The sequence below is a fragment of the Bacillus sp. FSL R5-0443 genome, assembly GCF_038608285.1.
GTDB classification, from domain to species: domain Bacteria; phylum Bacillota; class Bacilli; order Bacillales; family Bacillaceae; genus Bacillus; species Bacillus velezensis.
The window spans coordinates 3,958,300-4,015,970 of sequence record NZ_CP152013.1; the positions used below are offsets into that span (position 1 = coordinate 3,958,300).

Annotated in this window: 54 protein-coding genes and 3 riboswitches (2 of these 57 only partly in view); of the genes, 27 read left to right on the plus strand and 27 right to left on the minus strand. The window is 48.0% G+C overall.

Annotated features, from left to right (window positions below):
* The 4 genes from dltB to NYE28_RS20020 all read left to right on the plus strand — a co-directional run.
* On the plus strand, positions 1 to 823 hold the 3' portion of the coding sequence (gene dltB, locus NYE28_RS20005) for a D-alanyl-lipoteichoic acid biosynthesis protein DltB (protein ID WP_012118762.1). Its footprint begins 359 nt before the window's first position; the window shows 823 of its 1,182 coding nt (coding positions 360-1,182); the start codon falls outside the window, past its left edge; the stop codon is at positions 821 to 823.
* Between the two features lie 16 nt (positions 824 to 839).
* A complete protein-coding gene (dltC, locus tag NYE28_RS20010) occupies positions 840 to 1,076 on the plus strand; it encodes a D-alanine--poly(phosphoribitol) ligase subunit 2 (RefSeq protein WP_003150875.1) in 237 nt (78 codons plus the stop codon).
* Positions 1,077 to 2,255: a D-alanyl-lipoteichoic acid biosynthesis protein DltD gene (dltD, locus tag NYE28_RS20015; RefSeq protein WP_012118763.1), complete on the plus strand. Its 1,179-nt coding sequence runs from the start codon at positions 1,077 to 1,079 to the stop codon at positions 2,253 to 2,255. It abuts the gene before it with no gap.
* A gap of 184 nt (positions 2,256 to 2,439) precedes the next feature.
* On the plus strand, positions 2,440 to 3,531 hold the full coding sequence (locus NYE28_RS20020; protein WP_342490488.1) for a branched-chain amino acid aminotransferase: 1,092 nt from the start codon (positions 2,440 to 2,442) through the stop codon (positions 3,529 to 3,531).
* A 40-nt stretch (positions 3,532 to 3,571) separates the two neighbouring features.
* Here the strand turns inward: NYE28_RS20020 and licH are convergent, their stop codons facing one another.
* The 7 genes from licH to NYE28_RS20055 form a co-directional block, all read right to left on the minus strand.
* On the minus strand, positions 3,572 to 4,900 hold the full coding sequence (gene licH / locus NYE28_RS20025) for a 6-phospho-beta-glucosidase LicH (RefSeq protein ID WP_337681130.1): 1,329 nt from the start codon (positions 4,898 to 4,900) through the stop codon (positions 3,572 to 3,574).
* On the minus strand, positions 4,897 to 5,229 hold the full coding sequence (licA, locus tag NYE28_RS20030; RefSeq protein WP_003150867.1) for a PTS lichenan transporter subunit IIA: 333 nt from the start codon (positions 5,227 to 5,229) through the stop codon (positions 4,897 to 4,899). The genes licH and licA overlap by 4 nt, the downstream gene beginning before the upstream one ends.
* Positions 5,230 to 5,247: 18 nt before the next feature.
* Complete coding sequence (celB, locus tag NYE28_RS20035) at positions 5,248 to 6,606, minus strand: PTS cellobiose transporter subunit IIC (RefSeq protein ID WP_015240833.1); 1,359 nt, start codon at positions 6,604 to 6,606, stop codon at positions 5,248 to 5,250.
* 15 nt (positions 6,607 to 6,621) lie between these two features.
* Complete coding sequence (gene licB, locus NYE28_RS20040) at positions 6,622 to 6,930, minus strand: PTS lichenan transporter subunit IIB (RefSeq protein ID WP_003150863.1); 309 nt, start codon at positions 6,928 to 6,930, stop codon at positions 6,622 to 6,624.
* 98 nt (positions 6,931 to 7,028) lie between these two features.
* Positions 7,029 to 8,984 carry a transcriptional regulator LicR gene (gene licR / locus NYE28_RS20045; RefSeq protein ID WP_007407741.1) on the minus strand — a complete coding sequence of 652 codons (1,956 nt, stop codon included), beginning with the start codon at positions 8,982 to 8,984 and terminating at the stop codon, positions 7,029 to 7,031.
* Between the two features lie 146 nt (positions 8,985 to 9,130).
* The gene (locus NYE28_RS20050) at positions 9,131 to 9,256 is read right to left on the minus strand and encodes a hypothetical protein (RefSeq protein WP_003150859.1); all 126 of its coding nucleotides are present in this window, start codon (positions 9,254 to 9,256) and stop codon (positions 9,131 to 9,133) included.
* A gap of 60 nt (positions 9,257 to 9,316) precedes the next feature.
* Positions 9,317 to 9,907: a DNA-3-methyladenine glycosylase gene (locus NYE28_RS20055; protein ID WP_076424738.1), complete on the minus strand. Its 591-nt coding sequence runs from the start codon at positions 9,905 to 9,907 to the stop codon at positions 9,317 to 9,319.
* Positions 9,908 to 10,149: 242 nt separating this feature from the next.
* On the opposite strand from NYE28_RS20055, the gene NYE28_RS20060 reads away from it, so the two are divergent.
* From NYE28_RS20060 to katX, 13 genes are all read left to right on the plus strand, one after another.
* A complete protein-coding gene (locus tag NYE28_RS20060; protein WP_223252816.1) occupies positions 10,150 to 11,148 on the plus strand; it encodes an iron ABC transporter permease in 999 nt (332 codons plus the stop codon).
* Positions 11,149 to 12,162 (plus strand): iron ABC transporter permease, encoded by a 1,014-nt coding sequence (locus tag NYE28_RS20065; protein ID WP_007407745.1) that lies wholly within the window; start codon positions 11,149 to 11,151, stop codon positions 12,160 to 12,162.
* A 16-nt stretch (positions 12,163 to 12,178) separates the two neighbouring features.
* Entirely contained in the window at positions 12,179 to 13,075 is an 897-nt protein-coding gene (locus NYE28_RS20070; protein ID WP_007614657.1) for an ABC transporter substrate-binding protein, read from the plus strand.
* Positions 13,076 to 13,177: 102 nt separating this feature from the next.
* Complete coding sequence (locus tag NYE28_RS20075) at positions 13,178 to 13,528, plus strand: metalloregulator ArsR/SmtB family transcription factor (RefSeq protein ID WP_059367547.1); 351 nt, start codon at positions 13,178 to 13,180, stop codon at positions 13,526 to 13,528.
* Between the two features lie 13 nt (positions 13,529 to 13,541).
* Positions 13,542 to 14,840 (plus strand): arsenic transporter, encoded by a 1,299-nt coding sequence (locus NYE28_RS20080; protein WP_337681128.1) that lies wholly within the window; start codon positions 13,542 to 13,544, stop codon positions 14,838 to 14,840.
* 152 nt (positions 14,841 to 14,992) lie between these two features.
* Positions 14,993 to 15,304 (plus strand): PTS sugar transporter subunit IIB, encoded by a 312-nt coding sequence (locus NYE28_RS20085; RefSeq protein WP_020958028.1) that lies wholly within the window; start codon positions 14,993 to 14,995, stop codon positions 15,302 to 15,304.
* A 14-nt stretch (positions 15,305 to 15,318) separates the two neighbouring features.
* On the plus strand, positions 15,319 to 15,636 hold the full coding sequence (locus NYE28_RS20090; protein ID WP_007407750.1) for a PTS lactose/cellobiose transporter subunit IIA: 318 nt from the start codon (positions 15,319 to 15,321) through the stop codon (positions 15,634 to 15,636).
* Positions 15,637 to 15,654: 18 nt separating this feature from the next.
* Positions 15,655 to 16,974, plus strand: coding sequence for a PTS cellobiose transporter subunit IIC (gene celB / locus NYE28_RS20095; RefSeq protein ID WP_012118772.1), 1,320 nt, complete (start codon positions 15,655 to 15,657; stop codon positions 16,972 to 16,974).
* Between the two features lie 29 nt (positions 16,975 to 17,003).
* Positions 17,004 to 18,404 (plus strand): glycoside hydrolase family 1 protein, encoded by a 1,401-nt coding sequence (locus NYE28_RS20100; protein WP_063093881.1) that lies wholly within the window; start codon positions 17,004 to 17,006, stop codon positions 18,402 to 18,404.
* Positions 18,405 to 18,423: 19 nt separating this feature from the next.
* On the plus strand, positions 18,424 to 19,305 hold the full coding sequence (locus NYE28_RS20105; RefSeq protein WP_337681127.1) for an ROK family protein: 882 nt from the start codon (positions 18,424 to 18,426) through the stop codon (positions 19,303 to 19,305).
* The gene (gene manA / locus NYE28_RS20110) at positions 19,302 to 20,246 is read left to right on the plus strand and encodes a mannose-6-phosphate isomerase, class I (protein WP_094032015.1); all 945 of its coding nucleotides are present in this window, start codon (positions 19,302 to 19,304) and stop codon (positions 20,244 to 20,246) included. Before NYE28_RS20105 ends, manA begins: the two co-directional genes overlap by 4 nt.
* A 19-nt stretch (positions 20,247 to 20,265) precedes the next feature.
* Positions 20,266 to 21,348 carry a glycosyl hydrolase gene (locus NYE28_RS20115; protein WP_251248127.1) on the plus strand — a complete coding sequence of 361 codons (1,083 nt, stop codon included), beginning with the start codon at positions 20,266 to 20,268 and terminating at the stop codon, positions 21,346 to 21,348.
* A gap of 77 nt (positions 21,349 to 21,425) precedes the next feature.
* A complete protein-coding gene (gene katX / locus NYE28_RS20120) occupies positions 21,426 to 23,039 on the plus strand; it encodes a catalase KatX (RefSeq protein ID WP_012118777.1) in 1,614 nt (537 codons plus the stop codon).
* Between the two features lie 39 nt (positions 23,040 to 23,078).
* On the opposite strand, the gene NYE28_RS20125 is transcribed toward katX, so the two are convergent.
* The gene (locus NYE28_RS20125) at positions 23,079 to 24,065 is read right to left on the minus strand and encodes a choloylglycine hydrolase family protein (RefSeq protein WP_025285486.1); all 987 of its coding nucleotides are present in this window, start codon (positions 24,063 to 24,065) and stop codon (positions 23,079 to 23,081) included.
* Between the two features lie 316 nt (positions 24,066 to 24,381).
* On the opposite strand from NYE28_RS20125, the gene NYE28_RS20130 reads away from it, so the two are divergent.
* Entirely contained in the window at positions 24,382 to 25,740 is a 1,359-nt protein-coding gene (locus NYE28_RS20130; protein WP_015240847.1) for a cytosine permease, read from the plus strand.
* A gap of 13 nt (positions 25,741 to 25,753) precedes the next feature.
* On the opposite strand, the gene NYE28_RS20135 is transcribed toward NYE28_RS20130, so the two are convergent.
* The 5 genes from NYE28_RS20135 to NYE28_RS20155 all read right to left on the minus strand — a co-directional run bounded on the left by NYE28_RS20135 (position 25,754) and on the right by NYE28_RS20155 (position 32,512).
* A complete protein-coding gene (locus NYE28_RS20135; protein WP_337681126.1) occupies positions 25,754 to 26,584 on the minus strand; it encodes an NAD(P)H-hydrate dehydratase in 831 nt (276 codons plus the stop codon).
* Positions 26,585 to 26,675: 91 nt separating this feature from the next.
* Positions 26,676 to 28,406: a thiol reductant ABC exporter subunit CydC gene (cydC, locus tag NYE28_RS20140; RefSeq protein ID WP_015240849.1), complete on the minus strand. Its 1,731-nt coding sequence runs from the start codon at positions 28,404 to 28,406 to the stop codon at positions 26,676 to 26,678.
* Positions 28,403 to 30,106 (minus strand): thiol reductant ABC exporter subunit CydD, encoded by a 1,704-nt coding sequence (gene cydD, locus NYE28_RS20145; RefSeq protein WP_015240850.1) that lies wholly within the window; start codon positions 30,104 to 30,106, stop codon positions 28,403 to 28,405. Before cydD ends, cydC begins: the two co-directional genes overlap by 4 nt.
* Positions 30,106 to 31,122 (minus strand): cytochrome d ubiquinol oxidase subunit II, encoded by a 1,017-nt coding sequence (cydB, locus tag NYE28_RS20150; RefSeq protein ID WP_012118783.1) that lies wholly within the window; start codon positions 31,120 to 31,122, stop codon positions 30,106 to 30,108. The genes cydD and cydB overlap by 1 nt, the downstream gene beginning before the upstream one ends.
* Positions 31,106 to 32,512 carry a cytochrome ubiquinol oxidase subunit I gene (locus NYE28_RS20155; RefSeq protein ID WP_342490232.1) on the minus strand — a complete coding sequence of 469 codons (1,407 nt, stop codon included), beginning with the start codon at positions 32,510 to 32,512 and terminating at the stop codon, positions 31,106 to 31,108. Before NYE28_RS20155 ends, cydB begins: the two co-directional genes overlap by 17 nt.
* Before the next feature lie 502 nt (positions 32,513 to 33,014).
* Between NYE28_RS20155 and NYE28_RS20160 the strand changes: the two genes are divergently transcribed.
* The gene (locus NYE28_RS20160; protein ID WP_012118784.1) at positions 33,015 to 34,358 is read left to right on the plus strand and encodes a 2-hydroxycarboxylate transporter family protein; all 1,344 of its coding nucleotides are present in this window, start codon (positions 33,015 to 33,017) and stop codon (positions 34,356 to 34,358) included.
* A gap of 34 nt (positions 34,359 to 34,392) precedes the next feature.
* Here NYE28_RS20160 and NYE28_RS20165 read toward each other — a convergent pair whose 3' ends face one another.
* From NYE28_RS20165 to NYE28_RS20180, 4 genes are all read right to left on the minus strand, one after another.
* A complete protein-coding gene (locus NYE28_RS20165; RefSeq protein WP_012118785.1) occupies positions 34,393 to 35,235 on the minus strand; it encodes a polysaccharide deacetylase family protein in 843 nt (280 codons plus the stop codon).
* A gap of 99 nt (positions 35,236 to 35,334) precedes the next feature.
* Positions 35,335 to 36,435 carry a sn-glycerol-3-phosphate ABC transporter ATP-binding protein UgpC gene (ugpC, locus tag NYE28_RS20170; protein WP_061581619.1) on the minus strand — a complete coding sequence of 367 codons (1,101 nt, stop codon included), beginning with the start codon at positions 36,433 to 36,435 and terminating at the stop codon, positions 35,335 to 35,337.
* A gap of 116 nt (positions 36,436 to 36,551) precedes the next feature.
* On the minus strand, positions 36,552 to 37,445 hold the full coding sequence (locus NYE28_RS20175; RefSeq protein WP_342490233.1) for a helix-turn-helix domain-containing protein: 894 nt from the start codon (positions 37,443 to 37,445) through the stop codon (positions 36,552 to 36,554).
* Positions 37,446 to 37,611: 166 nt separating this feature from the next.
* Positions 37,612 to 38,448 (minus strand): YitT family protein, encoded by an 837-nt coding sequence (locus tag NYE28_RS20180; RefSeq protein ID WP_003150818.1) that lies wholly within the window; start codon positions 38,446 to 38,448, stop codon positions 37,612 to 37,614.
* Between the two features lie 65 nt (positions 38,449 to 38,513).
* Positions 38,514 to 38,615: riboswitch (guanidine-I (ykkC/yxkD leader) on the minus strand.
* A gap of 345 nt (positions 38,616 to 38,960) precedes the next feature.
* Here NYE28_RS20180 and NYE28_RS20185 point away from each other — a divergent pair.
* Positions 38,961 to 39,500, plus strand: coding sequence for a DUF4352 domain-containing protein (locus tag NYE28_RS20185; protein ID WP_119834765.1), 540 nt, complete (start codon positions 38,961 to 38,963; stop codon positions 39,498 to 39,500).
* 46 nt (positions 39,501 to 39,546) lie between these two features.
* Here NYE28_RS20185 and galE read toward each other — a convergent pair whose 3' ends face one another.
* Positions 39,547 to 40,563 carry a UDP-glucose 4-epimerase GalE gene (gene galE, locus NYE28_RS20190; RefSeq protein ID WP_014419237.1) on the minus strand — a complete coding sequence of 339 codons (1,017 nt, stop codon included), beginning with the start codon at positions 40,561 to 40,563 and terminating at the stop codon, positions 39,547 to 39,549.
* A 210-nt stretch (positions 40,564 to 40,773) separates the two neighbouring features.
* Between galE and pepT the strand changes: the two genes are divergently transcribed.
* The 4 genes from pepT to NYE28_RS20210 all read left to right on the plus strand — a co-directional run bounded on the left by pepT (position 40,774) and on the right by NYE28_RS20210 (position 44,716).
* Complete coding sequence (pepT, locus tag NYE28_RS20195; protein ID WP_053285308.1) at positions 40,774 to 42,006, plus strand: peptidase T; 1,233 nt, start codon at positions 40,774 to 40,776, stop codon at positions 42,004 to 42,006.
* A 576-nt stretch (positions 42,007 to 42,582) separates the two neighbouring features.
* Entirely contained in the window at positions 42,583 to 42,750 is a 168-nt protein-coding gene (locus tag NYE28_RS20200; protein WP_003150808.1) for a hypothetical protein, read from the plus strand.
* A 103-nt stretch (positions 42,751 to 42,853) separates the two neighbouring features.
* Positions 42,854 to 43,330 carry an LURP-one-related family protein gene (locus NYE28_RS20205; protein WP_342490234.1) on the plus strand — a complete coding sequence of 159 codons (477 nt, stop codon included), beginning with the start codon at positions 42,854 to 42,856 and terminating at the stop codon, positions 43,328 to 43,330.
* A gap of 84 nt (positions 43,331 to 43,414) precedes the next feature.
* A riboswitch (SAM riboswitch) is annotated at positions 43,415 to 43,501 on the plus strand.
* 78 nt (positions 43,502 to 43,579) lie between these two features.
* A complete protein-coding gene (locus tag NYE28_RS20210; protein ID WP_220007607.1) occupies positions 43,580 to 44,716 on the plus strand; it encodes a 5-methyltetrahydropteroyltriglutamate--homocysteine S-methyltransferase in 1,137 nt (378 codons plus the stop codon).
* A gap of 35 nt (positions 44,717 to 44,751) precedes the next feature.
* Here NYE28_RS20210 and NYE28_RS20215 read toward each other — a convergent pair whose 3' ends face one another.
* On the minus strand, positions 44,752 to 45,633 hold the full coding sequence (locus tag NYE28_RS20215) for a methyltransferase domain-containing protein (protein WP_136396720.1): 882 nt from the start codon (positions 45,631 to 45,633) through the stop codon (positions 44,752 to 44,754).
* 362 nt (positions 45,634 to 45,995) lie between these two features.
* A riboswitch (purine riboswitch) is annotated at positions 45,996 to 46,096 on the plus strand.
* Positions 46,097 to 46,231: 135 nt separating this feature from the next.
* Here NYE28_RS20215 and NYE28_RS20220 point away from each other — a divergent pair.
* Positions 46,232 to 47,425 (plus strand): NupC/NupG family nucleoside CNT transporter, encoded by a 1,194-nt coding sequence (locus NYE28_RS20220; protein WP_007407776.1) that lies wholly within the window; start codon positions 46,232 to 46,234, stop codon positions 47,423 to 47,425.
* Positions 47,426 to 47,472: 47 nt separating this feature from the next.
* On the opposite strand, the gene NYE28_RS20225 is transcribed toward NYE28_RS20220, so the two are convergent.
* From NYE28_RS20225 to NYE28_RS20235, 3 genes are all read right to left on the minus strand, one after another.
* Positions 47,473 to 48,147, minus strand: coding sequence for a DUF3298 and DUF4163 domain-containing protein (locus NYE28_RS20225; RefSeq protein ID WP_342490235.1), 675 nt, complete (start codon positions 48,145 to 48,147; stop codon positions 47,473 to 47,475).
* A gap of 140 nt (positions 48,148 to 48,287) precedes the next feature.
* Entirely contained in the window at positions 48,288 to 48,596 is a 309-nt protein-coding gene (locus tag NYE28_RS20230) for a hypothetical protein (RefSeq protein WP_038456400.1), read from the minus strand.
* 248 nt (positions 48,597 to 48,844) lie between these two features.
* On the minus strand, positions 48,845 to 50,896 hold the full coding sequence (locus tag NYE28_RS20235; protein WP_136396722.1) for a catalase: 2,052 nt from the start codon (positions 50,894 to 50,896) through the stop codon (positions 48,845 to 48,847).
* A 200-nt stretch (positions 50,897 to 51,096) separates the two neighbouring features.
* Between NYE28_RS20235 and citH the strand changes: the two genes are divergently transcribed.
* On the plus strand, positions 51,097 to 52,377 hold the full coding sequence (gene citH / locus NYE28_RS20240) for a citrate transporter CitH (RefSeq protein WP_025285499.1): 1,281 nt from the start codon (positions 51,097 to 51,099) through the stop codon (positions 52,375 to 52,377).
* A gap of 41 nt (positions 52,378 to 52,418) precedes the next feature.
* On the opposite strand, the gene NYE28_RS20245 is transcribed toward citH, so the two are convergent.
* Positions 52,419 to 53,150 (minus strand): glycoside hydrolase family 16 protein, encoded by a 732-nt coding sequence (locus NYE28_RS20245; RefSeq protein ID WP_007407782.1) that lies wholly within the window; start codon positions 53,148 to 53,150, stop codon positions 52,419 to 52,421.
* A 235-nt stretch (positions 53,151 to 53,385) separates the two neighbouring features.
* Positions 53,386 to 54,213: a PRD domain-containing protein gene (locus NYE28_RS20250; protein ID WP_025285501.1), complete on the minus strand. Its 828-nt coding sequence runs from the start codon at positions 54,211 to 54,213 to the stop codon at positions 53,386 to 53,388.
* A 171-nt stretch (positions 54,214 to 54,384) separates the two neighbouring features.
* Here NYE28_RS20250 and NYE28_RS20255 point away from each other — a divergent pair, with 171 nt between their 5' ends.
* Entirely contained in the window at positions 54,385 to 55,635 is a 1,251-nt protein-coding gene (locus NYE28_RS20255; RefSeq protein ID WP_136803214.1) for an MFS transporter, read from the plus strand.
* A gap of 30 nt (positions 55,636 to 55,665) precedes the next feature.
* Here the strand turns inward: NYE28_RS20255 and NYE28_RS20260 are convergent, their stop codons facing one another.
* The 3 genes in view from NYE28_RS20260 to NYE28_RS20270 are tightly spaced (at most 54 nt apart) and all read right to left on the minus strand, a layout consistent with a single transcriptional unit that may run on beyond the window.
* Positions 55,666 to 57,105: a DEAD/DEAH box helicase gene (locus NYE28_RS20260; RefSeq protein ID WP_136396724.1), complete on the minus strand. Its 1,440-nt coding sequence runs from the start codon at positions 57,103 to 57,105 to the stop codon at positions 55,666 to 55,668.
* 54 nt (positions 57,106 to 57,159) lie between these two features.
* Entirely contained in the window at positions 57,160 to 57,534 is a 375-nt protein-coding gene (locus NYE28_RS20265; protein WP_094032024.1) for a hypothetical protein, read from the minus strand.
* Positions 57,515 to 57,671: the end of a hypothetical protein gene (locus NYE28_RS20270; protein ID WP_015240866.1), read on the minus strand. It continues 179 nt past the right edge of the window; 157 of the gene's 336 nt are visible here — the last part of the coding sequence; its start codon lies off the right edge, out of view; its stop codon occupies positions 57,515 to 57,517. The genes NYE28_RS20265 and NYE28_RS20270 overlap by 20 nt, the downstream gene beginning before the upstream one ends.

Sequence of the window (57,671 nt, forward strand, 5' to 3'; positions counted from 1 at the left end):
AATTTCTTATTTGACATTTAAAGGCGTCCAGCTGATCATGGAAACGAGAGACGGGCTGATTAAAGAAAAAATGCCGCTTCACCGCCTTTTGTACTTTATTATGTTTTTCCCGACCATTTCTTCCGGTCCGATCGACAGATACCGCAGATTTGCCAAGGACGAACAGAAAGTATGGACAAAGGGAGAATACGCTGATTTACTGTATACCGGCATTCATAAAATTTTTATCGGTTTCTTATACAAATTCATTATCGGATATGCGATTAACACGTATTTCATTATGAATCTGTCTCATATCACCCACAGCAAACTGTGGGGTAATGTGCTGTACATGTACGGATACAGCTTGTACCTGTTTTTTGATTTTGCGGGTTACACGATGTTTGCCGTCGGTGTAAGCTATATCATGGGTATCAAATCTCCGGAAAACTTTAATAAGCCGTTTATCAGCAAAAACATTAAAGACTTCTGGAACCGCTGGCACATGTCCTTATCCTTCTGGTTCAGAGACTACGTATTTATGCGCTTTGTTTTCTGGATGACAAAGAAAAAATGGATAAAGAACCGGATGGCCGTCTCAAACATCGGGTATTTCCTGCTGTTCATGCTGATGGGCGTCTGGCACGGACTCGCCCTGCAATATATTGTATACGGCCTGTACCACGCCGTATTAATGACCGGGTATAACTTTTTTGAGAAATGGAATAAGAAATACAAGTGGCTGCCCGCCAATCGTTTTACGGCCTTTTTAGCCATCGTCATCACATTCCATTTCGTATGTTTCGGATTTTATATTTTCTCAGGAAAACCATTTCATCACTAAAGGAGATTGAAAACACATGGAATTTAAACAGGAAGTATTAGACGTATTAGCTGAAGTTTGTCAGGAGGACGCTGTGAAAGAAAATCCTGATATTGAAATCTTTGAAGAAGGACTGCTTGATTCTTTCGGAACTGTAGAGCTGCTGGTCGCCATCGAAAACCGCTTCGGCATTACAGTGCCGATCACTGAATTTGACCGTGACGAGTGGAATACGCCAAACAACATTGTAAACAAACTGACTGAGTTGAAGTAAATGAAAAAGCGTTTCTTTGGACCAATTATTTTAGCGTTCGTCCTGTTTGTCGGAGCTATCGCAGTTCCGGCTTCATGGCTTACGCGCTTCATTCCTGAAAAACGTGTCGAAGAGTCGGCGGCAGCCTTAAATCCGAATATGTTCCAGGGACTCTATCTTCAAAACAAAATGTTCGAAGACTCGAAGTATCTGCCGATTTTCGGTTCTTCCGAGCTTTCAAGACTGGATGAGTTTCACCCGTCCAACTATTTCCAAGTGAACAACCAAGGCTTTACGCCTTATCTTGTCGGAAAAGGCGGGGACCAATCCTTGATACACGCCGTGAACTTTGCGGCGCATTATCAGCAGCTGAAGGGCAAAAAACTGGTATTCATTGTTTCTCCGCAATGGTTTATCAAAAAAGGTTCTGATGAACAGCACTTTGCGCCGAATTTTTCATCACTTCAGGCATTGGATTTAGCATTTAATAACCAGATTGATCCCGCGGTCAAAAAGAACATGATGAAGCGCATGCTCCGTTTTAAAGTCGTTCAGCATGATGCCGTCCTTTCTGAATTGTACAAGGGAATGGTCAACGGACAATCATGGAAAGTGAAAGCGGTCATGCCGGCTGCCAAAGCTTATTATTCTCTGCTTGAGAAAAAAGATCTTTATTATTCAATGGGAGAAAACAAGGGCCCTGAACGGACGATCTCTGAAAACCTGAAAGGGAAATCGTGGTCAGAGTTAAAAACAGCCGCCGCTCAATTAGGAGAACGGAGCTCCAAGTCCAATCCTTTCTATATCGATGACGCTTCTTATAAAAAGATTAAGAAGAAAGTAAAGAGAGTGAAAGGAATCAACAAAGGAAGAACATACGCCAAATCAGTCGAATATCACGACTTTGAGGATATGCTGGACATTCTGAAAGATGCAGGCGCTGAACCGATGTTCGTGGTTATTCCGGTCAACGGAAAATGGTATGACTACACCGGCTTCCCGAAAAAAGGCCGGACTGATTACTACAAAAAAGTCACTAAGCAAATTAAAGCGAAGGGCTTTCAGGTTGCCGACTTATCCGGGCACGAATATGATCCGTACTTTATGAAAGACACCATCCATATCGCCTGGAAGGGCTGGGTGTACGTCGATAAAGCAATGGAGCAGTTTTACAAAACCGGCAAGGTGACGGTTCACTGAGCACGGTGATGACAGAATACGTAAAAACGAACACGCAGGGGGCATTCTCTCCCCTGCTTTTTATGTGATTTTGATTTTTTCACAAATTTGAGGAAAACTATTGCGAATATTTGTTGAAGGTATACAATAGAATATAAATTATTTTCAAATAAGTTTGACAATAACACCAATAGGGAGACAGAACATTATGAAACAAGATATTCGTGTTGAATTGACTTCAGCCAAAAAACCGAAACCGGACCCCCATGACCTTGCGTTCGGCAGAATTTTCACCGACCATATGTTTGTTATGGATTACGACGCCGATCAAGGCTGGTATGATCCGAGAATTATCCCTTATCAGTCCATCTCAATGGATCCTGCGGCCATGGTTTATCATTACGGCCAAACCGTTTTTGAAGGGCTTAAAGCGTATGTAACGAAGGATCAGGAAGTGCTTCTGTTCAGACCGGAGAAAAATATGGAGCGCCTGAACCAGTCAAATGACCGCCTTTGCATCCCGCTCATTGATGAAGAGCTTGTTCTTGAAGGCCTGAAACAGCTCGTAGCCATCGACAAAGACTGGATTCCGAAAGCGGAAGGCACTTCCCTTTATATCCGTCCGTTTATCATTGCGACTGAGCCTTTCCTCGGTGTAGCGGCATCCCATACGTACAAGCTGTTTATCATTCTTTCCCCGGTCGGCTCTTATTACAAAGAATGCATTAAACCGGTAAAAATCGCCGTGGAAAACGAATTCGTGCGCGCCGTCAAAGGCGGCACCGGAAACGCGAAAACCGCCGGCAACTACGCATCAAGCCTGAAAGCGCAGCAGGTTGCGGAAGAGAAGGGATTTTCCCAGGTTTTATGGCTTGACGGCATTGAGAAAAAATACATCGAAGAAGTCGGCAGCATGAACATCTTCTTCAAGATCAGCGGCGAGATCGTGACGCCGGAGCTGAACGGAAGCATTCTTGAAGGAATTACGAGAAATTCCGTCATCACCCTTCTCAAACATTGGGGACTGACTGTGTCTGAGCGGAAGATTTCGATCGATGAAATCATCCAGGCGCATCGTGACGGCCGATTGGAAGAAACATTCGGAACCGGTACGGCTGCGGTCATTTCTCCGGTCGGCGAACTGATCTGGAATGATGAAAGTCTTGTCATCGGCAGCGGTGAAACCGGAGAGATCTCGAAGAAATTGTATGATACCATTACAGGCATTCAAAAAGGCGCGGAAGCCGACGTGTTCGGCTGGACGACGGAAGTCGCCTCACTAAGCGAAACAAAATAAGCAAAAAACCCGGAAGCGAATCCGGGTTTTTTTACTGCTCTTATGCTTCAATCGAATTAAAGAAATGAGGCAGATGTTCTTTGTGGGCCTCAAGCATTTCATCCAGAATGGCCTTTGCCACGGAGTCTGACGGGACGAGAGGATTGATCGTCATCGCAAGTAGCGCCGTTTGATAATCTCCCGTGACGGCTGCTTCAGCGGCGACACGCTCAAATGATTTGATTTGCTGGACGAGTCCGCGGACAGACACCGGCAGATCACCGACGGCGATCGGTTTCGGACCGTCTTTCGTCATAACACAGTTCACTTCGACCGCTGAGTCATTCGGAATGCTGGCGATCGCGCCGTTGTTTATCGTATTGACGGGCTGGATATCATGTTTGTCGTTATAGATGGAGCTGATCAGGTTGCAGGCCGCGTCACTGTAGTACGCTCCGCCCCGTTTTTCAAGCTGCGGCGGTTTGATGGCGAGATTCGGATCTTTGTACAGTTCGAACAGTTCTTTCTCAACCTTCTGTACGACCTCGGCGCGTGTGCCCTCCGTCTGTGACGCTTCTATTTCATGCTCGAGCATTTCTTTCGTTTTGAAATAATAGCGGTGGTAGCCGCAAGGAATCAGATCGAGCGCCTTCAGGAATTCAGGCTCCCATTCCGCGCCTGAAATATTTTTCATCGTCATGGCGTTTTCCGGGTCTCCCATGGCTTCAATGACTTGATCTTTCACGCTGACGCCGTCTAAGAAAACATCTAATCCGAAGACCATGTGATTCAGCCCGGCAAATTGCACTTCGATCCGGCTGACATCCACGTCCAATGCTTTTGCGACGCCCATTTTAATGCCGATCGGCACATTGCAGAGGCCGACGACTTTTGTGAGATTCGAGTAGCGGAGTAAGGCCTCGGTAACCATGCCGGCAGGGTTTGTGAAATTCACGAGCCAAGCATTCGGACAAAGCTCTTCGATGTCTTTCGCGATTTCCAGAATAACCGGGATGGTGCGCAGCCCTTTGAATAAACCGCCCGGACCGTTTGTCTCCTGGCCGATTACGCCGTATTTTAACGGAATCCGTTCATCTTTGGCGCGGGCCTCAAGAAGGCCGACGCGGAATTGAGTCGTTACGAAATCCGCATCCTTCAAGGCTTCTCTCCGGTCAAGCGTCAGGTGAATCTCTATCGGAACACCCGCTTTTTCGACCATGCGTTTTGCAAGCGTGCCGACGATATTGAGTTTTTTCTCGCCTTCGGGAATGTCGACGAGCCATAATTCTCTGACAGGCAGTTCCTCATAGCGTTTAATGATGCCTTCCACAAGCTCCGGTGTATAGCTTGAACCTCCGCCGATCGTTACAATTTTAATTCCTTTTGTCATATTTTTGCTCCCCCTTGCAGACTCACTTTTTCGTAAATCTCGACTAACTCAGCGGCCAAGTCTTTCACGGTCATGGCATTCATTAAATGATCTTGCGCATGCACCATTAAAAGCGTCATGTCTGTTTTTTCTCCGCCGGCTTCATTTTGGATCAGTTCTGTCTGATAATGATGGGCTTCCGTCAGTTCCCTTGCGGCTTCCTGAAGCTTTTCTTCCGCCATGGCTCTGTCCCCCCGCTTTGCGGCGGCAATGGCTTCCATTGATGCGCTTCTGCCGTTGCCGCCATGCAGGATGATCTGAAAAATGGTCTGTTCCATTTTTTCATTCATGTGTTTCACTCCCTTTCTCTACAGCACGGCTTTTTCGTCTCCCTGTACGGCTGGCGCCTGCGATTGTTCAAGTTCGTTTTCTTCTTTCAGCTTTTGCGAATCCCACATTCTGAAGAACGGATAGTACACGATAAAGGCTGTGATGATATTAATCGCCTGCATGACAGCCCCTGATATTTTTCCGCCCGTGGCAAGATAGCCGGAGAAAATCGGCGGCATCGTCCATGGGACGGCAATGCCGGCAGGTTTGGCGACGAGGCCAGTGCTCATGCCGATATAGGTAAGGACCAGTGTGACAAGCGGTGTGATAATGAACGGAATGAGAAGCATCGGGTTCATGACGATCGGCATTCCGAAAATAATCGGCTCATTAATATTAAAGACGGCCGGCCCGATGGCGAGTTTCCCAAGCTGCTTCATCTGCTTGCTTCGCGAACGGAGAAACATGGTGACCACGAGCGCCAGTGTCGCGCCGCTTCCGCCGATGTTGATCCAGATTTCAAAAAACTGCTGGGTGAAAATATTCGGAAGCGCATCGCCCGCCTGAAACGCAATCCGGTTGGCATCCATCGCTCCGAACCAGATCGGCGCCATGACGCCGCCGACTATGTTCGCCCCGTGTAATCCGCACGCCCACAAGAGCATTTGAACCGCTTCGGCTATCAGGCTTCCGCCGAGACTTCCCCCAAGAATCGAGAGCGGTGTCCCCAGTACAACGCTTACAATGTTATGAAGGCTTTCAAACGGTGTCGCTTCGACAATTAAACGCGCGCCCCAGATCAGAAAGATGACGGCAAAACCGGGAATTAAAGCGATAAACGATTTGCTGACCGCAGGAGGCACGCCGTCCGGCATTTTGAAGACGAAATTCCGCTGGATGATCAGGCGGTAAATTTCCGTCGACAGCATGGCGATGATCATCGCGACAAACAGCCCTTTGCTTCCCATGAGAGACAGCGGGATGCCGCCGCCGACCATGATTTCCTCTTTGGCGCCGGAAGGCAGAAACGGAACTTTGTACGGCGTTGCCAAGAGAAACGCCGCCAAAGATATCGCACCGGCCGATAAAGCGTCCACCCCGTATTTTTCGGCCAGGCGGTAGGCGATTCCGAAAGCGGCGACAAGACCCATGATTTCAAAGGTCGCATCAACCGGATATTGCAGTTTTTGAGACCAGGCGCTTCCGAACGTCTTTGCCATGAAATCCGCATATCCCGGAATCGGCAGGTTGCCGATGATCAGAAAAAATGAACCGATGATAATAAGCGGCATGGTGAGGATGATCCCGTCACGCAATGCTTGCAGATGCCGCTGGGAGGCAATTTTTCCGGCAATGGGCATGACTTTCTCTTCTAAAAACTGGTTCACCTTATTCACACGGCCCGCCCCTTTCTACGATGCGTTTCCGAGCTGTTCCGCTGATTTCAGAACCTCCGCTCCGTTGCATGTGCCGTAATGGACGGTATTGATGACTTCAACCGGCACTCCTTTTGATTCACCCAATTTTTTCAGCTGCGGAAGCAAATAACGGACTTGAGGCCCAAGCAGCAATACGTCCGCTTTATCAATATGCTGGTTGACTGAATCGCCTGACACCGCCCAGATTTTATATTCTTTTCCTTGTTCCTGCGCGCTTTTTTCCATCTTGGTGACGAGTAAGCTTGTTGACATCCCTGCTGCACAAACGAGTAATATATTCATGTAAAAGACCTCCTGAAAGTTTGATATTTTGTATGTCTCGATGTTAGTACCATCATATTATGAAATCGCTTTCATAACTACTCAGGCTTTTTCCGCTGTTAACGGAAAAAAGGTGTATCCCGGTCTTTCTCTGATCGTTTGTCTCTGAATACTCGTAAAACCTCCTGATAGGTTGTGCATTTTAAGAGACGGCTTACCGCGGCCGGATCATCTAACATCCCGCCGAGCCATTTGTACATATGCTGGAGGTCGGCTTTGCTTTCTTTCTCGACGCAGAGCAGGCAGACAAATTGGACACGCTTATCCGCCCAGTCAATCGGCTTCTTCAGCGTACATACCGCCCAAAACGTCGTGTCTGTCTGCGGAACGAGCGGGTGCGGAATCGCCGTAAGATTGCCGAAACTCGTAGGAGAAATCGCTTCCCTTTCAAAAATAGAATCGGTCAGAGAATCAGAAGCGAGGCCGGCTTCTGCAACCTGCTGTCCGAGAAAACGGATGACGTCCTCCTTCGTCTCCAGATCCTGCTGCAAAAATACCAGCTCCGGTTTCAGAAAGTTCAATTGTTCCCGCTTTTCTTCCAGCATGGCGTCGATTTTTGTAAAATCCCCGCCGCCCAACAGCGTATGAACCTTTAATACGGGAACGGGCAGGTCTTTTTTGATCGGCACTGTGCTGACCACAAAATCAATCGACTCAAAGGAAAGCTGGTCAAGGCTGCAGTAATCAGCCGTTCCGACGATTTCAAGACGCTTTGCGAACCGGGAACGGAGCTTTTCTCTTAAAAGCTGTGCGCTGCCGGCGCCGGACGCACAGACAATCAAGCAGCGTTTAGGCGGCCGTTCCGTCTTTCTCCTTTCAATGGCGGCTCCGAAATGAAGCGCCAAATATCCGATCTCATTCTCATGAATATCAATGCCGGTTTGCTCCTTGATCACGATTCCCGCAATCACTCCCGCTTCAAATGCGAGCGGATAATTTTCCTTTATGGCGGAGAGCATCGGGTTTCTCAGGTTCATTCCGTACCGGTTTCGGTTAATCGCCGGCTTGATGTGGAGCGCAAGACCCGCTTTCAGCTCATTGTCGTCCGTGATTCCGAGCTTCAGCTCCCGCTCAATGGCTTCGATCATGGCCTCCGTCAAACGGCTGGTTTCCCCGTCTATCAGCCTTGTAAGCTCTTTTCCTTCCAGTTGTGACTGGGTCATGCGCTTTGTCCCGAGCAGGTGAATGGCGATATAGGCGGTTTCCTGTTCGGGAAAGGTGACCGAAAGCGCAGATTCAAGCTCTTTTACGATGGCTTCCGCTGACTGATATTCTGTTTCAAGCTTAATATCATGAAGATCTTCCGGAATGAGAGATACATAGTTTTCTGTCCGGATTCGTTTGCAGGCAATGGCGATATGGATGATGAGATTGTTCAGGCCGAAGAAAGAAAGCGGGATCTTATGGTTTCGAACCTGCTTCATAATGGCTGTGCGGATCACATGAATGTCGTCTTTCGGCAGAATACCGGCCTTTTCACTCAGGAGATCAGGCTCAGGCTCGCGGTCGTCCACTAAGTATTCCGCCATACAATAACGGAGGCGGAGCTCTTCGCCGCGCAGCTTAAAGCCGTAGTTCGGCCTTGTTTCCAAAATGATGTCATAGGGGCGGAGCCGTTTTTTGACTTCTTTTAAATCAGATTGAAGTGTGGATTTACTGATGAACAGTTCTTCCGCCAAGTCATCCAGCTTGAGGTAGCCGTCGGCCAGAAGCATTCTTTTCATAAGGTAATCTATCCGTTCATCGGGAAAAATCGGCACGGTGCTGTTTTGCTGGAAATTGTCCTGAAGCCAGTTTTTAAACGGCTGCTCATTCCGGATCAGCAGCTTATAGCCGCTCCCTCTGACAGATTGAATGGATGCGCCGTGTTTTTCTACAATGGTTTGCAGTTCCTTTATGTCATTGCGGACCGTCCGCGTCGTTACCTTTACATTTGCAGCGATGACTGAGCTTGTAACCGGTGTTTCAGCAGCTAAAAGCAAGCGCAGAAGTTCACGAAGCCGCCCATGAAGCATGAGAAAAACCTCCTATCAGATCAGATGCAGACGTGAAAAATGGGCAAAAAGAATGAGGAAGGGGTAAATGTATGTAAATTCTATAATGGGGAGGATTTCAAGTCAATGCGGCAATCCGATGCCAAGCCCGTAAAAAAACAGCCGGATCAGCCGGCTGTTCGGGATGCGGACATGCGGTTCCGCTTAGATGCCTTCCGTTCTTTTATGATTTTTCTGATGATCGGATAGATGACGGGCGCCCATTTGATAATCGTTTTGAAAAATTTTTTCAATGTCTGAATCCCCTTTCTTTTACCTTGTCTTTCCCCTGTTATCAGCGTTTATAAACATGGTCAGCGTGAGACATATCGGTTCCCTGTCACCCAATAGCGCCACGGATAATCCCGGGCTTCTCCGCTGTTGTCAATCCCGATTCTCGGGCCTGTTGATATATGCTCAGGCGTAAAGCCCTCCGTAATATACAGCGGCGGTTCCGTGATCATGCCGCTGTAGTCGTTCATTGAAATGCCCATCGCCTTCGTCAGTTTTCCCGGGCCGTTTGTCCACTCTCTCGGGGGTCTGCCCGGTCTCCTGCTCTCCATCAGGAACTGTCCTTCATGAGGCTCCGCCGCCCTGATTAACACGGCCTGCGGAATGCCGATGTCCGCGGCGACGACGTTCATTAATGTATGAGTGTGCATGACGTATGTATAAATGCGGCCCGCCTCATGGAACATAATTTCCGTCCGTTTCGTGCGCCGGTTGCCGAAGCTGTGCGCCGCCCGGTCTTCCGCTCCCATATAAGCTTCCGTTTCCACGATAAAACCTGAAGCCGTTCCCTCATCCGTCTCCTTCACCAAGAGACAGCCGAGCAATAAAGGGGCAAGCTCCACTGACGGTCTCTGGTAAAATTCAATCGGCAAAGGCTTTCGTTCTCCCGCCATTTGCCTCCCTCCTTTCTGAATATAGCGATTTCCTCTTTCACGTTTTTCACTTCTTTTTTACAATATAAACATGAGAGAAAAAAAGGACATTATTGTTGAACGCTCTATTGCGTTTTGAAAATCGGCTCGGTATAATATGATGGTTCAAATGAAAATGATTCTCATGTTCAATAAATACCGGACAATGATCATAAAAGTAGGTGAATTGATTTTTGAGCGATTCTGTCAGGTCCGCAAACCGTCTGATCAGCATCTTAAAAAACGGGGTTTTCTTCCTGATCGCGGTGATCGGGCTGCTTGTATCTATTTTTTTCGCCGTCTCATTCGGCGCGAAAGACATTACTTTACATACGGTTTGGTCGGCTGTTGCTGATTACAATCCGAATATAACGGGCCAGCAGATCATTCATGAATTGCGTCTTCCGAGGGTGCTCGGGGCGGCCGTTACAGGAGCCGCTTTTGCCGCAGCCGGCGCCCTCATGCAGGGTGTCACGAGAAACCCGCTTGCCGATTCGGGAGTCTTAGGCGTAAACGCGGGCGCCATGTTTGTTGTTGCGCTCAGCTTTGCTTTTTTCCCTCATTTATCATACGCCCTGCTGATGGTGATGTCATTTTTGGGAGCACTGGCAAGCACCGGCTTGATTTTCTTTATCAGTGCGGCGGGAAAAGGCAGCATGACACCTTTAAAAGTGACGCTTGCCGGGGCGGTCGTGGCCGCTCTTTTACATTCACTCAGTACCGGTGTGGCGATTTATTACGATTTAAGCCAGGATTTGGCCTTCTGGTACGCCGGCGGGGTGTCAGGGATCAAGTGGACTCATTTACAAGTCCTTGTTCCCGTGATTGCGGTCTTCATCATTCTCGCGACATTCATGGGCCGGTCCGTCACCCTTCTCTCAATGGGAAATGACGTGGCGGCGAATTTAGGGGTGAACACGGCTCTGACGCGTGCCGCCGGATTAATGATCGCCGTCGTTCTTGCCGGTGTGTCTGTTTCCGCTGCCGGCGCGATCGGCTTCGTCGGGCTGGTCATTCCCCATATCGCGCGAAAGATCGTCGGCGTTACGTACAGGCTGATTATTCCGATGTCCGCGTTACTCGGCGCGATTCTATTGATTTTGGCTGACCTGGCCTCGCGCACGGTCAGTCCCCCGAGGGAATTGGCGATAGGCATTATGGTCGCACTTGTCGGTGTCCCTTTCTTTCTTTATATTGCCCGCAAGGAAGGGAGAGACTTATAAATGAAAGTGCAGAAAGAAACAAAAAAAGCGGCGGCGGCAGGACTCATTCTGCTGGTCATCGCCGTTTGCATTATTCTGATCGGGCTGCATACGGGCTCATTCCGGCTTTCTCCTCTCACGGTGGGAAAAACGCTGTTCGGATACGGCACGTTTCAAAGCACAACCGTTTTATTCGATTACCGGCTTCCCCGGATTCTGGTGACGATGCTGGCCGGCATCGGTTTAGGAGTGTCGGGCGCTATTTTGCAGGGTGTATCCCGAAATCCGCTTGCCGATCCGGGCATTCTCGGACTGCATGCCGGCGCTTCCTTCGGTTTGATGATGTATATCACGTTCTTTCATTCCCTGGAGGCGCAGGCATCGATGTTCATCCCGCTGTTTACGTTTGCGGGCGGAACACTCGCCGCCCTGCTGATCGTAGTGCTTACGTACGACAGGCTGAACGGTTTTTTAACGATCCGCATGCTGTTAGTCGGGATCGCCGTTTCCGCGGGCTTCAGCGCCGTTACATTGTTTATGTCGCTGCGACTGAATGAAGAAACTTATACATTCGCTTCCCGCTGGCTGGTGGGAAACGTCTGGGGCAGGGATTGGATTCACGTGTGGTCGCTATTGCCCTGGATCGGCATTCTCGCACCGCTTGCATGGCTTAACGCCCGCTCTTTGAATATTTTAATGCTCGGTGACCAGGCAGCCGCGGGGCTCGGCGCACACGTGCAGAGAAAAAGGATCATGCTGATCGCCATAGCGGTCGGCTTGTCCTGCGCGAGCGTCGCGATGGCCGGCGGAATCGGCTTTATCGGCTTTGCCGCCCCTCACTTGGCAAGACGGCTCGTCGGCACCATGCATCAGCATATTATTCCGATTGCGGGATTAATCGGACTTGTCATTCTTGTCGCGGCAGACACCATCGGCCGGTCTTTGTTTCAGCCGAACGCCATTCCGGCCGGCGTGGTTGCGGCAGCCATCGGCGCGCCGTATTTTCTCTATCTCGTCATGAAAATCAAATCATAAAACAAGGAGTATTCCCATGAAAAAAATAATTGCGCTCATCAGTTTCATGTGTATTTTCTTATTGGCTGCCTGCCAATCCGATTCAACACAGCCGGAGTCAAAAAAGAAATCCGGCGATCATAAAATCGCTTCGATGTCCATTCACCTGACAAATGATCTGCTGGCTCTCGGCGTTACACCTGCCGGTTCCGTCGTGGGCGGAGAATTAAAAGATTTTCTCCCTCATGTGAAAAATCAGCTGAAAGACACGAAAAAACTCGGACCTGCCTCAGACCCGGATATGGAAGCCTTACTTGAGCTGAATCCAGACAACATTTATCTTGATAAAGAATTTGCGGGAAAAGATGTGTCAAAATACAAGAAAATCGGAAACACACACGTTTTCGACCTTGATAAAGGCACTTGGCGCGATCATCTAAAAGATATCGGAAAAATCGTCAACCGTGAAAAAGAAGCGAAAACATTTATTCAAGATTACGAAGATGAAACAAAACAAGTCAGATCCATGATGAATAAGGAATTAGGGAAAAACGCCAAAGTCATGGCGATCCGCGTGAACGCAAAAGAGCTTCGCGTCTTCAGCACACGCCGTCCGATGGGACCGATTCTGTTTGACGATCTGAAGCTGAAACCGGCTGACGGCATTAAAGAAATGAACACCTCCCGCCCTTATGAAGTCATTTCTCAAGAAGTTCTGCCTGATTACAACGCAGATGCGATTTTCGTCGTCGTTAACAGAGACGACAAATCACAGCAAGCCTATAAAGAATTGCAAAAAAGCGCTGTATGGAAAGGGCTGAAGGCCGTGAAAGCAAACCACGTCTATAAAATTGCCGATCAGCCTTGGCTTGATTATTCAGCACTGGGAAATAAATTAGCAATGGATGAAGCGAAAAAACTGTTCCAAAAATAAACATGAGCCGGTTTTGCAAAAAGTGCAAGGCCGGCTTTTTTATATTGTCGTTTACTTATATAAACATCTGCTTATATAATAGTATAAAAAAGGAGTGAGCGCATGGAACGGAGGCATCATGCTTTAAGTTCCGAAGGGATCAGCCAGTGCCTCAAACTTCTAAGCGACCCGACGAGGCTTTTGATGCTGAAGCTTCTGAAGGATAAGGAATATTGTGTCTGCGAGCTGACGGCTATTTTTGATATAAGTCAGCCCGGCATCAGCCAGCACTTGCGGAAATTAAAGAACGCCGGCCTTGTGCGGGAAAGACGCGAGGGTCAGTGGCGGTACTATGCCATTCATCCGTCCGGTCCGGAATACGCGCTGGTTTGCTCGATTCTGCAGCAGATAGATGAAAAGGACGAAGTTTTACAGACATTGCGGCAAAAAGAAGTCACTGTTACATGCCGGTAAGGGGGATATATTCTTGGGAGTTGCGGTTTTATCAGCGATGATTTTTGTGCTGACACTTGTGTTTGTCATATGGCAGCCGAAACATGTATCAATCGGCTGGTCTGCCTGCGGCGGAGCGGTCCTCGCTTTGATCGCCGGAGCAGTCAGCCTGCACGATATCGCGGAAGTGACGGGAATCGTCTGGAATGCGACACTTGCCTTTATCGCCATTATTATCATTTCATTGATTCTTGACAGTATCGGTTTTTTTGAGTGGGCCGCGCTGCATATGGCCATGGCGGCCAAAGGCAGCGGGCTGCGGATGTTTCTCTATGTGTCGGTCTTAGGGGCTGTTGTCTCCGCCCTATTTGCCAATGACGGAGCGGCGCTCATTTTGACCCCGATCGTACTGGCGATGGTGCGGGCTTTGAATTTACCTGAAAAGCTGGTTTTTCCTTTTATTATCGCCGGAGGATTCATCGCCGACACCACCTCGCTTCCGCTCGTTGTAAGCAATTTGGTCAATATTGTATCCGCCGATTACTTTCATATCGGATACATTGAATATGCATCACGCATGCTGGTGCCCAACCTTTTTTCTCTGGCGGCAAGCATTTTGGTGCTGTATCTCTATTTCAGAAAAAACATTCCGAAACGGTATGACACCGGTCTTGTGAAACATCCGGCATCCGCGATTAAGGATGAACGCCTTTTCCGGTTATCGTGGGCTGTGCTGGCCGTTTTATTGATCGGATATTTCGTCAGCGAACTGCTGTCGATACCCGTTTCCTTCGTTGCCGGCTCCATCGCGGTCATTTTTCTCATTCTGGCGCAGCGAAGCCCCGCCGTCCCTGCGAAACAAGTCATCAAGGACGCCCCGTGGGCCATCGTGTTTTTTTCTGTCGGCATGTATGTTGTCGTGTACGGCTTGCGGAATGCCGGACTGACGGATCTTCTTTCTCAGCTTATACAGAAAGCGGCGGATCACGGTTTGTTTGCGGGCACACTCGGAATGGGGTTTATCGCGGCGATCCTCTCCTCCGTTATGAATAACCTGCCGACGGTGATGATTGACGCCATAGCCATCAGCGGAACGGAAACTCACGGGCTGATGAGAGAAGCATTGATTTACGCGAATGTTATCGGTTCGGACCTCGGGCCGAAAATCACGCCGATCGGATCGCTGGCGACGTTGTTATGGCTCCACGTGCTAAGCCGGAAAAACGTGAAAATTTCCTGGGGAATGTATTTCAAGACAGGTCTGATATTAACCATTCCGACGTTATTCATCACCCTGATCGGACTTTATTTATGGCTGTTATGGCTCGCTTGAGATGAAAAACCTTTTAAGTTGAATCTTAAAAGGTTTTTTTGTGTCAAAAATCCGAAAAGTAAAACTTTATATTTTAAAAGTATAGACATTTAATTTCAAAAGATTATAATATTCATGAAAACGTTTTAACTTTATGAAAGAAGGGATTCCTCATGAAAAGAATTTTATTAGCCTGCAGCTCAGGCATGTCCACCAGCCTTCTTGTTACGAAAATGCAGAATTACGCCCGCTCCATCGGTGAGGAAGCCGAGATTTGGGCAGTCGGACAGGATAAAGCAAAAGAAGCGATGAAAGACGCAGACGTCGTACTGATCGGCCCGCAGATGAGTTTTTTAAAAGGTGAGCTTCAAAAAGATGCGGACCCGCTTCACATCACCGTTGATGTGATTGACATGATGGCTTACGGCATGGGAGACGGCAAAAAAGCATACGAACAGGCCGTTGCCTTGATAGAGAACAAATAAAGGAGGCGATAAGCATGGAAACGTACACGGATGAACAGATCAGTTTTCAGCTGATTCTTCACAGCGGCAATGCCCGCAGCAATATTATTCAATCGATACGCGCATATAAAGACGGCCGGACAGATGAGTCAGACACCTTTCTGACAAAGGCTGAAGAAGAACTGGGGAAAGCGCACGACATCCATTTTCAGATGATTCAAAAAGAAGCCGGCGGCGCCAAGACGGATGTCTCTCTGCTTTTTATGCATGCTGAAGATCACTTAATGTCAGCGCTTTCAATGAAAGAGCTCGTCAAAGAAATGCTCGACTTATTTCAATCAAAGAATTTATAAAAAGCCGGGGGTGAAGACGTGTTTGAGAAAATCAGCCAATTCCTTGTTCCGATCGCGGGAAAATTAAACAATAACCGCTACTTGCAAGTCTTACGGGATGCTTTTATGCTGGCGTTTCCGCTGACCATTTTCGGTTCGGTGTTCGTCGTGCTGACGAACCTGCCGTTTTTAAACAAAATCATGAGCAGCTCCGCCCTGTCTGTCTTTCAATCCGGATTTGGCGGCGCTTCGACGGCGACGATGGGGATTATGTCCATTTTTGTCGTCTTCGGGATCGGCTATTACCTTTCCAAAAGCTACGAAGTGGAGGCCGTATTCGGCGGAGCGATCGCATTGGTTTCTTTTCTGCTGCTCACCCCGTTCGTTTTAGAGCCGGAAACGGGCAAAGCGGTCGCAGGCGTCATTCCGGTTGACCGGCTTGGAGCAAAAGGGATGTTTCTCGGCATGATGACCGCGTTTTTGTCAGGTGAAATCTACAGAAGAATCGTTCAGAGAAACTTAACGATTAAGATGCCTGCCGGTGTTCCTCCGGCTGTTGCTAAATCGTTCGCCGCATTGATTCCGGCTTTTATCACGCTTACCGTCTTCCTCTTGATCAATGCGGCTGTCACCCAGATCTTTCACACCAATCTGCATGATGTCATTTATCATACGGTTCAAGCACCGCTTGTCGGACTTGGAAGCGGCATCATTCCTACATTAATCGCTGTTTTCTTTATTCAGATTTTATGGTTTTTCGGACTTCACGGACAAATCATTATCAATTCCGTGATGGACCCGATTTGGAATACATTACAGGTCGAAAATTTGGCAGCGTATACAGCGGGGAAAGAGATTCCCCATATTATTTCTAAGCCGTTTATGGAGATTTACACCGTCGGAATGGGCGGAACCGGAATGACATTGGCCATAGTGATCGCCATCTTGCTTTTTATGAAAAGCAAACAGATGAAACAGATATCCAAACTCGGTCTCGCGCCGGGCATTTTCAACGTCAATGAGCCGGTTATTTTCGGTTTGCCGATCGTGATGAACCCGATCATTATCATTCCGTGGGTGATCGCACCGATGGTTGTCACCCTCGTCACCTACCTGGCCATGTCGGCGGGGATCGTGCCCCCTCCTACCGGCGTGACCGTGCCTTGGACCGTCCCCCTTTTCATTAACGGGATTATGGCGACCAATTCCGTCATGGGCGGCATTATGCAGCTGGTCAACCTCTGTATTGTGTTTGTCATCTGGTTCCCGTTTCTTAAAGCGCTGGACAAATTAAACATGGCAAAGGAAAAAGAAGCTGAGACCGAGCAGCATGCCCGGGATGACAGCATGAGTATGTAATCAAAATCGCAGTAAGGGAGAGAAATCAATTGACTGAATCAAATATTCAATATCGTTTTCCGGAAGGATTCTGGTGGGGGTCTTCCGCCTCCGCCACCCAAACAGAAGGCGCCGCTGACAGAGACGGAAAAAGCCAAAACATATGGGATTACTGGTATGAAAAAGAGCCGAGCCGTTTTTTTAACGGCGTCGGCCCCGGCGACACGTCACGTTTTTACGATCAATACAAGGAGGATATCCGGCTGATGAAAGAAATCGGCCATAACTCCTTCCGGCTGTCTATTTCCTGGTCAAGATTGATTCCGGACGGAACTGGCGAGGTCAATCAGAAAGCGGTCGCGTTTTATCAGGACGTCATCGATGAAATGCTTGCCCATCGCATTGAGCCGTTTGTCAATTTGTTTCACTTTGACATGCCGCTCGCCCTTCAGCGTAAGGGGGGCTGGGTCAGCCGGAACACCGTTGACGCGTTTGAACATTACGCCAAAACCTGCTTTTCGCTATTCGGTGACAAGGTGAAAAAATGGTTCACTCACAACGAGCCGATTGTGCCGATTGAAGGCGGCTATTTATACGACTTTCACTACCCGAATCACGTTAATTTTCAAGAAGCGGTGCAGGCCGGTTTCCATACCCTGCTGTCGAATGCAAGGGCTGTCAAAGCCTACAGAGAATTGAAACAGGATGGACAAATCGGAATCATTCTGAATCTGACGCCTTCTTATCCGAGAAGCTCACATCCTGAAGATGTCAAAGCGTCCCGGATTGCCGACGCCTTTTTCAACCGTTCATTTTTAGATCCCGCCGTAAAGGGCGAATTTCCTGAGGAGCTTGTCGAGATTCTCAAGGCGGAAGGCTTTCTGCCGCATTATGAGAAAGAAGATCTCCGCCTCATTCAGGAGCATACGGTCGACCTGTTAGGCGTGAACTACTACCAGCCGAGGCGGGTCAAGGCAAAAGAACATGTTCCGAATCCGCATGCCCCTTTCCTGCCTGAGCGTTTCTTCGACCCGTATGTCATGCCCGGCCGGAAAATGAACCCTCACCGCGGGTGGGAAATTTACGAAAAAGGAATCTACGACATTCTTACCAATCTCAGAGAACATTACGGAAATATCGAGTGTTTTATTTCTGAGAACGGCATGGGAGTTGAAGGCGAGGAACGCTTCCGCGATGAAAACGGCATCATTCAGGATGATTACAGGATTGAATTTATCCAGGAACATCTCAAATGGGTGCATCGGGCCATCAGAGAAGGTTCAAATGTAAAAGGCTATCACCTGTGGACTTTCATGGACAACTGGTCTTGGACAAATGCTTATAAAAACCGCTACGGCTTTGTATCTGTCAATCTGGAAAACGGGGGCGAACGGACCGTCAAAAAAAGCGGCCGCTGGTTCAAAGCCGTTTCCGATCAAAACGGATTTTAACAGATGAGGAGGGACGGCCATGCTTGGAGGTATTGAAGCCGGCGGCACGAAATTTGTCTGTGCCGCCGGACAAAGAAACGGCACCATTCTGGACAGAGCAGAGTTTCCGACGGGAGAACCGGATGACACACTCAGACAGGTGATCCGTTACTTTACAGATTTCCCGATAGACGCCATCGGCATCGGGTCGTTCGGGCCGATTGATATCCGTCCCGACAGTCAAACATACGGGTGCATCACCGCGACGCCGAAGACAGCCTGGCGGAACTGCCCTATTCTTCAAACGATCAAAAGCGCTCTGGATATTCCCGCAGGCTTCACCACCGACGTTAATGCGGCGGCTCTTGGAGAAGCTTCTTTCGGCGCGGCCAAAAACGCGGACAGCTGCCTCTATTTGACGGTCGGCACAGGCATCGGCGCGGGCGCCATCATGAACGGCAGATTTGTTCAAGGGCTGTCTCATCCTGAAATGGGCCACATTTATGTCAGAAGACATCCGGACGACGGCTACAAAGGCAATTGCCCATACCATACAGATTGTCTGGAAGGCCTCGCGGCAGGCCCCGCCATTGAGAAACGCTGGGGGAAAAAAGCATGTTTGCTCACGGATCAGCAGGAAGTGTGGGAGCTTGAGGGCTATTATATTGCCGAAGCGCTTGTGCAGTATATTCTCATACTTTCGCCGGAAAAGATCATTCTCGGCGGAGGCGTCATGAAGCAGCGGCAGCTGTACTCTTCTATCCGTCAGCACGTGAAAAAGCGGCTGAATCAATATATTGATCTGCCCGACATTGAACACTTCATCGTTCCCCCTCAATTAGGGATTCACTCCGGCGCGGCCGGTTCGCTCGTATTGGCGGAGCGCGCATTAGAGGCGGCAAACCGGGAGGCGGGAAAATGACGAAACTCTTATTTTTGGAACCGGTTTTTAAAGAAAGATTATGGGGCGGGACGAAGCTGCGCGATACATTCGGGTATGAGATTCCTTCTGAGCGGACGGGCGAGTGCTGGGCGATTTCAGCTCATCCGCACGGTACTTCCATTGTGCGGAACGGGCCTTTTTCCGGAACATCATTACACCGTCTCTGGAATGAACACCCTGACCTGTTCGGACATCCGAAAGAAGACGCCTTTCCCCTGCTTACAAAAATTCTTGACGCAAATATGGACTTATCCGTACAGGTGCATCCGGATGACGCATATGCACATCGGCATGAAAACGGAGAACTCGGAAAAACGGAATGCTGGTACGTGTTGGACTGCAAAAAAGACGCGGAGCTCATTTTAGGACACCGCGCCCAAACGAGAGAAGACTTCGTTCGGCTCATTGAACGAAACGAGTGGGATCACCTGCTCCGCCGCATCCCCATTAAGCCCGGCGACTTTTTCTATGTCCCGAGCGGCACACTGCACGCTTTATGTGAAGGTACGCTCGTTCTTGAAATCCAGCAAAGCTCTGATGCCACCTACCGGCTTTACGACTATGACCGGACGGATGGGAACGGGAATAAACGCGAGCTTCATCTTCAGAAAGCAATTGACGTAACAGACATTCCCCATACCGATGAAAATGTAAAAAGCACAAAGCATCGGATTGGAGATGCTCTGATTACGATACTCGCCGAAACACCTTTCTTTTCAGTTTATCAATGGGATGTGAGCGGGAAAGCATCATTCCCCGCACCCGGCCGGTATTTACTCGCAAGCGTCATGAAAGGACGCGGAGAACTGGATGGATGCCCCATTCACAAAGGCGATCACTTTATCGTGCCGGCGGATTCCGGAGATTTTGTTATAGAAGGAGATTGTGAGGTTATCGTTTCACATCCTTCATCATCCTAAAAATCAGGAGGTCTTTTATATGCTCAAAAGGTTAGCAGTCTGCCTGTCTATCGTTTTATTACTCTTAGGAGCCGCCAGTCCGATATCGGCTCACACCGTTTATCCCGTCAACCCAAATGCCCAGCAGACGACAAAAGATATCATGAACTGGCTGGCGCACCTGCCCAACCGTTCAGAAAACAGGGTCATGTCCGGGGCGTTCGGCGGGTATAGCGATGTCACTTTTTCAATGACAGAGGAAAACCGCTTGAAAAACGCGACGGGACAGTCTCCCGCCATCTACGGCTGTGACTATGGGAGAGGATGGCTTGAAACAGCGGATATCACCGATTCTATCGATTACAGCTGCAACAGCAGCTTAATCTCATACTGGAAAAGCGGCGGCCTCCCTCAGGTCAGCCTGCATCTCGCAAATCCGGCTTTTCCATCCGGAAACTATAAAACGGCCATCTCAAACAGCCAGTACAAAAACATCCTGGACCCTTCAACTGTTGAAGGAAAACGGCTTGAGGCGCTGCTCAGCAAAATCGCCGACGGCCTTACTCAGCTGAAAAATCAAGGCGTCACCGTTCTGTTCAGGCCGCTGCATGAAATGAACGGCGAGTGGTTCTGGTGGGGGCTGACAGGCTACAACCAAAAAGACAATGAGAGAATCTCGCTGTACAAAGAGCTTTACAAGAAGATATACCGCTATATGACAGAGACAAGAGGGTTGGATAACCTTTTGTGGGTGTATTCGCCGGATGCCAACAGAGACTTTAAGACAGACTTTTACCCAGGCTCATCTTATGTGGATATTACCGGTCTGGACGCTTACTTCACTGATCCGTATGCGATATCAGGCTATGATGAAATGCTGTCTCTGAAAAAACCGTTTGCCTTTGCCGAAACCGGTCCGTCCGGTAATATCGGAAGCTTTGATTATGCTGCTTTTATCAATGCGATCAGGCAAAAGTATCCCGAGACAACGTACTTTTTGACATGGGATGAACAATTAAGTCCGGCGGCCAATCAAGGCGCGCAGGCCCTTTATCAAAACAGCTGGACGCTGAACAAGGGCGAAATATGGAACGGCGGGTCCTTGACGCCGATCGCGGAATAACCGCTTCTTTTGAAAATCGGTTTTAAAGAACGGCTCTGCTGGGCATATTGTTACCGTTCAAAAAGGAGGGTTCGACAATGGAAAATAACAAAAACAGCGAAGAAACGCTTTCCAGTAAGACGACCGGTAAAGGCGAGTCAGAAGACACGCTGACAAACCGGCAGGGCCATCCGGTCACTGACAACCAGAATGTCAGGACAGTCGGCAATAGAGGACCGACGACATTGGAGAATTATGATTTTTTGGAAAAAATCAGCCACTTTGACCGCGAACGGATTCCCGAGCGCGTCGTTCACGCGCGCGGCGCCGGCGCACACGGATACTTTGAGGCGTATGGAAGTTTTGGAGACGAGGAGATTTCTACATACACAAGAGCGAAAGTGTTTCAAAAGAAAGGAATGAAAACTCCGGCGTTTGTACGGTTTTCTACCGTCAACCACGGAAAGCATTCCCCGGAAACATTGCGTGATCCCCGGGGGTTTGCCGTTAAGCTTTATACCGAAGACGGCAACTGGGATCTGGTCGGCAACAACTTGAAAATCTTTTTTATCCGTGATCCGCTGAAGTTCCCGGATCTTGTGCACGCATTTCAGCCTGATCCCGTTACGAACATTCAGGACGGCGAGCGTATTTTCGACTTCATTTCCCAATCACCGGAAGCGACTCATATGATCACTTTCTTGTTTTCGCCGTGGGGCATCCCGGCCAACTACCGGCAGATGCAGGGCTCAGGCGTCCATGCCTACAAATGGGTCAATGAAGAAGGAAAAGCCGTGCTCGTCAAATATCACTTTGAACCGAAACAGGGCATCCGCAACCTGACACAGAAGGAAGCGGAAGAGATTCAGGGGAAAAACTTTAACCATGCGACACAGGATTTGTATGAAGCGATTGAAAAAGGCGATTACCCTGAATGGGAAGTGTATGCGCAAATCATGACTGATGACGAACACCCCGAGCTGGATTTTGATCCGCTTGATCCGACCAAGCTGTGGTATAAAGACGATTTCCCTTGGAAGCCGATCGGTAAATTGGTTCTGAACAAAAACCCGGAAAACTACCATGCCGAGGTGGAACAAGCGTCATTCGGAACGGGCGTGCTTGTGGACGGCCTTGATTTTTCGGATGACAAATTACTTCAGGGGCGGACATTCTCCTATTCAGATACCCAGCGGTACCGCGTCGGCGCAAACTACCTGCAGCTTCCGATCAACTCGCCGAAAAAGCATGTCGCCACCAACCAGGAAGGCGGGCAAATGCAGTATCGGGTCGATCGGGCAGAAGGACAAAACCCGCACGTCAACTATGAGCCGTCCATTATGGGGGGACTCAACGAAGCAAAGCAGGATGGGAAAGACCATACACCTCATGTCGAAGGCGATGTGATGCGGGAGGCGATCGACCGGTCGAATAACTTCGGCCAGGCCGGAGAAACATACCGCAGATTTTCGGAATTTGAACGGAACGAATTGATCACAAACCTGGTCAATACGCTTTCTTCCTGCCGCAAAGACATTCAGGATCAAATGATTGAGAATTTCACAAAAGCAGATCCGGACTACGGAAAACGTGTGGCGGAAGGGCTGAAAAAAGCCGCCGAAAGCAACAGCGGCGGGCCGATCGGCACTACTGATACAGCACAAGCCGCAAAACAGGCTGAACAGGAAAGCCATCCGTCTGATCCGTATTAAATAAAAAAACAGGACAATCGCGTCCTGTTTTTTTTTGAGCTAATTCAGCTCCTGTATATTCTGCTCCGCCGCGGCCGCAAATACTTTCGGCTCCGGACGGTCAAGATCTTCATGGAATAAACTTACTTTGTGAATCTGCCGGTTGTCGTACAGATGAAAGTAGTAGTTCCCGGTGTCACAGCACATGACCGACGTATACTGCGTATAATCAATTTCATTCTCCTCTGTGATCACCGCGCCTTTTGGAATATTCACATTGGACAGCACGTGAAAAGCGGCCGTAACGCCATCCGTTTCATGAGCGGCAGGCTCTAAATGCTCTTTCAGATAAGCGGCTCTGATGAATCGGGATGGCGGCGTGTAATCACCGGGAAGCCCGATCGTTCCAGATCCTTGGCCGAAAGCGGTTAATGTCATTCCGCCCAATGTTTTGCTTTCTGACTGCTGCGGCCTGATTCCGATATAATGGCGCAGATTGGTCACATGCCAAGGAAATTCCGGGCTGTTGGTCATCACTCCGGGTTTGTTGTCATATACTTTCATTCCCTCCGGTGTCGGCTCGATGACAATGCAGCCGCCCGTGCGGTCTGATAAAATCCAATGAAGAGGCAGCACCGTATCCAATAACATCAATTTCTTCTCTACAATCGTCAGCGAACCGAGCTTTTCCTTTATGTCTTCAAGAGATTCACAGTTTGATAAGGCCCAGGTGACAAACTCATGAGGAGCGATGTGACAGGTGCCCTCCCGTTCCGCTTTCTCGTATCCCGCAAAGCCCGGAAAATACAGCGTCGCACACGACAGCCCTTTTTCATTTACGCCGTCGGCAAACAGAACATTGCCGAGATTTCTCCCCATGCCGATAAATGCGTATTTCGTCTTATGCATCCTGCCGTCAGCTTCGCTTTTCCAGCTGTACTGACGAGGATAAAGCACGACGTCCGTCCCGAGCTGAAATGCAAAATCCATCGTTCGCGCCAATAGGTGATTACCGTCTGTCGTTTTCAATGTAAGACTTGTACACATATCATCAATCCCCTTTTCATTAATGAAATTTACACAAAGTAAACTATTCTTCCAGCTTAACGAATAATGGCTCCATTCGTCAAAAGATTGACACATTTCTCCTTAATACATATTAGTCCGTAAGCATATCCATGCCTTTTAAACCCTGGCAAATCGTTTTGGCGGCAGTGTTTGTTCCGTTTTTCAAAAAAACTTTTGAACGGCTGTCAACGAGGCTTTACAATGTTTTTCCTGCATGCTGGAATTTGTAAACGGCAGGTCAATCTGTTAAGCTATGTCTTTATGTTAAAGAAGAACATACGGAGGAGATTATCTATTGAAAGTAGAAAGGCGAACGATTGAACATATTCCGCATGACGAAAGACACGGAAAGGCTAAAGATTTATTCCCCGTCTGGTTCGGGGCTAATATGCATATTACGACGTTAGTCACAGGCACACTGCCCGTTACAATGGGGCTCGATCTCTTTTGGAGTATCGCCGCCATTATTATCGGAACCTTTATCGGCGCAATCTTTATGGCGTCTCATTCCGCACAAGGACCTCAGCTCGGAATTCCGCAAATGATTCAAAGCCGCGCGCAATTCGGCGTGATCGGAGCGATTCTGCCCCTCTTTTTGGTCATGTTTATCTACTTGGGCTTCTTTGCGAGCAGTACGATTCTCGCAGCCGGTACACTGAGCAGCTTTGTACCGATTCCGGCTTCATGGTGTATTATCGGCTTAAGCGCCATCTGTTTTTTACTCACGATCTACGGTCATGATCTGATTCACAAAATGCAGAAAATCCTCTCTTGGACCTCCTTTGCCGTTTTTTTTGCTGCAACGATTCTTATTTTTCAACTGCCGATTCCTTCAGGAAGCTGGGTGCCCGGCTCATTAGATCTGCCTGTTTTTCTAGTGGCGGTCAGCGCGGTGGCCACATGGCAGCTGGCATATGCGCCATATGTCGCAGATTATTCCCGTTATCTGCCGGTCAAAACACCGGCATCGCATACCTTTTGGTACAGCTACGCAGGTACGTCAGTCAGTTCCATCTGGATGATGCTTCTCGGCGCCATTTTGACGACGGCGCTCCCGGAATTTACCGCTAATGCGGGAAATGAGATTGTCCGATTGTTCGGTCCGTTTTCCTTTATTATGCTGATCATCGTCCTGTTCGGGCAAATGGCGATCAACGTCTTTAATTTATACGGAGCCTTTATGTCAACCACGACTACCTTGGAGCCGTTTTTAAAACTGAAGGTGACGCCGAAAACGAGAGTGGTAATGATCCTTTGTGTGACGGCAGCGGGTACTGTATTAAGTCTCTTGGGCCAAAGCAATTTCATGGAACTGTTTTTAAATTTCATCTTTTTCATCAGTTATTTCTTAATTCCATGGACGGCGATCAACCTCGTGGATTACTATTTTATCCGCCGCGGAAAATACCACGTCAAATCGATGTTTGACGTCAACGGACAATACGGCAGGGTCAATTGGATTACAGCGGCCGCCTTCGTGTTGTCGATTATATTAGAAATCCCATTCATCAATACATCCTTTTACATCGGGCCGCTCGCTGAAATATTCGGCGGAGGCGACATTGCCTGGGTCATCGGCCTGGCCGTTCCGTCGCTGCTGTATTATGTCCTGATGAAATCAAGGGTAAAACAACAAGAGGCGCCTTCTCTATGAAGACGCCTTTTCTTTATTCATATTCCTTCCATACACGCGTCAGCAGTTCAGAAAGTTCGTGCGCCAATAAGGTATGGGCGGAGCGCTCTTTCGTCCATAACTCCGCACATTCACCGTGAAGGCGGACGGCGTTCAATACGGCATGCTTCGGGTCTTGATGACAGCACAGCATGCCGAGAATCATTCCCGTCAGCGTGTCGCCGGTCCCGCCTTTTGCAAGCGCGCCGTTTCCGGTTGTATTCCTGCGGCATTCCCCGTCGGGAAAAGCGATAATGGTTTCGTTTCCTTTCAGGACAATCGTGACGTGAAGCCGCTCCGCCCATTCCGCGGCATATCCCGCTCTGTTCTGCTGAATCTCTTGAATCGGAAGGCCTGTCATTCTGGAAAATTCGCCGGGATGAGGCGTCAAGATCACGGGGGCTTTCCTCTTTGGATAGGTTCTTTTCGTAATGGCGCCCGCGTCCAGTATGACGGGATAATCGGCAGAAAGCAGCTGATCAGCCGCCTGCTGCACTTCGTCTGTTTGGGGAAGGCCCGGTCCGATGGCAGCGGCCCGGATGGTTTCCCCGGGCTGGCCCGCCGCGGCTTTTTTCCAGCCGTCACGCCAGTACGTCGCTTCCGGCAGCACCGGGACGATAAGCGGGATGACGCCTGCCGATGTACCGATGACGAGCTTGCCGACACCGCTTCTCATCGCGCCCAATCCGGCCAGAAGGGCGGCTCCCGGCATGTCTTCGCTGCCGGCCAGCAATAACGCCGTCCCGAACGTCCCCTTATGGCTGTCTGCTTCCCGCTTCGGCAGCGTATCTTTCACATCCTGTTCCGTCCAATCCATTATATTCATCTCTGTACCTCCTCTTCTGTCTCCTATTTATATTCCAAACAAGAAGAGATTTTAAACCGCACAAAAAAAACAGCCGCTTGTTTGCGGCTGTTTATGTTCTGATTGGAACATCAAGACGGTAAAGCTTCCGGTACCGTTCGTTTTCTGCAAGCAGCTCTTGATGAGTTCCTTCCATTTCTGCTTTTCCATTTTCTAAAAAGACGATTTTATCAGCTGTTTCCACACCCGCTAAATGGTGTGTAATCCAGAGGATCGTTTTCTCTTTAAAGACATCAAAAATCGTATCAAGCAATTCGCGTTCAGTGACCGCATCAAGGCCGACCGTCGGTTCATCAAGGATAATGACCGGCGTGTCTTGGAGCAGAATACGGGCAAGCGCGATCCGCTGCCGTTCCCCGCCTGAGAAACGAATCCCCGTCTCCTGCACGGACGTTTCATATCCGTCAGGCAGTGATTCAATATAATCATGCAGCTTCACTTGCCGAGCCGCACGCTTAACATCTTCATCACTCGCCTTGCCGTTTCCGAGCCGGATATTGTTCATAATGCTCGTGTTAAAGAGATGAGGTTTCTGATTCAAAACGGCCACCGCTGAGGAAATCTGCTCCTGCACGGCCGCAGTTTCCAGCCCGTTCAGCATCACTTTGCCCGAATCGGGAACTAAGGCGCCTTCAATTAAAGCGAGAGAGGTCGACTTACCGGAGCCGCTCCTGCCGAGCAGCGCCATTTTTTCACCTTGGCGGAGAGTGAAGGAAAAACGGCCAAGCACATGACTGTGCTGATCATAAGAAAACGTCACGTTATCAAATGTAAGTGTCACATCAGATACATCCAGTTTCTCATCCGTCTGCTTCACCTCACGACTTCGCAGCTCCGGAGCCGCCTGACTCATTCTTTTGATGGAATCCTGATAAGAAGGCACTTCCGTCAGCGCATCCGAAAGGGGCAGAAACGCATCCGTCAATGGAAATACGACAAGCACAAAGGCCGCGATCATCGTGTTGGCGATGCTGCCGTCCGCATACTGACCCGCCGTCCAGAACAGCATGATCAATATGAAGCCGCCGACAAGGCATTGCGCGGCGAGATCACGCCATCTCGTAAACCGCTGACGTTTGCTTTCAAGATCAAACCATGCCTTCTCTTTCTCTTCATAAGAGGAAATAAAGGCCGCCTGGCGTCCCGAGAACATCCAGTCGCTCACGCCGAGCACGGCATCTGTCAGCCGGCTGTAGAGCGTATTCCGTCCGCTTTTCAGCCTCATGTTTTTCGCTCTCGTCACAAGAAGCGACACAACCGGAAACAATACAACCAATATAAACAGGTAAATCGCCGCAAAAGCGGCAAACGGCCAGGAAAAAAAGCCGAGTCCGATAACGGAGGCCGCATACAGCAGCAAAGCGGAAACCGCCGGGAAAATCGTTTTTAAAAACGCATCCTGCAAATGCTCAATATCCTCAGCCAAAATGCCGAGCATGTCGCCCGTCCGAAAACGGGATGAAAGCATGAGCGAGGCCGGCTCCAGCATATTGTAAAGCCGCACCCTCATGTCGGACACGATTTTCAGAATGATATGGTGCCCCGTCAGACGCTCGGCGTACCGTGAGACTGAACGGGCAATCCCGAAGGTCCGCACGGCTACAATCGGAACGTACACCAGCAGGATATTCTCAGGCCTGGTCGCCGACTTAGAGATCAAAAAACCGGAAGTGAACATGAGAAAGGCCGCCGAAAAAATCGTCACCGCGCCTAAAAAAATCACAAGAACAAACAAACGGGCATTTTGCTTCATATACGGCAGAATCCATTCTTCTTTTCTCATGTTCTTTCCCCCAGTTGCGCCTTTACAAGTTTGGCGTATACGCCTTGTTTCGCCATCAATTCGTCGTGGGTGCCGATTTCCGCCACCGCGCCGTCATCAAGCACGATAATTTCGTCCATCTCAAGCATCCAGTGAAGACGGTGAGTGGCCAGAAAAACAAGCTTGTTTTCAAACAGGTCTTTCATCGTTTCTTTTATTTCATATTCTGTTTCAATATCAAGGTGAGCGGTCGGCTCATCCAAAAGGAGAATCGGCCGGTTTCCTAAAAAGGCTCTGGCCAGCGCGACACGCTGAGCCTGCCCTCCGCTGAGCGCCCGTCCGCCCTCGCCGATCCGGCCGTCAAGGCCGCCGGGCAGATCACGGATCAGTTCGGAAAGACCCGCCGATCTAGCGGCCTGCGCCGTTTCCTCACGCGAAGCATCAGGATGATAAAACCGGATATTATTCAAAAGCGTGTCATCAAAAATATACGGGTGCTGCGGAATATAAAGCAGCTGCTTCTGCCAGCCGTCCGACTGCAGATGCGAGCGGGATTCACCGTTTACCTTGATCTCACCGGACGCAGGCTCTAAAAAGCCGCCCAGCACATCAATGAGTGTCGATTTTCCCGCACCGCTTTCCCCGATAATTCCGATTTTCTTCTTCCCTTTAAAGGACAGATGAAATTCAGACATCGATTCTCGGACGGACAAACGCGTAAGCTGTAATTCATCCCCGTCAGTCCACGTATCAAGTTCGAGCGGCTTTTCTTCTTTAAAACCGGGCTGCGCCAAAATCGCTTGAATGGTTTTCCCCGCCTCCTGCCCGTTTAACGTCGCGTGGTAATCATTCCCCACTTCGCGGACCGGGAGAAAATATTCAGGCGCGAGAATGAGCGCGGTCAATGCCGGTCCGAGCAGAATTTGTCCGTCTATCAGCCGCAAGCCGAGAAACACCGCCACTGTCGCCACCGACAGCATCGTAAAAAAGTCCAGGGCGAATGATGATAAAAACGCGACCCGGAGCGTGCTCATCGTCGCCTTGCGGTATCTCTCACTGACATGAAAGATATTTTTACTGTGTGATTTGCTTAATCCTAAAAACCGCAATGTCTCCAGTCCGCGGAGCGAATCCACGAAATGATTGGAAAGCGTCTGATAGGACTTCCATTGGCGATCGGCTTTTTTCTGTGCGACAAGTCCGAGCAGAATCATAAATACAATCAAAATCGGAAGCGCAAGAATCAGAATCAATGCCGATGTTTTATCCTGAAAAAACACGTAAATAACAACGGCCGCCGGCACAATCGCCATGCTGACCATTTTCGGCAGAAACAGCTCTAAATAACGGCGGAACTGGCTGATGCCTTCCATCGCCAGCGTCACCATCCGGCCTGTCCCCTCTTTTTTCGCAAAGCGGGGGCCGAGACGGAACAATTGCTCAAGAAATCTTTTTCTTAAGTCTGCGCCGGTTTGCGCGGCATATTGGTACACGATTTTCTGCCGGACCGTTGTCACCGCATGCCGGACCAAAAACGCAAGCAGGAAAAAGCCGATAACCGGATAAAGAGAAGCAATCCGCTTCCCGTTAAATAATCCGGTTACCGCCTGGCTCAGCCATTCCGCCTGCAAGATGATGGCGGCCGTTTGTATAATCGTTAATCCCGTAATGATCGCAAGAATCCGCTTCATTCCTTTATAAAGAAACAGGTCTTTTCCCATTAATAAGTCATAGGCTCCTTATGGCTGACGCGTTTCCGGAAGACATAATAGCTCCAGATCTGACTGCCGATGACAAACGGCAGCAGAGTCAGTGCGACAATTGTCATGACCTTAAGTGAATAATCACCGGAAGACGCGTTAGCTACTGTTAAGTCATACGCGCTTTTCAGCGAGCTGACCATGACGCGCGGGAACAGAGAGATAAAAATCATCGCAACTGTCAAAGCAAGACCCGCGCCGGTCATACCGAATGCCCAGCCGTCTTTTTTCTTGCTCATGAACACAATGGCAAGAACGTTGCAGATGACAATCAGCACGAATACCGGAATCGTGATGTTTGCCCGGCGTGTAAACATATCCGTATCGTATGCAGACATCGCAAAGAAAGCAAGTACAACAAGAAAGATAACACCGATTACGCGTTTTGCCATTTTTCTCGCACGCTCTTGTAAATCACCGATCGTGCGCAGGGTGATAAACATTAAACCGTGCAGGAATGAAAGAAGGGTGACGGCTGCTCCGCCAAGAACGGAATACACGTTCACAATATCTGAAAAACCTGCGTGAATGTTCATATGTCCGTCAATCGGAACACCGCGGAACAAGCTTGTGAAAATAAGTCCGAATACAAATGGCGGGATAAGGCTGCCGAAGAAAATCACCCAGTCCCATGTTTTGACCCATTTCAGATTATTCACCTGGCCGCGGAATTCAAATGCCACGCCGCGCCCCATCAAGGCAAGAAGAATGATGATAAACGGAATGTAATATCCGCTCAGCATCGTCGCATACCAGTTCGGGAATGCCGCGAAGATCGCTCCCGTACCTGTGATAAGCCACACCTCATTCGCATCCCAGAACGGGCCGATGGTGTTAACCAGCACTCTGCGTTCTAATTCATTATGGCCAAGAAATCGGGTCGAAATGCCGACACCGAAGTCAAAACCCTCTAAAAAGAAAAATCCGACAAACAAAACTGAAACGAGTATAAACCAAAGATCATGAAGTGACCCCATGGTAGACCTCCTGACTGAACGGATCCGTTGATACAGGAACATCCTTATGATCATCATGGTCCGCACCTTTTTTAATTTCACGAACGAATAGGAAAACAAGCAGCGCGCCTAAAATCAAGTACATGACGCCGAAGCTGATAATTGAAAACAGCAGAGATCCCGTCGTTACGTTAGGAGAAACGGATTGTGCGGTCGTCAATTGTCCCATGACCGTCCACGGCTGGCGTCCGATTTCAGTCATAATCCAACCGGCAGAGTTCGCAATGAATGGAAATGCGATTAGTGCGATCATGCCCCGTAAATACCACTTGCTCGTATGAAGCTTTTTGCGGCGGTTCAGAATAAAGCCGGCAATCGCGGCAAATATCATAAGCGCGCCCGCTCCCGCCATAATGCGGAAACTCCAGAACGTCGTTTTAACAGGCGGGATATAGTCGCCTTTTCCGTACGTTTTTTCGTATTCTTTTTGAAGTGTTTTCATCCCTTTCACACTGCCGCTGAACTTCTGGTAAGCCAAGTAGCTCAGTGCGTAAGGAATTGAAATTTCTGATGTGTTTTTTTCTTTATTCGTATCAATATTCGCAAAAGCCGTCCACGCGGCAGGATCACTGCTGTCATCCCAAAGCGCTTCACTGGCAGCCATTTTCATCGGCTGCGATTCCATTAAATGCTCAGCCTGCATATGTCCGCTGAACGCAACGCCGATACCGGCGATCAGACCGACAATCATCGAAAGCTTGAAAGATTTATGGAAGAAAGGCACTTCTTTTTTCTTCAATAATTTAAATGCGCTGACACCGGCGATAAAGAAAGCACCCGTCGCAAGCGCCCCGAAAATGACGTGAGGGAATTCAACCCAAAGCTGAGGGTTTGTCAAAAGCGCCCCGAAATCATTCATTTCCGCGCGGCCGTTTTTAATCGCAAAGCCGACCGGCTCCTGCATGAATGAGTTTGCCGTCAAAATCCAGAAAGATGACATAATCGTTCCGAAGGACACAAGCCAAATGCAAAGCAAATGCACTTTTTTAGATAAACGGTCCCAGCCGAAAATCCATAATCCGATAAAAATAGACTCCATAAAAAACGCCAAAAGCGCTTCAACCGCAAGCGGAGCTCCAAATACATCTCCGACAAAACGGGAATAATCAGACCAGTTCAATCCGAACTGGAATTCCTGAAGAATCCCTGTGACGACGCCGACAGCGAAGTTAATTAAAAAGAGATGCCCCCAAAATTTAGCCATTTTGAGATAGGTCTCTTGTTTTTTGACAACATAAAGCGTCTCCATCAAAGCAACCATAAACACAAGCCCGATAGACAAAGGCACAAACAAGAAGTGAAACAATGTTGTAGATGCAAATTGAATGCGGGCTAATACCAACTCACTCATGATGTTTTTCCTCCAATCTGGTAAATTGCTCAACATTTCACAAACATAGCAAAATCATTGCTCGGTATTTCACAAAAAATGATATATTTGCTCAATGTTTCACAAATTCGTCAAAACTATTGAAATATCAGCCTGTACACCCTGGGGGACAGCGGCTGTCATAGAAATGATTCAATATCATTACTTTACAACGATTCAGCCTAAAAAAAAAGATCAATATACCTAAAATAAGGCTGAAATTGTGACCGATTATTGTCGGATTTGTAGAGATTTTATGTCAGCACCTAGGATATTTGTCCCTTTGATATCGTACCTCTTTTTTATTCGTGTGGCGAACAAAATGCTTTTCTCGATGAAAAAGCCCGCCAAATCGCCATTTTGAGAAAGAAGATGTGAAGAAAGCATGCCCTCTAGTAAATTCATAATATATGAACAATTTAAATTTTTTAGTATACTTTAAATGGGGATATTTTTTCACTACATAACGACTGGGGGAACAAGCATGGGAGAACTTCAACCAAAATTGCAAACGGATTCAATCCAAAAACAGGAACGGACTGATAACTGGTTTGCCAGAGCAATGAATATAAGAATCGGCATTATTCCTCTTCCTATCTATATCCTGCTTTTCTTGCTTATTACGGTGTTTGTCATGAGCCGTGATGTAAAAAGCGACATTCTGACATCAATTGCCGTCATGAGTTTTTTCGGATTTACCTTCGGCCAGATCGGAAAATCCATTCCGATCGTGCGGTCCATCGGCGGCCCTGCGATTCTCGCAACCTTTATTCCATCCGCTGTCGTCTACTACCACTTGCTTCCGAAAGACATTATTACTTCAACAACAGAATTCACGGAAAGCTCCAACTTTCTCTATCTATTTATTGCCGGTATCGTCGTCGGCAGTATTCTCGGGATGAAAAGAGAGACGCTCGTCAAAGCTTTCGTCAAGATTTTTATTCCGCTGATCGCCGGCTCGATCGCGGCCGCCATCGTCGGCTTATGCGTCGGGACGCTGCTCGGGCTCGGCTTTCAGCACACACTGCTTTATATTGTCGTTCCGATTATGGCGGGGGGTGTCGGTGAAGGCGCGATTCCTTTATCCATCGGCTACTCCGATATTATGCCGATGTCCCAGGGAGACGCCTTTGCGCTTGTGCTGCCGTCCATCATGCTCGGCAGCCTGTGCGCCATTATGTTATCGGGTTTGCTGAATGTCATCGGGAAACGCAAACCGGAATGGACGGGCAACGGGAAGGTTGATAAGTCTGATCATTCCGCTCCCGCATTGGAACAGCCGGCCAATGATAAAACGTTTGATTTGTCCTTTTTCGCTTCGGGCGGTATTTTAGCGGTTTCCCTCTATTTGGTCGGCATGCTGGCGCATGATTTCTTTCAGCTTCCGGCTCCTGTCGTGATGCTCGTCCTTGCCGTTCTCATTAAGCTGTTCAGGCTGGCGCCGGCTTCGATTGAAAACGGAGCCTTCGGCGTCTCGCGCTTTTTCTCGACAGCCGTGACCTATCCGCTCTTATTTGCGATCGGCGTTTCAATGACACCGTGGGACAAGCTGATTGCGGCGTTTACGATCAGCAACATCATTACCATTTTATCAATCGTCGTCACGATGATGGCCGTCGGTTTTCTGACCGGAAAATGGCTGAATTTGTACCCGATTGAGACGGCAATTATTAATGCCTGCCATTCCGGCCAGGGCGGCACCGGCGACGTCGCGATCTTGAGCGCCGCTGAACGGCTTGAGCTTATGCCGTTCGCCCAAGTGTCGACCAGAATCGGCGGAGCGATTACCGTGAGTGTCACCCTTCTGCTGCTTCATCAATTCTATTAAACTGAAAAAAGCCTCCGCATATGCGGAGGCTCTGTTATTTCATCACATTTTGAATATAAGAGCCAAACGCCGCGCCGGACATGCCCGGCGACACACGGACGCGGTGAAGCCCGTAAAGCCCCTGATCTCTTGACGCCGCTCCCGGCTCCGTCGTAACCGCCATACGGTAGCCTGACGCGGCGGCGGCTTTTAATGTTTCCTTATTATATCGTCCGACTGGGTAGCTGATCATAGACGTCCGCTGCCCGAACATTTGATCAAATAAACGCTTAGAGTCCTTCATTTCACGTCGCTGCTGCTGCGGTGTGAGCCCGTTCAATTCGAGATGGTTCATCGTATGGCTCTGAATGGAAATGCCGTGGGCGGCCATCTCCTTCATCTGCTTCTCAGTCAGATGATTCTTATGCCCGATATAGTTTCCGATCATAAAGATTGTCGCTTTCATCTTGTATTTCTTTAAAATGGGATAGGCCGCTTTCACATTGTCGGTATAGCCGTCATCAAATGTGATCAGAACACATTTTTCACGCGGCTCCTTATCCTCCGTCAGCATCAGATAGGCCTCTTCAGGAGTCATCGTATAATAGCCGTGATCATGAAGCCACTTCATATGCTGCCGAAATTCTTCCTTCGGCACACGCAGGCTGTTTCCCTCAGAAATGCTGTGGTACATCAGAATCGGCAGTCTTGCCGTTCCTTTCGTTTGAACCCAGGCGGACGTATCCGGCTCTTTTTTGATTTGGCGCTTTACAGACTTTTTATCGTGGTGCGCTTCTGCCTTCGGAATGCTTTGTTCGGCGCTTGCCTCATGACCCGAGCAGGCGGCAAGCGTAAACACGGCAGCCAAAAGGCACATGCACATGATCATGCGTTTCATCGTTTTCCTGCTTTCTGTCTTCTATTTACTTTTTATATCGGTTATGCGTCATAAATTGTTACATCAAAAAAGCCGGACATCCAGCTGTCCGGCTTTGCGTTATGAGCGGATTCTGATTTCTGTTTCACTGTCAAAAAAGTGAGCTTTATTCATGTCGAAAGCGACGGTCAATTCCTCACCGGCACGTATGTCATGGCGGGCGTCAATCCGGGCGATAAAATCCTGATCCCCGATCCGGGAATAAACCATAATTTCTGACCCGAGCAATTCCGCGACATTGATTTTAGCTGTGATGGATGAATTCTTATAGGATTCTACCACAATCAGCTCATCATGTATGTCTTCCGGGCGGATGCCGAAGATAACCTCTTTGCCGGCATACCCTTTTTCCCGGAGCATTTTCATTTTCCCTTCCGGCACGCTGAGAGCGGCTGAACCGATCTGAATGGCGCCGTCCGTCAGCTTTCCTTTGAAAAAGTTCATCGCTGGGGAGCCGATAAACCCGCCGACAAATACGTTTTCGGGATGTTCATACACGTCTTTCGGCGTGCCGATCTGCTGAATTTTTCCGTCCTTCATGACGACGATGCGTGTCGCCATCGTCAGTGCTTCTGTTTGGTCGTGCGTCACATAGATTGTGGTTGTTTGCAGCCTTTGATGCAGCTTAATAATTTCTGCCCGCATCTGCACCCGAAGCTTTGCGTCCAGATTTGACAGCGGCTCATCCATTAAAAACACTTTGGCGTCCCTGACAATCGCCCGGCCTAATGCAACCCGCTGCCGCTGCCCGCCGGAGAGCGCCTTCGGTTTGCGGTGCAGATACTCTGTGAGCCCCAGCATTTTCGCCGCTTCTTCGACCCGTTTTTTTATCTCAGGTTTCGGCATCTTCCTCAGCTTCAGACCGAAAGCGATATTATCATAGACCGTCATGTGCGGATATAACGCATAGTTTTGAAACACCATGGCGATATCCCTGTCTTTAGGAGCGATGTCATTCACTCTCGTGTCACCGATATAGAAATCGCCCTTCGTAATGTCTTCCAGCCCGGCAACCATCCGCAATGTTGTCGACTTGCCGCACCCCGACGGACCGACAAACACAATAAACTCTTTATCTTTAATATGAAGGTTAAAATCATCGACAGCCGCTTCTTTTTGATCGTAATACTTATAAATATGCTCCAGCCGAAGTTCCGCCATGTCATCTCCCCCTTTTTGCAAACGCTTTCTTTAATAGGATTGTAACAGCGTCAGACGGCGGCGGATATAGGCAATGTTCATAAAAAAAGTCCGCTGCCTTCGTGCACATTTCCCATTTAATGTGATTTTTCATACTGCAGACAAATGAAATAAGCCAGCAGGGCGCCCCGATATGTCTTAATATCAATACCCGAGCGTTCCGCAAATTTATCAATCCGATATTGAAGACTGTTGCGGTGCAAATGCAGTCTTTTCGATGTGAGCGACATGTTCGAGTTATGTTCAATAAAAGTCTGAATCGTATGCTTCAGCTCCGGTTCTTTCTGAAACAGCAGCACCGCTTCTTCGTGAAGCAAGGCTGAGAGCTTTTCTCTGCTTTCTTCCATGAGCATAGCCGGAAATACCGTTTCCGCGGTCAGCGTGCTCAGCTGCGGGAGATAACGCCGGCCAATCTGACAATATTGCTGTTCTCTCCGATAATGAAGGCGCAGACGTTCTCCCGCGCCATAATACCTTCCGATGAAAAAACGGACACTGAAATAAAAATCGCCTTCGAGAATCTTCACAAAAGATGCGATGTCATCCGAATCTGGCGCTTCCAGCTTTTCTTCCTCCACAATCACGCCCTGATCCCTTCCCGTCCGGACAACTGTATATGAAACCGGCCAGAAATGGCGCAGCGCTTCCGTAAATGCCCCCCAGTCCCGTTCTCCCAATAAGTCATAATGGATAAAACGGACACGCGGCTCCTTGACATCAGGCACCGGGCCTTCTTCCAGCAGAAACCGCCGCCACCTCTTTGCTGCCGCCGTCTCCGGAAAAAAAACGCCTTTTTCTTCAGCGGGCGTCAATAATGATTCCAGAAGCAGTTTCTCCTTCGGGGTGATATCCTCCTTCGGAATGGCGACATAGACCCGCCTTTTCTCATCATAAAAGCAAAAGACATCCTCCGCCGTACAGCACGTATCAGACAACACAGCCCTCGGGTAAATTGCCAATAACGGGTTCATATGCGCTCCTCTCTATCGCTCTATCATATTGTCAGTATAAAACGTCCGGCCGATTGTATCCACTTCGTTTTAAGAAACAGCTTTCAGGCTATTTCCCGGGAAACGGATCATAACAGCTTCTGCCGGCATAAGAAAAAAACCCTCCGCGCCGGCAGAGGGATCCTTTTTATTTAGAGATATCGACGAAGCCTTCACCAAAGACGTCACGCACATCATGAACAATGACAAACGCTTTTGTATCACAGCTTTTAATAATTTTTTTGAGCATGGAAAGCTCTTGTTTCTGGATGACGATATATAAAATTTCTTTCGACTGCCCCGTGTAATTTCCTTTACCCGACAGCAGCGTAACCCCTCTGTCCATAAGCGTGTTGACCTGTTCGGCGATTTCGTGCTTATGCTCAGATATAATCGTCACCGCTTTTTTCGTATTCAGGCCTTCAATGATAAAGTCCATCACCTTCGTTCCGATGTACAGCATGACAATGGTAAACATCATTTTTTCCGCACCGATGATGAAATAAGAACTGAAGACGACAATCAGATCAAAGAACAAAAGCGCATAGCTGATATTCCAATCGAGATATTTGTTCGCAATCCTCGCCAAAATGGCAGAACCCGCAGTCGTGCCTCCGACTCGAATAATGATCCCGATTCCGACACCGGCAAACACACCCGCAAAAATAGTATTAATAATGAGTTCATGTGAAGGCGAGTGCCAATCATGCGTCAGATGCAGAAACAGTGAGTTGGCGACAACGGTAATGATCGTATAAAGCGTTGTTTTTCCGTCTAAAAATTTGTATCCGATAATCAATAAGATTCCGTTCAAAATGATATTCGTCACCCCGGGCGACCATTCAAACACATAGTACAAAATCAGGGTGATTCCCGTTACCCCGCCCTCTCCAAGATCATTCGGAATGGCGAATAAATTAACGGCCAAAGCAAAGATAAAAGCCCCAATAATCAGCATCAGCACATCCAGCAATCTCTTTTTCATCCCAGACACTCCCTTTATATAAAATCAAAAAAGCCCGGGAGAGCACTCTTCATTAAAAGAGCAGAAACTCCCGGGCTTTTATCCCAACGTGTCACAGCAGGAACCTGCTGTGTGTTTTCTCTCGGTCCAGACCAATTCAGCATTGCGGAACCCTAGAAAACCACTGTTTTTTATGTTCAGTTTTTGTATATCTTTCAAGATTATACGGGAAATCACGAACATGTTCAACCACTCTTTTTTCAATAAACGTATAAAAAATATGAACGATCTGCCGATACTAAAAAAGGCACTAAAATACATGACTAAAAAATCATTAAAATACTTTTTTTCTCAAAATATTATTGACTATAGGTTATTTTACAGGCATTATAGTATGTAGTTTTCAAGAAATAGTTTACATAGGAGGAAATATTACGGCAGGTAACCTGGTGTCTTGTAAGGCATGCGGCAAAGAAATCGCTAAAGGCGTTAAAAAATGCCCAAACTGCGGTAAAGATCAGAGAAACTTTTTTATGAGACATAAAATTATCACATTGCTTCTGGCAGTAGTGGTTATTATCATTCTCGTAAACATCGGCGGCGGAGGCGGATCTTCATCATCTAAAACCGCGTCTTCAAAAGCTGCGGAATCCAAGGAAAAACTGTATAACATCGGTGACACTGTTAAGACTGAGAAAACTGAAGTTACTGTTACGAAAGTCGAAAAAAGAGATTCAGTAGGCTCTCAATTTGTCGAGAAAAAAGCGTCTGACGGCGGCGTTATCGTAGCTGTTCAATACACAGTTAAAAATGTTTCAAACAAGCCGTTAAGCTCTTTCTCCATTCCAAGAGCGAAATTAGTAGATTCTAAAGGAACATCCTATGATTCAGATATTGATGCTTCTTCAAGCTATGCAACAGAAACAAAAGTAGACAACAGTAAAATTTTAAGTGACTTGAACCCGAACATTAAAGTTACTGACGTAAAAGCTTTTGAAGTTGATAAAAACGCATACTCTAAAGGCACTTGGAAATTAAAGTTCAGCAACGATGTTGAAGTGAAAATTAAATAATGACCGTAATAAAAGAGACCTTCACCATTTGAAGGTCTCTTTCTTTTTACACCTTTTGGTACCCGTTCACATTGGAGGACTGCCACTTCCAAGAGTCGGCGCACATTTCTTCAAGCCCGCGCTTTGCTTCCCAGCCTAATTCAGCCTTTGCTTTTGCCGGGTCTGCGAAGCATGCGGCGATGTCTCCCGGGCGCCGGGCGGCAAAACGGTACGGCACTTCTTTTCCCGATACTTTTTCAAACGCCTTGACCATCTCAAGAACGCTGTAGCCTCTTCCCGTGCCGAGATTATAGGCATCCGCGCCTGTTGTGTTCAGCACCTTCTCAAGCGCTCTGACGTGGCCCTCGGCAAGGTCAACGACATGGATGTAATCCCGCACGCCGGTGCCGTCCTTTGTCGGATAATCATTGCCGAACACCTGCAATTGCTCAAGCTTGCCGACAGCGACTTGTGCGACGTACGGCATTAAATTATTCGGGATGCCGTTCGGGTCTTCTCCGATCCGCCCGCTCGGGTGCGCGCCGAACGGATTAAAGTAGCGGAGCAGCGCAATGCTCCATTCAGAATCCGCTTTATGCAGATCGCGTAAAATCTGTTCCAGCATCAGCTTTGTCTGCCCGTAAGGATTGGTCGCGCTTAATGGAAAATCCTCAGTGATCGGCGTTGTTTCCGGAACGCCGTAAACCGTCGCTGAAGAACTGAAGACGATTTTTTTCACACCGTGTGCCTGCATGGCTTCACATAAAATAAACGTCCCCGTCAGATTATTATGATAATAACGGAGCGGAACAGCCACAGACTCACCGACGGCTTTTAATCCCGCAAAATGAATGACGGCTTCAATCTCATTTTCAGCAAACACCCGGTGAACGGCGTCACGGTCAAGGAGATCCGCTTCATAAAATACAAGCCCTTTTCCGGTAATGTCTTTCACACGCTCCAATGCTTCCGGTGAACTATTTGACAGATTATCCAAAACCACGATGTCATAGCCGCCGTTTAACAGCTCGACACATGTGTGGCTTCCGATATAACCCGCTCCGCCTGTCACTAAAATCGCCATGAAGAAAGCCTCCCCTATTGAATGAATTGACCATATTATATCGGTTTTTTCTTCCTCAATCATCCATTTCCAAAAAGTTTAATCGTTTAGTCATCGTTTCTTCATAATTTGTTTTCATTCGCGTAAAACACAGAGCCTTCGATTCAAACCGGTTGCGAAATAGAAATCCCTCCCCCGCGCATGGTAAGATAAGACAAAGGAGATGACGGTATGAAAAATGAAATCATTGAACGCTTTACCTCTTATGTAAAAGTCGATACACAGTCTGACGAAAACAATGAAAACTGCCCTTCAACCCCCGGCCAGCTGACATTGGCCAACATGCTGGCAGATGAATTAAAGTCGATCGGCATGACAGACATCACAGTCGATGACAATGGGTACGTCATGGCGACTCTGCCGGCAAATACGGATAAAGACGTGCCGACTGTCGGTTTTCTGGCTCACGTGGACACCGCGACCGATTTTACCGGGAAAAATGTGAATCCTCAGATTATTGAGAGCTACGACGGACATGATATCGTTCTGAATGACAAACTCAATGTCGTCCTGTCGCCTGAGCAATTCCCGGAGCTCTCCCGCTATAAAGGCCAGACGCTGATCACAACAGACGGCACGACGCTGCTCGGAGCCGACAACAAAGCGGGCATTGCCGAAATCATGACGGCAATGGCGTACTTGATCAAACATCCGGACATCAAACACGGAACGATCCGGGTCGCGTTTACGCCCGATGAAGAAATCGGCAGAGGCCCTCACAAATTCGATGTCGGCCGCTTCAACGCCGCATTCGCCTACACGATAGACGGAGGCCCCCTCGGCGAACTGCAATATGAAAGCTTTAACGCAGCCGCCGCAAAGCTTACTTGTTACGGAAAAAGCGTCCACCCGGGAACGGCGAAAAACAAAATGGTCAACGCTTCAAAAATCGCGATGGAATTTCATCACGCGCTGCCGAAAGAAGAAGCGCCGGAATATACGGAAGGGTATGAAGGCTTCTATCATTTACTTTCCATGAACGGAGACGTTTCTGAAGCCGCCCTGTCGTACATCATCAGAGACTTTGACAGAGACCGCTTTGCAGAACGAAAAGAATATATGCAGAAAACCGCCGATGCGCTGGCGGCCAAATACGGCAAGGAAAGCATCAAGCTTGAACTGCGTGATCAATATTACAACATGAGAGAAAAAATCGAACCGGTCAAAGAGATAGTCGATGTCGCCTATCAAGCCATGAAAAACCTCGATATCGAACCGATTATCGAACCGATCCGGGGCGGAACCGACGGATCACAGCTCTCTTACATGGGGCTGCCGACACCGAACATTTTCACGGGCGGCCAAAACTTCCACGGAAAATATGAATACATTTCCGTCGATCATATGGAAAAGGCGGTAAACGTCATTGTTGAAATCGCCAGGCTCTTTGAAGAGCGCGCTTAAAACCAAAGCCCCCTGCTTTGGTTTTTTTCTTTCACATGAAACCTTTCCTTCTTTCTTTCCGTATATAAGGTATGAATTGGAAAGAAGGAGTGAAGACTATGGCAAGAGGGACTGTAGCGAAAGAATTGAAAAAAACCTTAAAAGACCCGCGTATTCTGGAGACGAAATCAAACCCTTTTAAAAAACTGCGGAAAATGTTCAAACGATTTTTTTAAGATAACATCTCGTTTTCTTTAAAAAAATAAAGAAAGCGCTTTCATCCCGCAGTCATCTGTTAGAAGCAGTTATTTTGCATATGATAAGGTTTTTTAGGGTACTGAATAACACAAGGCAAACGAAAACACTGAAGTAGTTAATTAGACACTTACAAAAAATAGTGAAAAAGTTATATAAACGATCATCATTCATCAGCCGATACAATCTATAGAACCACAACAAGAGCAAAATCTCTTCAACCCATAGTCATTTTTACGGAAAATGACGTTATTTTTTAAAAAAGTGACAATTGTTTGAATACTTTTCGTTTGTTTTTTCGTACAATAATAATACCAAAACTTTTTTTGGGAGGTATGTAAAATGATGCTACTTATTTTTGCTGCTTTGACAGGGTATCTTGTTTTCTCTTTCAGTAAGGACAACCGCCGGAAAACGCCAAAGACAAGCCCGCTGGTGACAGCTGCCGACACGAATAACATCATTGATTTAAATGCGATCCGTCAAAAACGCCGGATGCCGCTATCATAAAAACGACAGCTGCCGCAAAATCGGCAGCCTTTTTTTTATGTACCCGCCCGATATGAAACCAACCGCCTCCTTTTTTCGTAAAACATAAAAAAGGAGTTTTTTTATGTACCATTTTTACATCAAAGAGCGAATGTTTACGTTTAAGAATCGTTTTCAAGTGTTTCTTGAAAGCGGAAAAGAAGTCTACAATGTTGAAGGAAAGCTGTTTTCATTCGGTGATGAACTGAAACTGACTGATTTGGACGGCCGCACGCTCGCCAGCGTCAACCAGAAACTGATGTCGCTCGTTCCCCGTTACGAGATTTCCGTCAGCGGCAAACCCGTCTGCCAAGTCATCAAGAAAGTCACGTTTTTCAAACCGAAATTTGAAATTTCCGGACTCGGCTGGGATCTTACCGGCGATGTGTGGGGCCGGAATTTTCAAGTGACAGACGGAAAATCAAACCGGATGACCGTTACCAAATCATGGATGATCTGGGGCGATTCCTATCATTTGCAGATTGAAAAGGAAGAGGATATCGTTCTTTGTCTCGCGATCGCCATTGTGATAGATATGATTCTATTTGAGGGTGATAAATAAAAATATTTATCGAAATATATTGACAATATAAGATAATATACTAAGATTAAGAGTATTACAGTTTATTCTGAAAAATAGCATATTTCCTTATCAAGAGAGGTGGAGGGACTGGCCCTATGATACCCGGCAACCGCTGTTCAGCAGAATGGTGCTAAATCCTGAAGATAAGGTTGAGATTTGCGGACGCAAGCTCTTCCCTATCCGAGGGAAGAGTTTTTTTATATTTCATCAGGAAAGAAGGAATCGTTCATGTCACAGCAAAACACAGAACAACCATTGCATACGCTTCTAAGAAAAAACCCGCCGTTTCGCGCGGATCAGGTCGGAAGTCTGCTGCGGCCGGCGGCTGTGAAGCAAGCCCGCCTGCAAAGAGCGGCGGGTGAGATTTCGGCAGAACAGCTGCGCGAAATCGAAAACAGAGAAATCATCCGCAGTGTGAAAAAGCAGAAAGAAACCGGCCTCAATGTCGTGACTGACGGCGAATTCCGCCGGGCCTGGTGGCATTTTGATTTTCTCGAAAATTTAGACGGCGTCGAAGCGTTTACGCCTAAAAGCGGCATTCAGTTTCACAACGTACAAACGAAAGCGCGCGGCATTAAAGTAACGGGAGATATTGATTTTTCTCAGCATCCGATGCTCGAAGATTATAAATTCCTGCACAGCATTGCCGGCGATGCTGTTCCGAAAATGACCATCCCAAGTCCGAATATGCTGTTTTTCCGCGGAAAATTGGAAAAAGCGTCCTACCAGAATGATTACAAACAATTTCAGCACGATGTGTCAAAAGCGTATAAAAAAGCGATTCAAGCTTTCTATGACGCCGGGTGCCGCTACCTTCAGCTCGATGACACCGCATGGGCCGTTTTCTTATCAGAAGCGGGGCTTCGTCAGATTGAAGCTTTCGGCACGACGCCGGATGAGCTGCGCAAGCTGTTTGCCGCTTCCATTAATGACGCCATCAAGGATCGCCCTGACGATCTGAAGGTTACGATGCATATCTGCCGCGGCAACTTCCAATCCACATGGACGGCTGAAGGCGGCTATGATGCAGCGGCTGAAACGATTTTTGACGGGCTTGATCTTGACGGATTGTTTCTGGAATATGATGATTCCCGCTCCGGCGGCTTTGAACCGCTCCGTTATGTCAAACGCTCTGATCTTCAGCTTGTGCTTGGCTTGATTACGTCGAAACATGGCGAACTTGAAGACAAGGACGCGATTAAACGCCGCATTGAAGAGGCTTCACAATATGTCAGTCTGGATCAGCTTTGCCTCAGCCCGCAATGCGGATTCGCCTCCACTGAGGAAGGAAACCTGATCACAGAAGAACAGCAATGGGCGAAACTGCGCCATGTCGTCAACATTGCCGGTGAAGTCTGGAAATAAAAAAAAAGACACGCGATTAGCGTGTCTTTTCCGTTTTACAGCGGATCGGTTCCGATTAAAATATCGATATCTATCGTGACAGCAGCCTCTTTCCGGCTGATAAACCGCCGGATGCTGTCATCAGTACATTTCCATGTTAAGGGCGTCATTTTCACAAGCCGCTCGAGGTCAGGCTGCGCTAAGGTCTTTGTGTAACACAGCCGTTTGCGCTCAAAGGTTTGAAAGCCCGCTTGGAATCGTCCGGCCGCAGAATCAGCGGTGTCATTCCGCCGAGGGCTGTCTCCGAAGAAGAATTCCCTTACTTCCTTCAAATAATCACGCCGCGGCACCGCTTTAATGACTGTGCCGCCCTTTCGTAAAAGTCTGCTGCATTCCTTGTAATTCCAAGGTGATAAAACAGACATCACGACATCAAAACAGCTGTCGGCAAACGGCGCATCCGCCACATCAGCGACGGCAAAAACCATATGATTCCCGAAGGCCTTTGCGGCATGCAGCACACCTTCTTTCGAGAGATCAATGCCGATTCCCGTCACGGAAAAAGCAGGCTGAAGCCATTTGCATACGGCGGCTAAATGTGACCCTTCTCCGCATCCCGCATCCAATACCGCCGCTGATGTTTGCGGAGATTGAATATGGGTGATGATGGCGGCGATCTCCTTTTGAACCGGCCCAAAAAATTCCCGGCTGTCAAAAAGCTCGCGTCTCGCTTCGAACAGCTGCCTGTCATAGCGGGTTTTGACCGATTTATTGAGGAAATTCACATATCCTTGTTTTGATATATCAAATGTATGCCCCTGTCCGCAAATCAAGCTTCGGTATTGTGAGACCGCCATGGCCGACCGGCATAGCGGACACCTGAACACGGACTGGCATGATTGCAGTAATTCCGCGCGTTTTCTTTTTATAGACGTCAAAAAAACACCTCATTCATTCGTTATTCCGATGAAATGAAAAAGGCATAGACAAATAAACCTCGCCAAATTGGAAGGTTTAACCTATTCATCTATACCTCTCATTATCTGTAACGAATGAACTGGATGATCACGAAAATGACCCCTTTTCTGCCGTCTTTTGAAGGCTGTGCCCTCAGATCCATTTTATCAGCTGCATCCCGTCTTTACAATGAACCAGAACGGTTTTCAGGGGTTTTTTGTACCTTTATTATCCAATTACTTATGAACATCCTTTATTTTCTTTATTTATAATATAAATTTATTATTTTGAAAATATCTAAAAAGGTTGATTTTCAAAAATTGAAACGATAAAATACTGCTATCTCATGTAATATCGTTATTCTTGTATATGATCAGTAATATGGTCTGATTGTTTCTACCTAGTGCCGTAAAAGACTAGACTACAAGAAAGTTTGCATAAATTTGAACGAGTGAAAAGCATATGACGCTGTCTATTCTTTTCTTTTGGCTCTTATTTATCACACTTTCTGACTTTCAGGAATTTGTGACGAATAAGAGCTTTTTTTATTTCCATAATACCCTTATAGGAGTTGCTCACATGTACTTTTTATTGAACATTGTCGGTCTCATTGTTGTCATGGCTGTTGTTTTCTTATGCTCTCCCAACAAGAAGAAGATTAAATGGCGTCCGATTGTCATGCTCCTCGTCTTTGAGTTTCTGATTACTTGGTTTATGTTAGGGACAAAAGTCGGCGGCTTTGTCATCGGGAAGATCGGCGCGTTCTTTACATGGCTGATTTCCTGCGCCAGTCAAGGGATTGCGTTCGCTTTTCCGTCTGTCATGGCCAATCCGACGGTTGATTTTTTCTTCAGCGCATTGCTGCCGATTATCTTCGTCGTGACCTTCTTTGATATGCTGTCGTATTTCGGTATTCTGCCGTGGCTCATTGATAAAATCGGCTGGCTGATTTCTAAAATATCCCGTCTGCCGAAGCTGGAGAGCTTTTTCTCCATCCAGATGATGTTTTTAGGAAATACGGAAGCTTTAGCCGTCATCCGCCAGCAGCTTGCCGCCGTCAGCAACAATCGGCTTTTGACATTCGGGCTGATGAGCATGAGCAGCATCAGCGGCTCGATCATCGGATCATACTTGACGATGGTTCCGTCCACTTATGTGTTTACAGCCATCCCGCTGAATTGCTTAAACGCGCTTTTAATCGCCAATATGCTGAATCCCGTGGACGTTTCTAAAGAGGATGATATTATTTACGTTCCTTCAAAAGCGGAGAAAAAAGACTTCTTCTCCACGATTTCTAACAGTATGCTTGTCGGCATGAACATGGTCATTGTCATTTTAGCGATGGTAATCGGCTATGTGGCGTTAACGGCCGCGTTAAACGGCGTACTCGGGCTGTTCATGCACGGGTTGACCATTCAAAAGATTTTCTCATACATCTTCAGTCCGTTTGCCTTCCTCCTCGGATTAGGCGTACATGACGCGATGTATGTCGCACAGCTGATGGGCATCAAGCTCGCGACGAATGAATTTGTGGCAATGGCCGATCTGAAAGGGCAGCTGAATTCACTTCCGCCGCACACGATTGCCGTGGCTACGACATTCCTGACATCATTCGCAAACTTCAGCACCATCGGTATGATCTACGGATCTTATCAATCTCTGCTTGATGGTGAAAAATCAGCCATCATCGGAAAAAACGTCTGGAAGCTGCTTGTCAGCGGAATTGCCGTTTCCTTATTGAGCGCGGCGATTGTCGGATTGTTTGTCTGGTAAAAGAAAAAAAGCGATACCGCTCCATTTTGGAGTGATATCGCTTTTTTTTATTGATAGACGGATGCAGGTACGAAAACGTCCCGGATTCCTGCCGCGTAAGGTCCGAGATCATATTGTCCGAACACAACGGCAATGCCGTTTTTCGTAAAGAAGAAAGGTCTTTCGCTATTCAGGATGATCTCTTGTTTTTTGACGTCCTGGTCAAACAGATCGTCATGTTTCTTGATGTAGCCGTAAAGATAGTCTCTCGTTTTGTTAGCTTTCGTTTTTGTATTCAGCACATGATCGAGTGTGACCCGTTTTTTCGCGGCCAGGTCGTAATTAAAGGTCTGAACGGATGTCAGCCCGTGTGCGCCGCCTGTGTAACTGTAGTCTTCCGTCTGAATGCTGAGTTTGCCGTCTTGATTATACTTCACCTTGAAATTTGTTTGGTATTCCGCTTTGTAGCCTTGTTTTTCACCGTCTTTTTTGTTTTTCACATATTCTTGGTACGAGTTTTCAATATAGCGTTTGAAGTCCTGATTGATTTTCTTTTCAAAAGATGCGTTTCCCGTATTTGTGACCTCGGGGTATGTCAGCTGCTTTACATGCTTATACGTATGGCTTTTGACAACGGGCTTTGCGGTTTGCGCGGCCTCGGCTGAAGGCGCGAAACCTCCGAACGGCGCGGCTGTCAGCACGGTTAAGAGCACGGCTGCCATCATTTTGAATGCCTTTTTCATCACAACTCCTCCTTTTCATTACCGTTCCCTTTTTGAAAACGGGTTACACTCTATAGACAGCGCGGATCAGCAAATTGTTTCTGGGCCTTCTTTCACATTTTCTCCATGAAAAAAAGAGACATGGAAAATCCACGCCTCTTTTACCGTGAAGGTCTTTGCGCAATGGCTTCATAAACGGCTTCCGCCAAATCGGAGTTGCCGAACATCTCCAAAACGCCGATGACGGTTTGATCAGGAATCGGTTCTGATTCCTCCTTCGGCACGACAAGCTCTTCAGCCGTTTTTTGCAGCTCTTCGTTTAAAGGCTGTCCGGGATAAGCCTTGCTGTAAATGGCCATCGGATCAAGGTCATGATTGACGCACCATTGGGCAAACACCAAAATCATCATGTTTTCGTCACGCCGGTAATATTCTTCAAGTTGTTTTTCGGTAAACGGCTTCACTATCATTCGCTCCTCCAGAAAATCTACCCCTAAGATACACAAACACAGAGCGGAAGTAAACCAAAGATTATTTCACCATCAGTCAGAACCCTTTAAATAATGCAATGCCCTGACTCTCTAAAACTGTTGTCTGAATGTCCCGGACGGATTTGCACGGAAGCCATTTTCGTTTTCTCCCAATATTAATGCTTCGTTCAGATATTTCACTTTCACAAGAAAAAAGCGCCCCTCTCATAAAAGGCGCTTTTTCATTCTTATATGTTTCTGTCCCAATGCCGATGCTCAGCCACGGCCTTCAGAAATTGTTCATGGTTCCCGTCCGGAACAAGGCCGGGGCCGCTTTCGGTTCCGGCGGCGAGGGCGAGAAGTTCTTTTCCTTCACCGGAGGCGCCGATCGCTTTGTAATGGCTGAAAGCTTCGCTGACGAAGTCTTTAGCCGATTTTTGGGCTTTGAGGCTGTCTGTGCTTTGTTTTCCGCCCGGAATGAAAACAGCGTCGTACAGGACGGAATCCGCTGTCAGGAAAGTGGCTGACGCTTTCAGCTCCGTACCGTTTTCTCCCTTGACAGTTCCCAGCGCGGGGCTGATGATATCGGCTCTGACTCCCGCCTGTTTGCATGCGTCAAGCACTTGTTTGACTTTCTCATCAGAAAACCCGTGGTCGGTTAAAACCGCGACCTGCCTTGTCGCTGCCGTCTTCACCGTGTTTTCCTGGCTTAAGGCCGGGGAAGTGAACGTTTCATCAGATTCACGGTCCTTCGGCGGCGGGTTCACGCCGATTCCTTTCGCAACACGCTCGGCAAGCCCGGCGTCGACGTGACTGAAGACATCCACCACCTGCTGCTGCACGTCCTTGCTGTTCACTTTTCCGACTTCAAAACAGAACGCGGAGATGATATGTTCTTTCTCGGCGGGAGACATGCTGTTCCAGAACATCTTGGCCTGAGAAAAATAGTCATTGAAGCTCTCACTGCGCTGGCGGATTTTTCTGCCTTCTACTTTTTCCTGGTAATGAACGTATCCGCCTTCTTCTTCTGAGGCCGGCGACGGATCATTGTTCTGCAGGGAATTTTTATGATAGGCGACGGGGCCCTTATTAATCGTCATCCGGTGGTAGCCGTCGTATTGGTTGTTATGGAACGGGCAGACCGGCCGGTTGATCGGAATCTCGTGAAAATTCGGCCCGCCAAGACGGATGAGCTGTGTATCCGTATAAGAGAAAAGCCGGCCTTGAAGAAGCGGATCATTGGTGAAATCAATGCCCGGCACGACATTTCCCGGGTGAAAGGCGACCTGTTCCGTTTCCGCAAAGACATTGTCCTGATTGCGGTCAAGGGTCATTTTTCCGATCAGCTTGACGGGAACCAACTCCTCCGGCCACAGCTTCGTCGGATCAAGGATATCGAAATCAAATTTAAATTCATTTTCTTCGTCAATCATCTGAACACCGAGCTCATACTCGACTTTGCCGCCGTTTTCAATCGTTTCCCACAGGTCGCGGCGGTTGAAATCGGGATCTTTCCCGGCAATTTTCTGCGCTTCATCCCATACGAGGGAATGAACGCCGAGCACGGGTTTCCAGTGGAATTTTACAAAGCGCGCTTTTCCTTTCTCGTTGACGAAACGGAACGTATGCACGCCGAAGCCCTCCATCATCCGATAGCTCCGCGGGATGCCGCGGTCAGACATCGTCCACATGACCATGTGAGCCGACTCAGGGTTATTAGCGACAAAATCCCAGAACGTATCATGAGCCGTCGCAGCCTGCGGCATTTCATTGTGCGGTTCCGGTTTTATGGCGTGAACGAGATCCGGGAATTTGATCGCGTCCTGAATGAAGAACACCGGAATATTGTTTCCGACGAGGTCATAGTTCCCTTCTTCAGTATAAAACTTCGTCGCAAATCCCCTGGCGTCACGGACGGTGTCGGCTGACCCCTTGGAGCCCGCCACTGTTGAGAAACGGACGAAAACAGGCGTTTTGACGGACGGGTCTTGCAAAAATTTCGCCCGTGTATATTCCGTCATCGGTTCGTACACCTGAAAATGCCCATGAACGCCGTACCCGCGCGCATGAACGACCCGTTCCGGAATCCGCTCGTGGTCAAAGTGCGTCATTTTTTCACGAAAATGAAAATCCTCCATCAGCGTGGGGCCGCGGACGCCCGCTTTTAAAGAATGTTCATCCTCAGACACGCGAAGCGCCTGATTGGTCGTCATTTTTTTGCCGCTGTTATCAGACCGGTACTGCTCCAGCTGTTCGTCCTTTGAGTGTTCATTTACTCGTTTGTTTTGATCATCACTCATGTCAGTTCCCCCTTTTAAAACGAGACATTCTACAGCACATTTACCCGCGGCGTTCTTCATATAAACTGCTGATCCGCTCATTAGGATTTTAGGTCTGTATTTACATATGCGGTCATACACATTTTGAAATAAGCCATTTTCACAGAAATAAATTGTGAAAGCGCTTACCAAAATAGCTGTTGAACAGGGGAGGTCATATCGTGCTTGCCATACTCGGTTTTGTGATGATGATTGTCTTTATGTATCTTATTATGTCTAATCGGCTTTCCGCTCTTATTGCTTTGATTGTCGTTCCTGTTGTGTTTGCCCTGATCAGCGGATTTGGCAAAGATCTCGGCGAGATGATGATTCAAGGCGTTACAGACCTCGCTCCTACCGGGATCATGCTGTTATTCGCCATCCTGTATTTCGGCATTATGATTGACTCAGGTCTGTTTGATCCCCTCATTGCCAAAATTCTATCGCTTGTCAAAGGGGATCCGTTAAAAATCGCCATCGGCACAGCGGTTCTGACAATGACCATTTCGCTGGACGGAGATGGGACAACAACGTATATGATTACGATTGCGGCAATGCTGCCCCTTTACAAACGGCTCGGCATGAACCGTTTGGTGCTGGCGGGGATCGCGATGCTCGGTTCGGGCGTCATGAATATTATTCCGTGGGGCGGGCCGACGGCGAGGGTTTTGGCTTCCTTGAAATTGGACACGTCGGAAGTCTTTACGCCGCTGATTCCCGCTATGATTGCCGGCGTTCTCTGGGTGATCGCCGTTGCTTATCTCCTCGGAAAAAAAGAACGGAAGCGGCTCGGTGTCATTTCAATTGAACACGCGCCGTCCTCTGATCCGGAGGCTGCGCCGCTGAAGCGTCCCGCTCTCCAATGGTTTAACCTGTTGCTGACTGTTGCTCTGATGGCCGCGCTGATCACCAGCCTGCTTCCCATCCCTGTTCTTTTTATGATCGCGTTCGCCATCGCCTTGATGATCAACTATCCAAATGTCAAAGAGCAGCAGAAACGGATTTCAGCGCATGCGGGTAATGCGTTAAACGTTGTCTCAATGGTGTTTGCGGCAGGCATATTCACAGGCATTCTCTCCGGCACAAAAATGGTGGATGCGATGGCGCATTCTCTCGTTTCCCTCATCCCTGATGCCATGGGCCCGCATCTGCCGTTGATCACTGCGATTGCCAGCATGCCTTTCACCTTTTTCATGTCAAATGACGCCTTTTACTTCGGTGTGCTTCCCATCATCGCCGAAGCCGCTTCCGCTTACGGAATAGACGCCGCTGAAATCGGAAGAGCCTCCTTGCTGGGCCAGCCGGTGCATCTGCTCAGCCCGCTTGTGCCATCCACCTATCTATTGGTCGGAATGGCGGGCGTCAGCTTTGGCGATCATCAAAAATTCACTATTAAATGGGCCGTGGGGACAACGATTGTGATGACGATTGCGGCGCTTTTGATTGGGATTATTTCGTTTTAATTAAAAAAGGATTTCCGCCAGCGGAAATCCTTTTCTGTACATTATTTTTTTGTATAGCGCACCCAGTCATAATGAGCGTATAGCGGATTTACACCATTGTAGGAACCGAGCCAGTCATCGACACCTATCCCATTCCACAAGTTCATCATGATCTTTCCCGGGTTTGTCGGGATTTGGCTTGTCGCAGTATGTTTTAATTGCCCATCGACATACCATTTAATAGAGTTTGGCTGCCAATCGAACGCATACGTATGATAGGCATTGGCCGCGTCAAATCCGAGATCCGCAACCTTCTCATGGTTTCCCGCGCCATTTGTATAATAGTTAAATTGAACCTTTGTCGTGTCTTTTCCTAAAAATTCGATATCAATCTCATCCCAAGGAGTGCCATCCGTTGGACCTGTATAAGTGAAGAACGATGAAACGATCCCTGTGTTTTTAGCCGGTTTCATTCTGACTTCATAAAGTCCGTAGCCATAGGTTTGAACGGAGCGGTTCTCCCCGCAGTCAAACTTGTTATAAGACGGGCTTGTCAGCGCCAAACGCATTTCACCTGATGACGTCATTGATACATTATTTGCACGCCACGTGCAGTTGAACATATCTCCATTGGAATAACCATTTGCTTTTTGCCATAATCCGGAGTTATAGCTGTTAAAAGGTTCAAAAAACGATCCTCCTGTTTGAGCTGATGCAGTAGAAGTGATCGCACACAAACTCAAAAACAATCCAGTGACAAGAAGCAGCAGCACTCGTTTCATACGATAAAACATGTCGGCATTCCCCTTTCTTTGAAAGCGATTTCTTTATTGATCATACATGATTCCGTTAAAAGGGGACATCGGTCAGAATAATGATAATAATGAATCTTAAAAAAACCTAAATTACCATCAGCACAAACAGAAATGATCAGCGCTCATTGTAATTTAGGTTTTGCCTGCTTATCAGTAACAATCCTAACAAGATCATATGTGAATGAAGAAAAAAATGCCAACGCTTTCATTATGCTTATTTGACTACCCTTTCTATGTGAATCGTTAAATACAGCAGCTCGTCACTGGTGAGCTTGTGCTTATACGCCCTCTCAATGCATGTTTGGATTTTCTTCGTGCATTCATACGCCCGATGGTACTTTTCTTTCACTGTCTCCAGCAAAAAATCGTCCTGGCTTTCCATATGTGTGCCGTTAAAAAGACGCTGCGCGAAAAACTTTAAGTGGGTGACAAACCGATAATAGTGAAGTGATTCCTCGTTGAAGTCAATCTTAAAATGGTATTTTACGATACTCAAAATCTCTTGCATGACTTTTGTAATGTTGATGATATTGGGCATCTCTTCATTCAGCTCGGCATTGACAATATGCAGCGCAATAAAGCCTGCTTCATCCTCCGGCAGAGACACGCCAGTCTTGTTTTTTACCATGGCCAACGCTTGTTTGCCGATTGCAAATTCGTCTTTGTACAGCCGTTTCGTTTCCCACAGTAAGGCATTTTTGATATCCAGCCCTTTCTTATTGCGCTGGATCGCAAAGTTAATATGGTCGGTCAGCGACACATAGATGCTGTCATTGAGCTTTTTGCCGAGCTGTAATTTCGCATAGCTGATAATCTCTTCGGATACTTCCATACATTCGATCGGGATATCATACAAAAGGGTTTTGAACTTTTCGGATACATCTTTGTTATCGAGCGTGAACACTTTCTCAATGCGGGCTTCATCTACCGGGTCTCCCGTTTTCTTTTGAAAAGCAATGCCCCGGCCCATGATAACCAATTCCTGATTGCCTTCTTTGAGCACACTGACAACATTATTATTAATGACTTTCGCAATCTTCAATTCTGTCTCCCTCCCGCCTGACCATTTACCTGCTACACCTTGATTTTACATCCTTTTTGAACTAGGTCAATATCTCCAGGTCAATCAGAAAACGCCGTTCAGAAATCATTGTCCAACGATGAGGCAGCGGCGCATATAATGCAGAGAACCGGTTTTTGGGAAGGAGCGTGTGTGATGAAACGGTTTTCGAAAGAAGAAAGCAGCTGGATGCTGTATGATTGGGCCAATTCAGCTTATTCGGTCATTATTATGACGGCGGTATTCCCCTTGTTTTTTAAAGCCGCGGCGGCGGAAAACGGTGTCAGCGCGGCGGATTCTACCGCTTATTTGGGCTATACGATTGCCGCCGCGACTTTTATTTTGGCGATGCTCGGCCCCGTCCTAGGAACGATTGCCGACTACAAAGGATGCAAGAAACGGTTTTTTGCCTTCTTTTTTCTGATCGGTGTGGCGGGCACCGCCGCGCTGGCTTTGATTCCCGGCGAATCTTGGATGCTGTTATTAATTTGTTATACGATTTCCACGATCGGCTTTGCCGGGTCTAATGTGTTTTATGATGCGTTTCTCGTTGATGTGGCCGCAAAGGAGCGGATGAATATGGTGTCCGCCAGGGGGTTTGGGCTGGGCTATATCGGCAGTACGATCCCTTTTCTCCTCAGCATTGCCGTGATTCTTTCAGCACAAGCGGAGGTGATTCCGCTGTCCGCCCAGGCTGCCGGCCGCATTGCCTTTTTGATTACGGCGGCATGGTGGGGGCTGTTTTCGATCCCGCTCCTTCTCCGCGTCCGCCAGCGCTATTATATCGAGAGGGAGCCGCGGCTTGTAATCAGCAGTTTTAAACGGCTGGCCGGCACGCTGAAGCAGATCAGGAAGCACCGGGCGCTGTTTTTGTTTCTGCTCGCCTATTTCTTCTATATCGACGGGGTCGGCACCATCATTACGATGTCCACGTCATACGGGGCTGACCTCGGCATCAGCGCGGCAAATCTGCTGATTGTTTTATTTGTCACTCAGGTCGTCGCCGCGCCTTTTTCGATTTTGTACGGACGGCTGGCCGAACGGTTTAAAGGAAAAACGATGCTTTATGCCGGAATCGGCGTGTATATGATTGTCTGCACGTATGCTTATTTTATGGATTCCGCTTTTGACTTCTGGATTTTGGCTATGCTTGTCGCCACTTCCCAAGGAGGTATTCAGGCGCTGAGCCGCTCTTACTTTGCAAAGCTTGTCCCCAAACAGAACGCCAATGAGTTTTTCGGCTTTTATAATATCTTCGGCAAGTTCGCTTCGATTATCGGCCCGCTTTTGATTGCCGTCACCGCCCAGCTGACCGGAAATTCGTCAGCCGCCGTGTTCAGCCTGATCATTTTGTTTGTAATCGGGATTGGCATTCTTGCGTTTGTGCCTGAGGAGACGGCGTAAAAAAAGCCTGCGCGCGGCAGGCTTTCTTTTTTATTTCTTGGCTTTATGGACTTTCAGTTTTTTGCCTTTGACCGTCGTATTTTTCATGATGTCAAGAATGTGCGGGCCTTTGCCGTTCAGAATTTCGACGTACGATGCGTTGTCCAGAATCGTGATAATCCCGATATCATCGGCTGAAACGCCGTCGATTTTCGCAATCGTTCCGACAAAATCGACCGCTCTGAGTTTTTTCTTTTTCCCGCCGTTAAAGTACAGTTTCATGATGTCTTTGCTTAACTGTTCGCTTTTGTCTGTTTTGACGTCTGGGCGGGCGTTCAGTTTTTCCGCAAAAGCTGCTTTCCGTTCCGCTGTTTCTTTTTCTGACGGTGCTTCCCGCTTTTGGATGCGGAAACCGATATATGTCTCAATGTCATTCAGAAACCGCGCTTCAAACGGCGTCACAAACGTGATGGCCCGGCCGCGGTGTCCGGCGCGCCCCGTTCGGCCGGTGCGGTGCACATAGCTTTCTTTTTCAAGCGGAATATCATAATTGATGACGAGGCTGATGTTTTCGATATCAATTCCTCTGGCGGCAACATCGGTCGCAACGAGATAGCGGAACTCGCCGCGCTTGAACTCGTTCATAACGTCAAAGCGGTCTTCCTGCACCATGCCGCCGTGAATTTTATCGCAAGGGTAGCCCAGCCTGTCCAGCTCATCGGTTAACTGGATGACTCTTTCTTTTGTCCGGCAGAATATAATGCAGCTGTCCGGGTTTTCGGTGATCAGGACATCACGCAGCAAAGATGTTTTGTCCTCTTCTTCTGTTCTGGTGACAAAATGCTCAATGTCTTTTGTCGTCAGGCCTTCCGCTTTTACTTCAATCAATTCAGGGTCTTTCATATATGTGCGGCTCAGCTTCTCGACGTCATCCGGCAGCGTCGCTGAAAACAGCATGGTGACTCTGTTTTTCGGCAGATGCTGAATGATGGCTTCCACCTGTTCAATAAATCCCATATTCAGCATTTCATCCGCTTCGTCAATCACCACATACGCCAGCCGTTCAAGCGGCAGCGTCCCTTTTTCTATATGATCAAGCACACGCCCCGGCGTTCCGGCAACGACGTGGCTTTTTTGCTTCAGTTCGGTTTTCTGTTTATCAAAAGAAGCTTTTCCGAAAACCGCCGTGGCTTTTATCCGTTTAAAACGGCCGATATTCGTGATATCTTCTTTAATCTGCGCCGCAAGCTCGCGGGTCGGCGTTAAAATCAGCGCCTGCGGTTTGTTTTCCTCCCACTCCGCAAGCTCGCAGATCGGAATGCCGAAAGCCGCGGTTTTGCCGCTGCCCGTCTGCGATTTGACGACGAGGTCTTTTTTTTGCAGCGCGGCGGGGATGACGCGCCGCTGCACTTCAGTCGGCTCGGTGTATTGCAAGCCATTCAGCGCCCGTCGGATTTCGGGGCTGATCGCATATTCATTAAACTCATTCATGACTAAACTCCTTCTCTGTCCGGCTCCCCTCATTATACGCGAAATGCCGCCGCTTTACCCTGACGTTTTGCCGGGCCATTCGGGGGACTGCTTTTTCTTCATGTCAAGCACGACCCATTTGGCGCAATAAAAGCTCATACTTCCTTCCCCGTCATCGACATAGTAGCGGATTGATTCCCAGCCGCCGTCGACCGGGCTGATATCCAGATGGATGTCGGTGATGCTCTCCAGATCATCCAGCCGGGCAGCACTCACACCTTCAAACCGCAGCACAGCATCATACTGTCCATCAGCCAGCTTCACCTCAAAAACCGGGATTTTATCATAATACTCGTTATACCCGTTATAGAACATAAACTCCGTCAATTCAAAACAACCCGGCGAATCCGGCCCCAGCAGAACTGCTTTCTCATGTTTGTGCCACTCCATTTTGTGCCTCCTTCTTTTCAGCTGTTTCATATTGACGGCAATAAAAGCGGAACGTTTGGTTCTCCCACTCCTCCACGAGAAAATGCTGTCCCTCATCTCCGTCAGCAGCAGGATCAATTGTTACAATGCCTGAACCA

Excerpts from the sequence above, each read along its gene's own strand:
- dltC (WP_003150875.1), top strand. The coding sequence starts at position 840 with ATGGAATTTAAACAGGAAGTATTAGACGTATTAGCTGAAGTTTGTCAG.
- NYE28_RS20085 (WP_020958028.1), top strand. The coding sequence starts at position 14,993 with ATGAAAAGAATTTTATTAGCCTGCAGCTCAGGCATGTCCACCAGCCTT.
- dltD (WP_012118763.1), top strand. The coding sequence starts at position 1,077 with ATGAAAAAGCGTTTCTTTGGACCAATTATTTTAGCGTTCGTCCTGTTT.
- NYE28_RS20115 (WP_251248127.1), top strand. The coding sequence starts at position 20,266 with ATGCTCAAAAGGTTAGCAGTCTGCCTGTCTATCGTTTTATTACTCTTA.
- NYE28_RS20200 (WP_003150808.1), top strand. The coding sequence starts at position 42,583 with ATGATGCTACTTATTTTTGCTGCTTTGACAGGGTATCTTGTTTTCTCT.
- licA (WP_003150867.1), bottom strand. The coding sequence starts at position 5,229 with ATGAATGAAAAAATGGAACAGACCATTTTTCAGATCATCCTGCATGGC.
- pepT (WP_053285308.1), top strand. The coding sequence starts at position 40,774 with ATGAAAAATGAAATCATTGAACGCTTTACCTCTTATGTAAAAGTCGAT.
- galE (WP_014419237.1), bottom strand. The coding sequence starts at position 40,563 with ATGGCGATTTTAGTGACAGGCGGAGCGGGTTATATCGGAAGCCACACA.
- NYE28_RS20180 (WP_003150818.1), bottom strand. The coding sequence starts at position 38,448 with ATGAAAAAGAGATTGCTGGATGTGCTGATGCTGATTATTGGGGCTTTT.
- NYE28_RS20230 (WP_038456400.1), bottom strand. The coding sequence starts at position 48,596 with ATGATAGTGAAGCCGTTTACCGAAAAACAACTTGAAGAATATTACCGG.
- NYE28_RS20225 (WP_342490235.1), bottom strand. The coding sequence starts at position 48,147 with ATGAAAAAGGCATTCAAAATGATGGCAGCCGTGCTCTTAACCGTGCTG.
- cydB (WP_012118783.1), bottom strand. The coding sequence starts at position 31,122 with ATGGGGTCACTTCATGATCTTTGGTTTATACTCGTTTCAGTTTTGTTT.
- NYE28_RS20135 (WP_337681126.1), bottom strand. The coding sequence starts at position 26,584 with ATGAATATAATGGATTGGACGGAACAGGATGTGAAAGATACGCTGCCG.
- NYE28_RS20235 (WP_136396722.1), bottom strand. The coding sequence starts at position 50,896 with ATGAGTGATGATCAAAACAAACGAGTAAATGAACACTCAAAGGACGAA.
- ugpC (WP_061581619.1), bottom strand. The coding sequence starts at position 36,435 with ATGGCGGAACTTCGGCTGGAGCATATTTATAAGTATTACGATCAAAAA.
- NYE28_RS20160 (WP_012118784.1), top strand. The coding sequence starts at position 33,015 with ATGGGAGAACTTCAACCAAAATTGCAAACGGATTCAATCCAAAAACAG.
- NYE28_RS20265 (WP_094032024.1), bottom strand. The coding sequence starts at position 57,534 with ATGGAGTGGCACAAACATGAGAAAGCAGTTCTGCTGGGGCCGGATTCG.
- NYE28_RS20205 (WP_342490234.1), top strand. The coding sequence starts at position 42,854 with ATGTACCATTTTTACATCAAAGAGCGAATGTTTACGTTTAAGAATCGT.
- NYE28_RS20155 (WP_342490232.1), bottom strand. The coding sequence starts at position 32,512 with ATGAGTGAGTTGGTATTAGCCCGCATTCAATTTGCATCTACAACATTG.
- NYE28_RS20105 (WP_337681127.1), top strand. The coding sequence starts at position 18,424 with ATGCTTGGAGGTATTGAAGCCGGCGGCACGAAATTTGTCTGTGCCGCC.
- NYE28_RS20075 (WP_059367547.1), top strand. The coding sequence starts at position 13,178 with ATGGAACGGAGGCATCATGCTTTAAGTTCCGAAGGGATCAGCCAGTGC.
- licH (WP_337681130.1), bottom strand. The coding sequence starts at position 4,900 with ATGACAAAAGGAATTAAAATTGTAACGATCGGCGGAGGTTCAAGCTAT.
- katX (WP_012118777.1), top strand. The coding sequence starts at position 21,426 with ATGGAAAATAACAAAAACAGCGAAGAAACGCTTTCCAGTAAGACGACC.
- NYE28_RS20185 (WP_119834765.1), top strand. The coding sequence starts at position 38,961 with ATGAGACATAAAATTATCACATTGCTTCTGGCAGTAGTGGTTATTATC.
- NYE28_RS20220 (WP_007407776.1), top strand. The coding sequence starts at position 46,232 with ATGTACTTTTTATTGAACATTGTCGGTCTCATTGTTGTCATGGCTGTT.
- NYE28_RS20055 (WP_076424738.1), bottom strand. The coding sequence starts at position 9,907 with ATGGCGGGAGAACGAAAGCCTTTGCCGATTGAATTTTACCAGAGACCG.
- NYE28_RS20125 (WP_025285486.1), bottom strand. The coding sequence starts at position 24,065 with ATGTGTACAAGTCTTACATTGAAAACGACAGACGGTAATCACCTATTG.
- NYE28_RS20210 (WP_220007607.1), top strand. The coding sequence starts at position 43,580 with ATGTCACAGCAAAACACAGAACAACCATTGCATACGCTTCTAAGAAAA.
- NYE28_RS20260 (WP_136396724.1), bottom strand. The coding sequence starts at position 57,105 with ATGAATGAGTTTAATGAATATGCGATCAGCCCCGAAATCCGACGGGCG.
- cydD (WP_015240850.1), bottom strand. The coding sequence starts at position 30,106 with ATGGGAAAAGACCTGTTTCTTTATAAAGGAATGAAGCGGATTCTTGCG.
- NYE28_RS20065 (WP_007407745.1), top strand. The coding sequence starts at position 11,149 with ATGAAAGTGCAGAAAGAAACAAAAAAAGCGGCGGCGGCAGGACTCATT.
- cydC (WP_015240849.1), bottom strand. The coding sequence starts at position 28,406 with ATGAGAAAAGAAGAATGGATTCTGCCGTATATGAAGCAAAATGCCCGT.
- NYE28_RS20175 (WP_342490233.1), bottom strand. The coding sequence starts at position 37,445 with ATGAACCCGTTATTGGCAATTTACCCGAGGGCTGTGTTGTCTGATACG.
- NYE28_RS20245 (WP_007407782.1), bottom strand. The coding sequence starts at position 53,150 with ATGTTTTATCGTATGAAACGAGTGCTGCTGCTTCTTGTCACTGGATTG.
- licB (WP_003150863.1), bottom strand. The coding sequence starts at position 6,930 with ATGAATATATTACTCGTTTGTGCAGCAGGGATGTCAACAAGCTTACTC.
- NYE28_RS20070 (WP_007614657.1), top strand. The coding sequence starts at position 12,179 with ATGAAAAAAATAATTGCGCTCATCAGTTTCATGTGTATTTTCTTATTG.
- manA (WP_094032015.1), top strand. The coding sequence starts at position 19,302 with ATGACGAAACTCTTATTTTTGGAACCGGTTTTTAAAGAAAGATTATGG.
- NYE28_RS20165 (WP_012118785.1), bottom strand. The coding sequence starts at position 35,235 with ATGAAACGCATGATCATGTGCATGTGCCTTTTGGCTGCCGTGTTTACG.
- NYE28_RS20090 (WP_007407750.1), top strand. The coding sequence starts at position 15,319 with ATGGAAACGTACACGGATGAACAGATCAGTTTTCAGCTGATTCTTCAC.
- licR (WP_007407741.1), bottom strand. The coding sequence starts at position 8,984 with ATGCTTCATGGGCGGCTTCGTGAACTTCTGCGCTTGCTTTTAGCTGCT.